53 protein-coding genes and 1 pseudogene (1 of these 54 only partly in view) are annotated in these 56,181 nt (G+C 70.8%); 30 read left to right on the plus strand and 24 right to left on the minus strand.

The features are described 5' to 3' along the window. Positions 1-249, minus strand: a 249-nt coding sequence (locus tag ACIRD7_RS34410) for a biotin carboxylase N-terminal domain-containing protein (RefSeq protein ID WP_403459722.1), incomplete at its 3' end; no start/stop codon positions are given. 348 nt (positions 250-597) lie between these two features. On the opposite strand from ACIRD7_RS34410, the gene ACIRD7_RS34415 reads away from it, so the two are divergent. Continuing rightward, the gene (locus ACIRD7_RS34415; RefSeq protein ID WP_403459723.1) at positions 598-1,128 is read left to right on the plus strand and encodes a hypothetical protein; all 531 of its coding nucleotides are present in this window, start codon (positions 598-600) and stop codon (positions 1,126-1,128) included. Here ACIRD7_RS34415 and ACIRD7_RS34420 read toward each other — a convergent pair. Both ACIRD7_RS34420 and mmpB read right to left on the minus strand, forming a co-directional pair. Continuing rightward, a complete protein-coding gene (locus tag ACIRD7_RS34420) occupies positions 1,097-1,717 on the minus strand; it encodes a Maf family protein (RefSeq protein WP_403459724.1) in 621 nt (206 codons plus the stop codon). The two genes, ACIRD7_RS34415 and ACIRD7_RS34420, sit on opposite strands and share 32 nt — an antisense overlap. Before the next feature lie 31 nt (positions 1,718-1,748). Then, complete coding sequence (gene mmpB, locus ACIRD7_RS34425; RefSeq protein WP_403459726.1) at positions 1,749-1,877, minus strand: morphogenic membrane protein MmpB; 129 nt, start codon at positions 1,875-1,877, stop codon at positions 1,749-1,751. Positions 1,878-1,997: 120 nt separating this feature from the next. On the opposite strand from mmpB, the gene ACIRD7_RS34430 reads away from it, so the two are divergent. After that, entirely contained in the window at positions 1,998-3,128 is a 1,131-nt protein-coding gene (locus ACIRD7_RS34430) for an SGNH/GDSL hydrolase family protein (RefSeq protein ID WP_403459727.1), read from the plus strand. Here ACIRD7_RS34430 and ACIRD7_RS34435 read toward each other — a convergent pair. Then, positions 3,125-3,334 (minus strand): acyl-CoA carboxylase epsilon subunit, encoded by a 210-nt coding sequence (locus tag ACIRD7_RS34435; protein WP_403459728.1) that lies wholly within the window; start codon positions 3,332-3,334, stop codon positions 3,125-3,127. The genes ACIRD7_RS34430 and ACIRD7_RS34435 overlap by 4 nt on opposite strands. Before the next feature lie 17 nt (positions 3,335-3,351). Continuing rightward, positions 3,352-4,947 (minus strand): acyl-CoA carboxylase subunit beta, encoded by a 1,596-nt coding sequence (locus tag ACIRD7_RS34440; protein ID WP_403459729.1) that lies wholly within the window; start codon positions 4,945-4,947, stop codon positions 3,352-3,354. Positions 4,948-5,058: 111 nt separating this feature from the next. On the opposite strand from ACIRD7_RS34440, the gene ACIRD7_RS34445 reads away from it, so the two are divergent. Together ACIRD7_RS34445 and ACIRD7_RS34450 are read left to right on the plus strand one after the other, a co-directional pair. After that, complete coding sequence (locus tag ACIRD7_RS34445) at positions 5,059-5,919, plus strand: biotin--[acetyl-CoA-carboxylase] ligase (RefSeq protein WP_403459731.1); 861 nt, start codon at positions 5,059-5,061, stop codon at positions 5,917-5,919. A 142-nt stretch (positions 5,920-6,061) separates the two neighbouring features. Beyond that, positions 6,062-7,192, plus strand: coding sequence for an adenylate/guanylate cyclase domain-containing protein (locus tag ACIRD7_RS34450; RefSeq protein ID WP_403459732.1), 1,131 nt, complete (start codon positions 6,062-6,064; stop codon positions 7,190-7,192). A gap of 64 nt (positions 7,193-7,256) precedes the next feature. On the opposite strand, the gene ACIRD7_RS34455 is transcribed toward ACIRD7_RS34450, so the two are convergent. Beyond that, positions 7,257-7,895 carry a hypothetical protein gene (locus ACIRD7_RS34455; protein ID WP_403459733.1) on the minus strand — a complete coding sequence of 213 codons (639 nt, stop codon included), beginning with the start codon at positions 7,893-7,895 and terminating at the stop codon, positions 7,257-7,259. Positions 7,896-8,110: 215 nt separating this feature from the next. On the opposite strand from ACIRD7_RS34455, the gene ACIRD7_RS34460 reads away from it, so the two are divergent. The 3 genes from ACIRD7_RS34460 (at position 8,111) to hutH (ending at position 11,786) form a co-directional block, all read left to right on the plus strand. Further along, on the plus strand, positions 8,111-8,929 hold the full coding sequence (locus ACIRD7_RS34460; RefSeq protein ID WP_403459734.1) for an enoyl-CoA hydratase/isomerase family protein: 819 nt from the start codon (positions 8,111-8,113) through the stop codon (positions 8,927-8,929). Between the two features lie 87 nt (positions 8,930-9,016). Then, on the plus strand, positions 9,017-10,162 hold the full coding sequence (locus tag ACIRD7_RS34465) for a diguanylate cyclase domain-containing protein (protein WP_403459735.1): 1,146 nt from the start codon (positions 9,017-9,019) through the stop codon (positions 10,160-10,162). A gap of 85 nt (positions 10,163-10,247) precedes the next feature. Beyond that, positions 10,248-11,786, plus strand: a complete 1,539-nt coding sequence (hutH, locus tag ACIRD7_RS34470) for a histidine ammonia-lyase (RefSeq protein ID WP_403459935.1) — start codon at positions 10,248-10,250, stop codon at positions 11,784-11,786. A gap of 55 nt (positions 11,787-11,841) precedes the next feature. Here hutH and ACIRD7_RS34475 read toward each other — a convergent pair whose 3' ends face one another. Beyond that, positions 11,842-12,603 carry a hypothetical protein gene (locus ACIRD7_RS34475; protein WP_403459736.1) on the minus strand — a complete coding sequence of 254 codons (762 nt, stop codon included), beginning with the start codon at positions 12,601-12,603 and terminating at the stop codon, positions 11,842-11,844. Between the two features lie 42 nt (positions 12,604-12,645). Further along, positions 12,646-12,984: a hypothetical protein gene (locus tag ACIRD7_RS34480; protein ID WP_403459737.1), complete on the minus strand. Its 339-nt coding sequence runs from the start codon at positions 12,982-12,984 to the stop codon at positions 12,646-12,648. 109 nt (positions 12,985-13,093) lie between these two features. Between ACIRD7_RS34480 and ACIRD7_RS34485 the strand changes: the two genes are divergently transcribed. From ACIRD7_RS34485 to ACIRD7_RS34510, 6 genes are all read left to right on the plus strand, one after another. Next, entirely contained in the window at positions 13,094-13,447 is a 354-nt protein-coding gene (locus ACIRD7_RS34485) for a hypothetical protein (protein WP_403459738.1), read from the plus strand. 219 nt (positions 13,448-13,666) lie between these two features. Next, complete coding sequence (locus tag ACIRD7_RS34490; protein WP_403459739.1) at positions 13,667-14,908, plus strand: Ig-like domain-containing protein; 1,242 nt, start codon at positions 13,667-13,669, stop codon at positions 14,906-14,908. 134 nt (positions 14,909-15,042) lie between these two features. Further along, positions 15,043-16,500 carry an ABC transporter permease gene (locus ACIRD7_RS34495; RefSeq protein WP_403459740.1) on the plus strand — a complete coding sequence of 486 codons (1,458 nt, stop codon included), beginning with the start codon at positions 15,043-15,045 and terminating at the stop codon, positions 16,498-16,500. Positions 16,501-16,642: 142 nt separating this feature from the next. Next, positions 16,643-17,326, plus strand: a complete 684-nt coding sequence (locus tag ACIRD7_RS34500) for an ABC transporter ATP-binding protein (protein ID WP_403459741.1) — start codon at positions 16,643-16,645, stop codon at positions 17,324-17,326. A 270-nt stretch (positions 17,327-17,596) separates the two neighbouring features. After that, complete coding sequence (locus ACIRD7_RS34505; RefSeq protein ID WP_403459936.1) at positions 17,597-20,836, plus strand: S8 family peptidase; 3,240 nt, start codon at positions 17,597-17,599, stop codon at positions 20,834-20,836. Between the two features lie 104 nt (positions 20,837-20,940). After that, entirely contained in the window at positions 20,941-21,711 is a 771-nt protein-coding gene (locus tag ACIRD7_RS34510) for a group II truncated hemoglobin (RefSeq protein ID WP_403459742.1), read from the plus strand. A gap of 277 nt (positions 21,712-21,988) precedes the next feature. Here ACIRD7_RS34510 and ACIRD7_RS34515 read toward each other — a convergent pair whose 3' ends face one another. Both ACIRD7_RS34515 and ACIRD7_RS34520 read right to left on the minus strand, forming a co-directional pair. Continuing rightward, entirely contained in the window at positions 21,989-22,372 is a 384-nt protein-coding gene (locus ACIRD7_RS34515) for a VOC family protein (protein WP_403459743.1), read from the minus strand. 228 nt (positions 22,373-22,600) lie between these two features. Beyond that, positions 22,601-23,644 carry an NAD(P)-dependent alcohol dehydrogenase gene (locus ACIRD7_RS34520; protein ID WP_403459744.1) on the minus strand — a complete coding sequence of 348 codons (1,044 nt, stop codon included), beginning with the start codon at positions 23,642-23,644 and terminating at the stop codon, positions 22,601-22,603. 181 nt (positions 23,645-23,825) lie between these two features. Here ACIRD7_RS34520 and ACIRD7_RS34525 point away from each other — a divergent pair, with 181 nt between their 5' ends. Next, positions 23,826-24,767 (plus strand): helix-turn-helix domain-containing protein, encoded by a 942-nt coding sequence (locus ACIRD7_RS34525; protein WP_403459745.1) that lies wholly within the window; start codon positions 23,826-23,828, stop codon positions 24,765-24,767. 76 nt (positions 24,768-24,843) lie between these two features. Here the strand turns inward: ACIRD7_RS34525 and ACIRD7_RS34530 are convergent, their stop codons facing one another. Next, complete coding sequence (locus ACIRD7_RS34530) at positions 24,844-25,314, minus strand: SRPBCC family protein (protein ID WP_403459747.1); 471 nt, start codon at positions 25,312-25,314, stop codon at positions 24,844-24,846. Between the two features lie 22 nt (positions 25,315-25,336). Between ACIRD7_RS34530 and ACIRD7_RS34535 the strand changes: the two are divergent. After that, positions 25,337-25,654, plus strand: a pseudogene (locus ACIRD7_RS34535) (nitrilase-related carbon-nitrogen hydrolase); the annotation flags it as partial. A gap of 294 nt (positions 25,655-25,948) precedes the next feature. Continuing rightward, positions 25,949-26,461 (plus strand): peptide-methionine (S)-S-oxide reductase MsrA, encoded by a 513-nt coding sequence (gene msrA / locus ACIRD7_RS34540; RefSeq protein WP_403459748.1) that lies wholly within the window; start codon positions 25,949-25,951, stop codon positions 26,459-26,461. Positions 26,462-26,536: 75 nt separating this feature from the next. Here msrA and ACIRD7_RS34545 read toward each other — a convergent pair whose 3' ends face one another. The 3 genes from ACIRD7_RS34545 to ACIRD7_RS34555 form a co-directional block, all read right to left on the minus strand. After that, a complete protein-coding gene (locus ACIRD7_RS34545; protein ID WP_403459750.1) occupies positions 26,537-27,535 on the minus strand; it encodes a MerR family transcriptional regulator in 999 nt (332 codons plus the stop codon). Between the two features lie 3 nt (positions 27,536-27,538). Beyond that, complete coding sequence (locus ACIRD7_RS34550) at positions 27,539-28,210, minus strand: HEAT repeat domain-containing protein (RefSeq protein ID WP_403459752.1); 672 nt, start codon at positions 28,208-28,210, stop codon at positions 27,539-27,541. Between the two features lie 86 nt (positions 28,211-28,296). After that, positions 28,297-29,415, minus strand: a complete 1,119-nt coding sequence (locus ACIRD7_RS34555; RefSeq protein ID WP_403459753.1) for a hypothetical protein — start codon at positions 29,413-29,415, stop codon at positions 28,297-28,299. A 141-nt stretch (positions 29,416-29,556) separates the two neighbouring features. Here ACIRD7_RS34555 and ACIRD7_RS34560 point away from each other — a divergent pair, with 141 nt between their 5' ends. Then, entirely contained in the window at positions 29,557-30,711 is a 1,155-nt protein-coding gene (locus ACIRD7_RS34560; RefSeq protein WP_403459754.1) for a cystathionine gamma-synthase, read from the plus strand. A gap of 22 nt (positions 30,712-30,733) precedes the next feature. Here ACIRD7_RS34560 and ACIRD7_RS34565 read toward each other — a convergent pair whose 3' ends face one another. From ACIRD7_RS34565 to ACIRD7_RS34575, 3 genes are all read right to left on the minus strand, one after another. Continuing rightward, positions 30,734-30,982: a hypothetical protein gene (locus ACIRD7_RS34565; protein WP_403459756.1), complete on the minus strand. Its 249-nt coding sequence runs from the start codon at positions 30,980-30,982 to the stop codon at positions 30,734-30,736. Continuing rightward, positions 30,979-31,491 (minus strand): sigma factor-like helix-turn-helix DNA-binding protein, encoded by a 513-nt coding sequence (locus tag ACIRD7_RS34570; RefSeq protein ID WP_403459757.1) that lies wholly within the window; start codon positions 31,489-31,491, stop codon positions 30,979-30,981. The genes ACIRD7_RS34565 and ACIRD7_RS34570 overlap by 4 nt, the downstream gene beginning before the upstream one ends. Before the next feature lie 167 nt (positions 31,492-31,658). Beyond that, positions 31,659-32,165 carry a MarR family winged helix-turn-helix transcriptional regulator gene (locus ACIRD7_RS34575; protein WP_403459937.1) on the minus strand — a complete coding sequence of 169 codons (507 nt, stop codon included), beginning with the start codon at positions 32,163-32,165 and terminating at the stop codon, positions 31,659-31,661. A 163-nt stretch (positions 32,166-32,328) separates the two neighbouring features. Here ACIRD7_RS34575 and ilvA point away from each other — a divergent pair, with 163 nt between their 5' ends. The 5 genes from ilvA (at position 32,329) to ACIRD7_RS34600 (ending at position 36,970) form a co-directional block, all read left to right on the plus strand. Beyond that, a complete protein-coding gene (gene ilvA / locus ACIRD7_RS34580; RefSeq protein ID WP_403459758.1) occupies positions 32,329-33,558 on the plus strand; it encodes a threonine ammonia-lyase in 1,230 nt (409 codons plus the stop codon). A gap of 216 nt (positions 33,559-33,774) precedes the next feature. Further along, positions 33,775-34,755, plus strand: coding sequence for an ATP-binding cassette domain-containing protein (locus ACIRD7_RS34585; protein WP_403459759.1), 981 nt, complete (start codon positions 33,775-33,777; stop codon positions 34,753-34,755). Then, positions 34,752-35,552 (plus strand): ABC transporter permease, encoded by an 801-nt coding sequence (locus tag ACIRD7_RS34590; RefSeq protein WP_403459760.1) that lies wholly within the window; start codon positions 34,752-34,754, stop codon positions 35,550-35,552. Before ACIRD7_RS34585 ends, ACIRD7_RS34590 begins: the two co-directional genes overlap by 4 nt. 159 nt (positions 35,553-35,711) lie before the next feature. Continuing rightward, positions 35,712-36,710 carry an RNA polymerase subunit sigma-70 gene (locus tag ACIRD7_RS34595; RefSeq protein WP_403459761.1) on the plus strand — a complete coding sequence of 333 codons (999 nt, stop codon included), beginning with the start codon at positions 35,712-35,714 and terminating at the stop codon, positions 36,708-36,710. Positions 36,711-36,715: 5 nt separating this feature from the next. Beyond that, entirely contained in the window at positions 36,716-36,970 is a 255-nt protein-coding gene (locus tag ACIRD7_RS34600; RefSeq protein ID WP_403459763.1) for a hypothetical protein, read from the plus strand. An 81-nt stretch (positions 36,971-37,051) separates the two neighbouring features. On the opposite strand, the gene greA is transcribed toward ACIRD7_RS34600, so the two are convergent. Together greA and ACIRD7_RS34610 are read right to left on the minus strand one after the other, a co-directional pair. Continuing rightward, a complete protein-coding gene (gene greA / locus ACIRD7_RS34605) occupies positions 37,052-37,552 on the minus strand; it encodes a transcription elongation factor GreA (protein ID WP_403459764.1) in 501 nt (166 codons plus the stop codon). Between the two features lie 211 nt (positions 37,553-37,763). Beyond that, positions 37,764-38,162: a DUF4307 domain-containing protein gene (locus ACIRD7_RS34610; RefSeq protein ID WP_403459766.1), complete on the minus strand. Its 399-nt coding sequence runs from the start codon at positions 38,160-38,162 to the stop codon at positions 37,764-37,766. 168 nt (positions 38,163-38,330) lie between these two features. Between ACIRD7_RS34610 and mca the strand changes: the two genes are divergently transcribed. Together mca and ACIRD7_RS34620 are read left to right on the plus strand one after the other, a co-directional pair. Next, a complete protein-coding gene (gene mca / locus ACIRD7_RS34615; RefSeq protein ID WP_403459938.1) occupies positions 38,331-39,191 on the plus strand; it encodes a mycothiol conjugate amidase Mca in 861 nt (286 codons plus the stop codon). After that, positions 39,184-39,438: a hypothetical protein gene (locus ACIRD7_RS34620; protein ID WP_403459767.1), complete on the plus strand. Its 255-nt coding sequence runs from the start codon at positions 39,184-39,186 to the stop codon at positions 39,436-39,438. The genes mca and ACIRD7_RS34620 overlap by 8 nt, the downstream gene beginning before the upstream one ends. A gap of 27 nt (positions 39,439-39,465) precedes the next feature. On the opposite strand, the gene ACIRD7_RS34625 is transcribed toward ACIRD7_RS34620, so the two are convergent. Continuing rightward, positions 39,466-42,666, minus strand: coding sequence for a tetratricopeptide repeat protein (locus tag ACIRD7_RS34625; RefSeq protein ID WP_403459769.1), 3,201 nt, complete (start codon positions 42,664-42,666; stop codon positions 39,466-39,468). A 336-nt stretch (positions 42,667-43,002) separates the two neighbouring features. Between ACIRD7_RS34625 and ACIRD7_RS34630 the strand changes: the two genes are divergently transcribed. The 5 genes from ACIRD7_RS34630 (at position 43,003) to ACIRD7_RS34650 (ending at position 51,784) form a co-directional block, all read left to right on the plus strand. Beyond that, the gene (locus ACIRD7_RS34630) at positions 43,003-45,036 is read left to right on the plus strand and encodes a thioredoxin domain-containing protein (protein WP_403459771.1); all 2,034 of its coding nucleotides are present in this window, start codon (positions 43,003-43,005) and stop codon (positions 45,034-45,036) included. Positions 45,037-45,246: 210 nt separating this feature from the next. Further along, on the plus strand, positions 45,247-46,524 hold the full coding sequence (locus ACIRD7_RS34635) for a glycosyltransferase (RefSeq protein ID WP_403459772.1): 1,278 nt from the start codon (positions 45,247-45,249) through the stop codon (positions 46,522-46,524). Then, positions 46,521-48,170 (plus strand): ArnT family glycosyltransferase, encoded by a 1,650-nt coding sequence (locus ACIRD7_RS34640; protein WP_403459774.1) that lies wholly within the window; start codon positions 46,521-46,523, stop codon positions 48,168-48,170. The genes ACIRD7_RS34635 and ACIRD7_RS34640 overlap by 4 nt, the downstream gene beginning before the upstream one ends. Next, complete coding sequence (locus ACIRD7_RS34645) at positions 48,167-49,357, plus strand: glycosyltransferase (protein WP_403459775.1); 1,191 nt, start codon at positions 48,167-48,169, stop codon at positions 49,355-49,357. The genes ACIRD7_RS34640 and ACIRD7_RS34645 overlap by 4 nt, the downstream gene beginning before the upstream one ends. A gap of 9 nt (positions 49,358-49,366) precedes the next feature. Beyond that, entirely contained in the window at positions 49,367-51,784 is a 2,418-nt protein-coding gene (locus ACIRD7_RS34650) for a galactose oxidase-like domain-containing protein (RefSeq protein WP_403459776.1), read from the plus strand. Between the two features lie 2 nt (positions 51,785-51,786). Here the strand turns inward: ACIRD7_RS34650 and ACIRD7_RS34655 are convergent, their stop codons facing one another. The 4 genes from ACIRD7_RS34655 to ACIRD7_RS34670 all read right to left on the minus strand — a co-directional run bounded on the left by ACIRD7_RS34655 (position 51,787) and on the right by ACIRD7_RS34670 (position 55,602). Then, positions 51,787-52,515, minus strand: a complete 729-nt coding sequence (locus ACIRD7_RS34655) for a Mut7-C RNAse domain-containing protein (protein WP_403459777.1) — start codon at positions 52,513-52,515, stop codon at positions 51,787-51,789. A 33-nt stretch (positions 52,516-52,548) separates the two neighbouring features. Further along, positions 52,549-53,187: a TetR/AcrR family transcriptional regulator gene (locus tag ACIRD7_RS34660; RefSeq protein WP_403459778.1), complete on the minus strand. Its 639-nt coding sequence runs from the start codon at positions 53,185-53,187 to the stop codon at positions 52,549-52,551. Further along, positions 53,184-54,728, minus strand: coding sequence for a DHA2 family efflux MFS transporter permease subunit (locus tag ACIRD7_RS34665; RefSeq protein WP_403459780.1), 1,545 nt, complete (start codon positions 54,726-54,728; stop codon positions 53,184-53,186). Before ACIRD7_RS34665 ends, ACIRD7_RS34660 begins: the two co-directional genes overlap by 4 nt. A gap of 127 nt (positions 54,729-54,855) precedes the next feature. Continuing rightward, positions 54,856-55,602, minus strand: a complete 747-nt coding sequence (locus ACIRD7_RS34670; RefSeq protein WP_403459781.1) for a hemolysin III family protein — start codon at positions 55,600-55,602, stop codon at positions 54,856-54,858. 342 nt (positions 55,603-55,944) lie between these two features. Here ACIRD7_RS34670 and ACIRD7_RS34675 point away from each other — a divergent pair, with 342 nt between their 5' ends. Then, positions 55,945-56,181 carry the start of a phosphoenolpyruvate carboxykinase (GTP) gene (locus ACIRD7_RS34675; protein ID WP_403459782.1) on the plus strand. The gene runs 1,587 nt beyond the window's last position, so the window shows 237 of its 1,824 coding nt (coding positions 1-237); the start codon lies at positions 55,945-55,947; the stop codon falls past the right edge of the window.

The following is a 56,181-nucleotide window of genomic DNA, read 5'->3' on the forward strand; positions in this document are numbered from 1 at the left end:
AAAGCCGTAGCCGGGGTGGATCGCGTCCGCGCCGGACTCGCGGGCCGCCTTCAGTACCTTGTCGATGTCCAGGTAGCTGGTGGCCGGGGTGTCACCGCCCAGGGCGAACGCCTCATCCGCGGCGCGGACATGCAATGCGTCCCGGTCCGGGTCCGCGTAGACGGCCACGCTCGCGATCCCGGCGTCCCGGCAGGCCCGGGCCACGCGGACAGCGATTTCGCCACGGTTGGCGATGAGCACCTTGCGCACGATTGAGGCTCCCTCCTTGAAACAAGCCGAGTTTAGGGACTGCCGACACGACACTTCGACCCGTCCCCAGTGGTGAGCTTGCCCACACGGAGCGTGATTCCAGGCTCGCCCAACCTGCGAAATCCCTTGTCGCGCCACGGTACGCAGGTCTCTCCCGGAAAACCCTAGCTCTCCCCTGTGGTCAAGGTCTCTGTCATCACGTGCTGCGGGCCACTCGGTTTCTTTGTGGAATCCCTACGAATGGCCCAATGCATCTTTGCCCTCTCCCGAACCCTTGTCCCGGGGTTTACCCGTTAGTAGCGTTCGCGATGTCTCGAACGTACTTGGGGTAACGCCTGTTGTGCTCGCATGGAGTGCGACGGCGCTCGAAGGCTCGGAAGTGGGTGGGGACCGGTGGTGCGCAGGCCGGTGGCGTGGATCGTTGCGGTCGTGCTCTTCGTCGAGGCGGTCGGCATAGCCGGGCTGAACTGGCTCCTGGGGAACGTCGTCGACAGCCAGGACATGTCCCTTGCGGGGCTGGACCCTGACGTGATGTCGATGTCCTCGAAGATCGGCGGACTGGTCTTCGGCGCCTACTTCGCGCTGTGCGGCCTGGTCGCCCTGCTCGTCGGCGTGCGCGACCGCGCCCCGGCCGGCCTCGGCCGCGTCCTGCTGATCAGCGCGGCCGTGGTGCACGGGCTGCTGGGCGCGTTCACCTGGGGGCTGGTGGGCTGGACGGCGTTCGTGTTCATGATGGTCGTCCTCGCCCTGATCGTGCTGCTGCTCATGACCTACGACGGTCAGGCCGCGCCCGAGGAGCCCGCCGACGCCGCTCCCGACGGGGGCAAGGACGACGGCGGCGCCCCGCTCACGCCTCCGCCGGCGCCCACAACTCCGTGATCCCGATGCCCAGTTGCCCCAGCAGCCGCCGCACCAGCGGCAGGCTGATGCCGATCACGTTGCCGTGGTCGCCGTCGATGCCGTCGATGAACGGGGCCGAGCGGCCGTCGAGGGTGAACGCCCCGGCGACGTAGAGGGGTTCGCCGGAGGCGACGTACGCGGCGATCTCCTCGTCGGTCGGCTCGCCGAAGCGGACGACCGTGGAGGCGGTGGCCGACGTGTACCGGCCGGTGACCGTGTCGTAGACGCAGTGGCCGGTCTGCAGGGTGCCGGCCCGGCCGCGCATCGACTTCCAGCGGGCCGTGGCCTCCTCGGCGTCGGCCGGCTTGCCCAGTGCCTGGCCGTCCAGGTCGAGCACCGAGTCGCAGCCGATTACGATCGCGCCCTTGACCTCGGGCCGCGCCGCCACGACGGAGGCCTTCGCCTCCGCGAGGGCCAGCGCCAGCTCGGCGGGGGTGGGCGCGCTGACGGCGTCCTCGTCGACGCCGCTCACGATGACCTCGGGGGCCAGCCCCGCCTGGCGGAGCAGATTGAGGCGGGCGGGGGACTGGGAGGCGAGGACGAGCCGGCGGCGGGGCTGATCAGTCATGCCGTCAGCGTATCGGCGCTCCCGGCCGGACTCACCTCAGTCCGAGCACGATCATCGTCAGCACCATGGCCATCGCCATGAGAACGCCCAGCCGCCGCAACATCTCCTGCATGTCACGCAGTTCCTTGGGCGGCTCGTTCTCGGGGTCGGACCACAGCATGCCTTCCATCGTCGGTCGGGGATCCGGTGCGGCGCCTGAGTACGCGTACTCAACTTCTCTGCAAATGGTGCTACGGTTCCATTAGCTAATGGGATTCTGGTTCTGTTTGGGGGATGTCCGATGTTCACCACTTCCTGGACCGCGTCACCTCAGTCGCCGAGTGAGGGGTTCACGCCCAACTGGTCCCGGGCGGGCTTCTGGCGCCAGTCACTGCGGCAGGTCGTACGGCTGTCGGCGGGGGGTGGCCGGGTGCGGGTGCGGCTCTCCCACGCGTACGGCACCTCACCGGTGCGTGTCGCGGGCGCGAGCATGGGGCTGTCGGCCGGCGGGGCCGGGGTGCGGCCGGGCTCGCTCGTCCGGCTCACCTTCGCGGGTGCCGGCGAGGCCGCGATACCCGCGCGCGGGGAGATCGTCAGCGATGACGTCCCGCTCGCCGTCGCCGCCGGGGACTCGGTGACCGTCACCCTGTACTTCGAGGCCGCCACCGGCCCCGCGACCTTCCACGCCCAGGCCTTCGCGCCCGGCTACCGGGGCGCTGGCGACCTGACGGAGGACGCCGGCGGCGCGGGCTTCGACGCCGTGAGCGAGTCCTGGTACTTCCTGTCGGCGGTGGAGACCGACGCCGGCCGCGCGGACGCCGTCGCGCTCTTCGGCGACTCGATCACGGACGGGTTCGGCTCGACGACGGGCGCGGACCGGCGCTGGTCGGACGCGCTCGCCGGGCGCACCGGGCGGCCCGTGCTCAACGCGGGGATCGGCGGGAACCTGCTGCTCAACGACTCCGCGTGGTACGGCGAGAAGGGCGTCCACCGCCTGCGCCGGGATGTCCTCGACCACCCTGGCGTGGACACCCTCGTCGTACTGCTCGGCCTCAACGACATCGGCTTCAGCGAGACGGACGAGCAGCCGACCTACCACCCGGCACCGGTGGTGGAGGCGGCGGAACTCATCGCCGGGCACCGGGAGTTGCTACGGCAGGCCCGGGCGGCCGGGGTGCGGGTGATCGGCGCGACCCTGCTGCCGTTCGCAGGCTCGGACCACTGGGGTGAGCACGCGGCCAAGGTCGGTCACGAGCTGAACGAGTGGATCCGCTGCTCGGGGGAGTACGACGCGGTGGCGGACCTGAACCGGGCGCTGGCCGATCCGGCGGATCCGGACCGGCTGCGGCCGGCGTACGACTTCGGCGACCACCTGCACCCCAATGACACGGGGTACGAGGTGATGGCCGAAGTCGTGGCGGCGACGCTCTAACCGGGCCAGTAGGTACGCGCCCACGTCGTCGGACCGGGCTGCGGCACCCGCTGGGCGGCGATGCGGGCCGGGTCGGACCAGGAGTCGCGGGGGGCCGGTGCGCCGGGCGGCAGGGCTGCCTCCGCCGCGGCGCGGGCACGGACCACCGCCAGTGCGGCGGCCAGTTCCTCCGGCGTCGGGTTGCCCCGTAGGACCTTGATGTTCATGACGGCTCCCAGCGGGCCTAGAGGGGGATGTTGCCGTGCTTCTTCGGAGGCAGGGATTCCCGCTTCGTGCTCAGCTGACGCAGGCCGCGCACGATGTGGCGGCGGGTCTCGGACGGCATGATCACCGCGTCGATGTACCCGCGCTCGGCCGCGACGTAGGGGTTGAGCAGGGCGTCCTCGTACTCCTGGATCAGCCGCGCGCGCACCGCCTCCAGGTCCTCACCGCTCGCCTCGGCCTCGGCGAGGGTGCGCCGGTGCAGGATGTTGACCGCGCCCTGGGCGCCCATGACGGCGATCTGGGCGGTCGGCCAGGCGAGATTGAGGTCGGCGCCGAGGTGCTTGGAGCCCATGACGTCGTAGGCACCGCCGAAGGCCTTGCGGGTGATGACCGTGATCAGCGGCACCGTCGCCTCGGCGTAGGCGTAGATCAGCTTGGCGCCGCGGCGGATGATGCCGGTGTGCTCCTGGTCGACGCCCGGCAGGAAGCCGGGGACGTCCACGAAGGTGATCACCGGGACGTTGAAGGCGTCGCAGGTGCGCACGAAGCGCGCGGCCTTCTCGCTCGCGTCGATGTCGAGGCAGCCGGCGAACTGCATCGGCTGGTTGGCGACGATCCCGACCGGGCGGCCCTCGACCCGGCCGAAGCCGGTGATGATGTTCGGCGCGAACAGCGGCTGCGTCTCGAAGAACTCGGCGTCGTCCAGCACGTGCTCGATCACACCGTGCATGTCGTACGGCTGGTTCGCGCTGTCCGGCACGATCGTGTCCAGCTCGCGGTCCTCGTCGGTCAGGTCGAGGTCCGCCTCCTCCGGGAACACCGGGGGCTCGGAGAGGTTGTTGGACGGCAGGTACGACAGCAGCTGCTTGACGTACTCGATGGCGTCCTTCTCGTCGCCGGCCATGTGGTGCGCCACGCCGGAGGTGGAGTTGTGGGTGCGGGCGCCGCCGAGCTCCTCGAAGCCGACGTCCTCGCCGGTGACCGTCTTGATGACGTCCGGGCCGGTGATGAACATGTGCGAGGTCTGGTCGACCATGACCGTGAAGTCGGTGATCGCCGGGGAGTAGACCGCGCCGCCCGCGCATGGGCCGACGACCAGGCTGATCTGCGGGATGACCCCGGAGGCATGGGTGTTGCGGCGGAAGATCTCGCCGTACGCGCCCAGCGAGGCCACGCCCTCCTGGATCCGGGCGCCGCCGGAGTCGTTGATGCCGATGACCGGGCAGCCGGTCTTCAGCGCGAAGTCCATCACCTTGACGATCTTCTGGCCGTAGACCTCGCCGAGGGCTCCGCCGAAGACCGTGAAGTCCTGGGAGAAGACGGCGACGGGCCGGCCGTCGACGGTGCCGTAACCGGTCACCACTCCATCGCCGTACGGGCGGTTCTTCTCGAGGCCGAAGTTCGTCGACCGGTGCCGGGCGAACTCGTCCAACTCGACGAAGGAGCCCTCGTCCAGGAGGAGCTCGATGCGCTCACGGGCCGTCAACTTGCCCTTGGCGTGCTGTTTTTCGACGGCGCGTGCGGAGCCGGCGTGCGTCGCTTCCTCGATTCGACGCTGGAGATCCGCGAGCTTGCCCGCGGTGGTGTGAATGTCGATCGCTTCCGGCTCGGACATCGGGATCGCGGCTCCCTGCCTGCTCAAAAGGGGGGACGGTTACTCATCCGTAGAGTAGTGGGGGCCCTGCGAATCAGCAGTGCGGCGTTTGCCACACCTAGGGTGGCTTGCATGACGCCGCGAGATGCATCAGACGACAGCCGCTGGTCCGACCTGGACCGTCCGCCGCTCAACGCCGCCGCGCTGCGGCGCGGGCTGCTGCGGGAGGGCGGGCTGTGGCGCGCCGTGGAGGTGGTGGCGCGCACCGGCTCCACCAACACCGACCTCGTGGACCTCGCCACCGCGGGCAAGGCCGGCGAGGGCACGGTCCTGGTCGCCGAGGAGCAGACGGCCGGCCGCGGACGGCTGGACCGGAACTGGACGGCACCGCCCCGCTCGGGGCTGTTCTTCTCCGTGCTGCTGAACCCGGCCGAGGTGCCGGCGGCCCGGTGGGGATGGCTGCCGCTGCTCACCGGGGTCGCCGTGGCGACGGGACTGTCCCGGGCCGCGGGCGTCGACACGGCACTCAAGTGGCCGAACGACCTGCTGGTCACCGTCGGCGGCGAGGAACGCAAGACCGGCGGCATCCTCGCCGAGCGCGCCGGGGACGCCGGGGTGGTCGTCGGTGTCGGCATCAACGTCAGCCTGCGGACGGAGGAGCTGCCCGTGCCCCAGGCCGGCTCGCTGGCGCTCGCCGGGGCGGTCAGCACGGACCGCGATCCGCTGCTGCGCGGGATGCTGCGATCCCTTGAGGACTGGTACGGGCGTTGGCGGGCCGCCGCGGGGGACCCGTTGGTCAGCGGGCTCCAGGAGACGTACGCGGCCGGGTGCGCGACGCTGGGCAGGAGAGTGCGGGCCGAGCTGCCGGGCGACCGGTCGATCACCGGCGAGGCGGTCGCGATCGACGGCGACGGGCGGCTGGTGCTGGCGACGGCCGACGGGGTGCAGGAGCCCGTGGGCGCGGGCGACATCGTGCACCTGCGGCCGGCGTGAAGCACCGCCCGGCCGGCGAGGAGTGTCCCCGGTGCGGGGCAGGGTGGCATCGGCTTTCTCTTACGGAGTGAGCTGGCGCACACCTGCCGTAAAGTGAAGGCCGGTCGATGACTGACCGTGGCAGATCGGAAGGGCAGCAGGCGTGACCGTCGACGATTCGGGCTCCGGCACGGGCGCGGACGGCCGGGTGGACCCCCACGCCGCCGACCCCGGCGAGGATCCGCTCGCCCTGCGCCTGGAACAGCTCATCCTCGGCGCCGAGCGGCGCTACACCCCGTTTCAGGCGGCCCGCAGCGCAGGCGTCTCCATGGAGCTGGCGTCCCGGTTCTGGCGGGCCATGGGCTTCGCCGACATCGGGCAGGCCAAGGCGCTGACCGAGGCGGACGTACTGGCACTGCGGCGTCTCGCCGGTCTCGTCGAGGCGGGGCTGCTCAGCGAGGCCATGGCCGTGCAGGTGGCCCGGTCCACCGGGCAGACCACCGCCCGGCTCGCCGAGTGGCAGATCGACTCCTTCCTGGAGGGCCTGACCGAGCCCCCGGAACCCGGCATGACGCGCACCGAGGTGACGTACCCGATCATCGAGCTGCTCCTGCCCGAGCTGGAGGAGTTCCTCGTCTACGTCTGGCGCCGGCAGCTCGCCGCCTCGGCCGGCCGGGTCATCCAGGCCGCCGACGACGAGGAGATGGTCGACCGGCGGCTCGCGGTGGGCTTCGCCGACCTGGTCGGCTTCACCCGGCTGACCCGCCGCATGGAGGAGGAGGAACTCGGCGAACTCGTCGAGGCCTTCGAGACCACGGCGGCCGACCTGGTGGCCGCGCGCGGCGGACGGCTGATCAAGACGCTCGGTGACGAGGTGCTGTACGCGGCCGACGACGCGGGCGTGGCCGCCGAGATCGCCCTGCGGCTCATCGAGACGATGGCGGGCGACGAGACGATGCCCGAGCTGCGCGTCGGCATCGCGTTCGGCACGGTGACCACCCGGATGGGCGATGTGTTCGGCACGACCGTGAACCTCGCCTCCAGGCTGACGTCCATAGCGCCGCGCGACGCCGTCCTCGTGGACAGCGCGTTCGCGGAGGAACTGATCCGAACGGGTGAAGCGCCGGCGTCCGAGGCCGAGGCGGCGGAGGCCGCGGCCGCGGCCGAGAAGGAGGGCGAGGAGCCGCCGGAGTACCGGTTCGCGCTGCAGCCGATGTGGCAGCGGCCGGTGCGAGGGCTGGGCGTCGTCGAGCCGTGGCTGTTGACGCGGAGGGCGGCCGCCGGGGGCGAGTGAGCGCCATGGGGGGCGGCGGTGGTACTTCGGCTGCCGGGCCGTTGTGGCTGGTCGCGGGCGTTTGTCAGTCTCCGTCGGTCAGGTGGTCCACACACAGGCCGATGACCGGGACGCAGACCGCATTCTCGTCGGGCTGATCCGGCTCGGGGACCGGAGGACTGGTCGTCTCGGTCTCGCCGGGCGTCGGTGCGGGGCGGGGTGGCCGTGAGGTTTCGGCCGGCGGGGTGGGGCTGGGGCTCGCGGGGAGTGACGGGGCGTCGGGCGTCGTGGGGCCGTGGGCGGGCGGCGGCGCGGTGGACGCCTTCGGTGTCGGTACGACGATCGTGCGCGTGGTCGGGGTCGCCCCCAGGCCGCCCATGGCGGAGGTCGCCGACGGATTCGGCTTCGAGGTGGTCGCGGCGACCGTGGCGGCTGCGTTGGTCGCGCTGTCCGTGCCCGTGTCCGTGCCCGGCGCCGGTGCGGGGTCGGCGTCCGGATTGCCGAGGCCGGTGACGTGGGAGTCGGGTGTCAGGCGTACGAGGCTCAGGGCGCCGGCGGCCAGGGCGAGGCCGCCGGCCGCCAGCAGGACCTTGCGGGGGCGGCGGCGCCGATGACGGCCGCGGGGGCTGAAGAAAGGGGTGGCGGGGGCGTACGCCGACTCGTCCGCCGCTTCCTCGTCCGTGACCGTCTCGCGTGCCGCGGCCCTGTCCGCCGTCACTCCCATCACGACCCCTCCCAACCGCTCGCGCCCCCGATGCGCCGTGGTGTCGCGCACGTTATGCGCTGTCGTGGGCGGTCGGTCGGGGGTTGCGCGGGATGTCACTCGAACGGGGTGTCGGGCCCGGACTCGGGAACCGGCCGTGGTGGGCCTTTTCCCGGCGGGGTCCGGCTGCGATGATCGGGGCGAGTGTTGTTAACCCGCGTTAACCGGAGGGTGTCATGAGCGAGGAGCGGTACGGGGAGTTCGTGCTGGTACGGCGGCACGGCGACGGGGGTGCCGCAGGTGCCGGGCATGTCGCCGAGCTGGTCCTCGACCGGCCCAAGGCCATGAACGCCGTCTCGAGCGAGATGGCCCGCTCGATCGCGGCGGCCTGTGCGGCGCTGGGTGCCGACAACGGCGTACGGGTGGTGGTGGTGACCTCGACGCATGAGCGGGCCTTCTGCGTCGGCGCGGATCTCAAGGAGCGCAACTCCTTCAGCGACGCGGAGCTGGTGCGGCAGCGGCCGGTGGCGCGCGGGGCCTACACCGGGGTGCTGGAGCTGCCGGTGCCGACGATCGCGGCCGTGCACGGCTTCGCGCTCGGCGGCGGCTTCGAGCTGGCGCTGGCGTGCGATGTGATCGTGGCCGACCGTACGGCCGTGGTGGGGCTGCCCGAGGTGTCCGTCGGGGTGATTCCGGGCGGTGGCGGTACGCAGTTGCTGCCCCGTCGGGTCGGGGCGGCCCGAGCGGCGGAACTGATCTTCACGGCCCGGCGGGTCGAGGCCGCGGAGGCCCGTGAGCTGGGGCTGGTGGACATGCTCGTGGAGGACGGGCGCGACCGGGAGGAGGCCCTGGCCCTGGGCGCGCGCATGGCGGCGAACTCGCCGGTGGGCCTGCGGGCCGCCAAGCGGGCGCTGCGCCTCGGGCACGGGCTGGATCTGCGGGCCGGCCTGGAGGTCGAGGACGCGGCGTGGCGGGCGGTGGCGTTCTCGGGGGACCGGGCGGAAGGGGTCGCGGCCTTCAACGAGAAGCGGCGGCCCGAGTGGCCGGGGGAGTGAGGGGACGCACGCGTCCGATGTCCCGGTGACCTCCCCGTTCGCCACGCCAACGTCCCAAAACGGCGCAAACCTCCCTAGCCTGGGGTAATGGGTGAGGACGGACGGCTCGCGGCCGTGGTGGGGCTGGCGCAGGGGATGGCGGCGGCGCACTCCCCGCGCGAGTCCTGGCGGGCGGCTGCGCTCGGGGCGTGCCGGGCGCTCGCCGGGAACTTCGCCGCGCTGTCGGTGTGGGAGCGGGAGCTCGGGCGGCTGCGGGTGCTCGTGAACGTGGGGGACCGCACCCAGGGGGAGGAGGAGTTCCCCGGTGACGAGGCGTATCCCGTGCACCAGTTCCCGGAGATCACCGAGTTCCTGCACGAGCGGTGGGTCGCCGGGGGTGAGCCCAACGCGTGGGTGGAGACCGCCGAGGGGCCGGCCGCCGGGCAGCCCGGGTACATCCATCAGCGGGTCGCCGCGCTGCGGCGCCGCGGGCGGGGGTGCTGTGTCGTCGCGCCGATCGTGCTGAACGGGCGGGCCTGGGGCGAGTTGTACGTCGCCCGGTCCGCCGGGGCGCCGGTCTTCGACCGGGGGGACGCCGACTTCGCCACCGTGCTGGCCTCCGTCGTGGCCGCCGGGCTCGCGCAGAGCGAGCGGCTGGAGGAGGCGCGGCGGCTGGCGTTCACGGACGCGCTGACCGGGCTCGCGAACCGGCGGGCCGTGGATGTGCGGCTGGAGGAGGCGATCGAGCGGCATCGGCGCGACGGTGTCGTGGTCAGCCTCGTCGTGTGCGACCTCAACGGGCTCAAGCGGGTCAACGACACACGGGGGCATGCCGTGGGGGACCAGTTGCTGGAGCGGTTCGGGTCGGTGCTTTCGCTGTGCGGGGCGGTGCTGCCGGGGGCGCTGTCGGCTCGGCTGGGCGGGGACGAGTTCTGTCTGCTGGCGGTGGGGTCGGCGGCGGACGACGTGGTGAAGGCGGCGGACGAACTGTGCCGTCGGGCCGGTGAGTTGGAGTTGGGGGAGGGGGTCGCCTGCGGGGTGGCGTCGACGGGGGACGAGATCGGGGAGGTGCGGTCGGCGCGTCGGCTGTTCCGGCTCGCCGACGCGGCGCAGTACCAGGCGAAGGCGTCGCGGGCCGATCGCCCCGTGGTGGCGGGGCGTGAGGGGCCGGACGATCCGGTGGTACGGCTCGCGGACGAGCCGTTCGGGGAGGGGGCGGGGGAGAGGCGCCGTTTCCGCGGGCGCCCGACGTGACCGCGGCCACGCGCGTGGTAAGGGGTGTACCCCTCACCCACTAGTGACATCTCCGTCTTCACTGCGTACGCTCCTGAATATGGATATGCACACTGTGGTGGTGGGGACGTCCGGGGTCACCGCGTCCGACGTCCTTGCCGTGGCGCGGGGCGGGGCCCGTGTCGAGTTGTCCGGTGCGGCGGTCACGGCGCTCGCCGCGGCCCGGGGGATCGTGGACGCGCTGGCCGCCAAGCCCGACCCCGTCTACGGCGTCTCCACGGGGTTCGGCGCCCTGGCGACCCGGCACATCAGCCAGGAGCTGCGGGCGCAGCTGCAGCGCAACATCGTCCGGTCGCACGCCGCCGGCATGGGGCCGCGGGTGGAGCGGGAGGTCGTACGGGCCCTTATGTTCCTGCGGCTGAAGACCGTCTGCTCGGGGCACACGGGCGTGCGGCCCGAGGTCGCGCAGACCATGGCCGACGTGCTCAACGCCGGTATTACGCCCGTCGTCCACGAGTACGGCTCCCTCGGCTGCTCCGGAGACCTCGCACCTCTCTCGCACTGCGCGCTGACGCTGATGGGAGAAGGGGACGCCGAGGGTCCGGACGGGGTCGTGCGGCCCGCCGGTGAGCTGCTCGCCGCGCACGGCATCGCGCCCGTCGAGCTGCGCGAGAAGGAGGGGCTCGCCCTCCTCAACGGCACCGACGGCATGCTCGGCATGCTCGTCATGGCCCTCGCCGACCTCGACACCCTCTACAAGTCCGCCGACGTCACGGCCGCCCTGAGCCTCGAAGCGCTCCTAGGGACCGACAAGGTCCTCGCCCCCGAGCTGCACGCCATCCGGCCGCACCCGGGACAGGGCGCCTCCGCCGCCAACATGCTGGCCGTGCTGCGGGGTTCGGGGCTGACCGGGCACCACCAGGACGACGCGCCCCGGGTGCAGGACGCGTACTCGGTGCGGTGTGCGCCGCAGGTCGCCGGCGCCGGGCGGGACACCATGGCGCACGCGCGGCTCGTCGCCGAGCGCGAACTGGCGTCCGCGGTCGACAATCCCGTCGTACTGCCCGACGGGCGCGTTGAGTCCAACGGCAACTTCCACGGGGCGCCCGTCGCCTACGTCCTCGACTTCCTCGCCATCGCCGTCGCGGACCTGGCGTCCATCGCCGAGCGGCGTACCGACCGGCTGCTCGACAAGAACCGCAGCCACGGGCTGCCGCCCTTCCTCGCCGACGACGCGGGTGTCGACTCGGGCCTGATGATCGCCCAGTACACGCAGGCCGCGCTGGTCAGCGAGCTGAAGCGGCTGGCCGTGCCCGCCTCCGCGGACTCGATCCCGTCGTCCGCCATGCAGGAGGACCACGTCTCCATGGGCTGGTCCGCCGCCCGCAAGCTGCGCACGGCCGTGGACAACCTCACGCGCGTCCTCGCGGTCGAGCTGTACGCCGCCACCCGCGCCATTGAGCTGCGCGAGGGGCTCGCCCCGGCCCCGGCCTCGCAGGCGGTCATCGACGCCGCGCGGGCCGCCGGCGTGCGCGGCGCGGGACCGGACCGGTTCCTGGCGCCCGACCTCGCCGCCGCCGACGCGTTCGTGCGCGGTGGGGAACTGGTCACGGCGGCCGAGAAGGTCACCGGCCCGCTGCGGTGACACGGCACGGGGCCCTGCCGTGACGGCAGGGCCCCGGTGCGCGGGCGAGGGCGGGCTACTTGAGCTTCGCCGCCTGCGCGTCGATCACGGCGGCCGGGACGGAGTACGCCTTGTCCGTCATCATCAGGCCGAGGTTCATCGTGTAGTACGTGGCGATGGTGCTGCCGTGCCGCACCACCTCGACGTGCGTCGTGCCGACGTCGCCGTCCTCCAGGTCGCTCTTCACGGTGAACGCCACCGACTCGTCACCGGTCCCGGACGCCTTCTCCGGCTTCACCTCGGTGGGCTTCTGGTCCTCGCCCTGCATGACGAAGGGGAAGCCCCCGGAGCAGTTCTTCACCGCGTCCGACACGGACTTGAAGGTCTCCTCGGCGCCCTCGCCGTCGTAGGAGGAGAGACCCACGACGGTCATGTCGAGGCTCATCGCACCGCTGAGCGAGTCCTGGATCTCCTCCGGGCTCATGTCCGCGAGCGACTTGGAGGGCTTGTCGGTGGGCTTCTTCTCCTGCTTGGCCATCACGGCGGTGCTCGAGACGGCCGAGTCGCCCGGCGGCAGGCCGCCCATTGCGTTGGCGAGCGGCCGGCACTTGTCGTCCGTGCTCTTGACCTGGTCCTTGGACGGCAGCTGCTTGCCGGACGCGTCCACCTCGTACCCGTCGACATCGCCCTGCGCGATGATCGCCTTCTTCAACTCCGCGGCGCTGAGCGCCTTCGCGTCCGAACCGCCGGAGTCCCCGCCGCAAGCCGTGACAAGGGCGAGCGTCAGCGCGCTCACAACAACCGTGGCGGCTGCACGCACGCCCGATGATCTCTTCATGGGCGGACTATGAAGCCGAGGTCAAAGGGGCGTCAAACGAATTTAAAATCCGAGGCGTTCGCGCCGGACCGAGTAGGCGATGAAGCCCGCGCCCAGAGTGAGGAACAGCGTCCCGCCGACGACGTACGGCGTGGTGTCGAAGCTTCCCGTGTCGGCGAGCCGGGTGTCCTGCGCGGTGGTGCCGTCCGTACTCTCGGAGGCGGCTCGTGCCTGCTGGGTGACCTGCGCCGACGGCGTCGCCGTGGGCCCGGTTCTCGCCGGCTCGTCGCCCGTCGCGTTCGCGGAGGGCACGAACCACAGGGCGCCCAGCAGGGCCCCCGCGGCGGTGGCGGTCAGCAGCGATCGGCGTGCGGTGGACGACGATCGGTGAGCGGCGGACACGGAATATCGATCCCCTTGTGGCGCTGGCGAATTGGCCGTGTGGGGCGATGTTAGTGAAAGTCGCGGGTCACGGGAAAGTCACGGGGGAAATGGGCCGTACGCTCCGGGCATGAGTACACCAGAAACCTCACGTTTTGTACGGCTTCGCGTGGAACTCGTCCTCGAAGTGGACGACGCGGACGCCGTGACCCGGGCCGCGCTGCGGCGCATCGCCGACGACACCACGGTGCCGGTCGACGAACGGGCTCATGCCGAGAGCGCTGTGACGGAAGACACTGCGGAAGCCCTCGCCTATCTCGTCGATCCGTTCGACCTGGTCAGCGAGGTACCGGGGGTCGAGCTCGCCCAGGCCTCCTGGTCCAGCGAGCGCGTCGAGTACGACCCGGATTCGCCGGACTGGGACCTCGACGAGGATGATGGCGACGAGGACTTCGACGGCGAAGGGGTCGCGAGGGTCGGCTGAGGCGCCTTGGGGAAATCGTGACCCCGGGCGGCAACCGCCGCCCGGGGTTTCGTCGTCTCATGGGGAGCACTGACCGACATCCGCACCACCCGCCACGGCGAACGTGGTGTGCCCCACATGAGCAGGGGATGGGGAACGGGACGAACCGGTCGTAGCGTTGAAGATTCTTACGGGGACTCTCGGGCGTTTTGGGATTCGGGAAGTATGGAGAAGCGTGTGATGACGAACAGTAGGCGGCGCAAGGGCCTGACGGTCGCGTCCGCACTGCTCGGCGGTGTCCTGGTGCTCTCGGCCTGCTCCAGCGGCGGTGACGCCTCCGCGAGCGACGACGGCACCTCGCAGTCCAAGGTCGACGAGGCGGCAGCCAAGAAGACCTCCGAGGCGCAGATCAAGATCACGCCGGAGGACGGCACCGACAACGCCTCCATCAACAGCTCCGCCGTCACCGTGAGCAAGGGTTCGCTCACCGAGGTGACGATGACGACCGCCGACGGCGCGGCCGTCGAGGGCGAGATATCCGCCGACAAGACCAGCTGGAAGCCCAGCGCCCAGCTGGAGCGCTCCACGACCTACAAGGTCGCGGTCACGGCGAAGGACTCCAAGGGCCTGGAGGCCCACGAGAACGCCTCCTTCACCACCGTCTCCCCGAGCAACAGCTTCCTCGGCTACTTCACGCCGGAGGACGGCTCCACGGTCGGCGTGGGCATGCCGGTCTCGATCAACTTCGACAAGTCGATCAGCAACAAGGCGGACGTCCAGAAGGGCGTCACCGTCACCTCGACCAGCGGCCAGGAAGTCGCCTGCCACTGGTTCAACGACACCCGCATGGACTGCCGGCCCGACGAGTACTGGCAGGAGGGCTCGACCGTCACCCTGAAGCTGGCCCTGGACGGCGTCGAGGGCGCCAAGGGCGTCTACGGCGTCCAGGAGAAGACGGTCACCTTCAAGATCGGCCGCAACCAGGTCTCCTACGTCGACGCGAAGACCAAGCAGATGAAGGTCACGCAGGACGGCAAGACCATCAAGACCATCCCGATCTCGGCCGGGTCCCCGGAGAACAAGACCTACCAGGGCGTCATGGTGATGTCGGAGAAGTTCAAGGAGACGCGCATGAACGGCGCGACCGTGGGCTTCACCGACGACGACGGCAAGGGCGAGTACGACATCAAGGACGTGCCGCACGCCATCCGCCTGTCCAGCTCCGGCACCTTCATCCACGGCAACTACTGGGGTGCCAAGTCCATCTTCGGCAGCGTGAACACCAGCCACGGCTGCGTGGGCCTGTCCGACACCAAGGGTGCCAACGACAAGGGCACCGCGGGCTACTGGTTCTTCAACAACTCCATCGTCGGTGACGTGGTGGTCGTCGAGAACACCGGCGACAAGACGATCGCGCCGGACAACGGCCTCAACGGCTGGAACATGGACTGGGCGCAGTGGAAGGCCGGTTCGGCCGTCTGACAGCTCCAGCACAGCCAAGCCGATGCCGCCCCCAGGGGCGGCATCGGTGTTTTCCGGGTTCCCTGCCCGCCTTCTCATCCTCCTCTTATTGCGGCCTTATCCCTTCATCACGCGCCCTCCCTAGCTTGCGGCGCATGTTCTTCACCTACCTGAGGCGCGAGCTGCGCCGCCGCAGAAAGGCGGCCCTCGTCGTCGCCTCCGGACTCGCGCTGGGCATCGCGCTGGTCATCGTGGTCAACTCCGTGTCCTCCGGCATGAGCCAGGCCCAGGACAAGGTCCTGCAGTCCCTCTACGGCCTGGGCACGGACATGACCGTCACCAAGGCCGCCGAGCCGGCGGCGAGCTCCTCGGAGCGCCCGCGCTTCCAGTTCGACGCGCGCGAGGACGGCTCCGACGAGGAGCAGTCCACCGACCGCGTCATGGTCCAGGGCTTCCAGACGCTGTCGGCCTCGACCGTCACCAAGGTCGGCTCGCAGAGCGGCGTCTCCGACGCCGTCGGCGGACTGAGCCTGCAGGTCATCAAGGTCAGCGGGCAGTTCACGCGCGGCCAGTTCCAGCAGGACCCGAGCGGCGGCGGTCAGCAGGGCGGCCCCGGGGGCGGCGGCACCGGTCAGCCGCAGGGCGAAGTGCGCGGCGGCGGTGCCGACTTCGACGTCAACAACTACTCCGTCTACGGTACCGACGTCACCAAGCCGGCCCTCGGCCCGCTGACGTCGTCGAAGATCACCAGCGGCCGTACGTTCAAGACGACGGAGACGAACGCCAAGGTCGTCGTCGCCGACACCTCCTACGCCAAGGAGAAGAAGCTCAAGACCGGCTCGACGGTCACCGTCAAGGGCACCAAGTTCAAGGTGATCGGCATCGCCACGCCCGACAGCGGGGACGCTGCGGCCAACCTCTACATCCCGCTGAAGCGGGCGCAGACCCTCGCCGACGCGAAGGACAAGGTCACCACGATCTACGTCAAGGCGACCGACTCCCAACGGATCGACTCCGTCAAGTCGACCATCCAGAAGAACATCTCGGGTACGACGGTGACGACCTCGGCGGACCTCGCGGACACGGTGTCCGGTTCCCTGTCGACGGCGTCGTCCCTCGCCACCAGTGTCGGCAAGTGGCTGTCGATCGCCGTGCTCGTGGCGGCGTTCCTGGTCGCCGGCCTGCTCACCTCCTCGGCCGTCTCCCGCCGGGTGCGGGAGTTCGGCACGCTCAAGGCGCTGGGCTGGAAGTCGGGGCGGGTGACCCGGCAGGTGGTCGGCGAGGCGGTCGTCAACGGGCTGCTCGGCGGGGCGCTGGGCATCGCGCTCGGTCTCGCGGGCGCGTACGTCGTGACCGCGATCAGCCCGACGCTGGAGGCGCAGTTGGGCGGCGGCACCGGTGGCGGCCCGGGTGGCGGTGGCCTCGGGGGCGGCGGGCCCATGCGGCAGACGGCGAGCTCGACGCTGGACGTCGCGCTGACGGCGCCGGTGAGCCTGACGACCGTCGCGCTCGCGGTGGGCCTGGCGATCGCCGGCGGCCTGATCGCCGGGGCGTTCGGCGGCTGGCGGGCGTCGAGGCTGCGGCCGGCGGACGCGCTCAGGCGCGTCGAGTAGCTGGGCGAGCGCACGCACCCAGCGGCGTGTCAGCTGGGCGAGCCGCAACGCCCTCAGGGGCGCGGGGAACTGCGCGACCAGCCCCCACCCGCCCGCAGCCGGAGAACAACCTGCACCACCCCGAACCCAGGAGCCACCCACCATGTACGAACTCAGAAACGTCACCAAGCGCTACACCCGGGGCAAGGACACCGTCCACGCCCTCGACGGCGTCGACCTCACCATCGCCGACGGCGACCGTCTCGTCATCCAGGGCCCCACCGGCGGCGGCAAGTCCACCCTCCTGCAGATGCTCGGCGGTCTGGACCGGCCGACCGACGGTGAAGTCGTCCTGGACGGCACCGACTTGGCCAAGCTCTCCGAGACCCGGCTCACCAAGGTCCGCAGCGAGAACATCGGCTTCGTCTTCCAGGCCTTCAACCTCATCCCCACCCTCACCGCCCAGGAGAACGTCGAGACCGCGCTCGTACCCCTCGGCGTGAAGGCGAACGCGCGGCGCGAGCGGGCCGCCGAGGCGCTGAACTCCGTGGGACTGGGGGAGCGGCTCGGGCACCTGCCCTCCGAGATGTCCGGAGGACAGCAGCAGCGTGTCGCCATCGCCCGAGCCCTCGTCAAGGAACCGAAGGTGCTGCTCGCCGACGAACCCACGGGCAACCTCGACGAGTCGATGCGCGACGAGATCATGGACGTACTCGAACGCATGTGGAAGGAACTCGGGTTGACCTTCATCATGGTCACCCACGATTCGGCGATCGCGAAGAAGGCTCCGAGACTGGCGACCATTCGCAAGGGCCGCATCACTGTCAAGGAGAACACCGGGGCGTAACCCGGCGACTGCGTAACAGAGTTCGCGCCGTCGCGTAACACTCGGCGGACGCGCTTCTCATCTCCCTCTCATCTATTGAGGCGTCTGATCGTCCCTCGGCATACTTCGTTGTCCGGGGGGCGAATGACGCGCATGCGTACGGGACTTCCCCCGGCCGGGTGAACTGGAAATCACCCGGAACTTCAGCAAGGGGGAAACTTGCGCAGACAAGTCAACAGAGTAGGCGCGGCCTCTGTCGCCACGGCGGCCGCCGTCGCCCTCGCCGCGGGCATGACCAGCCCGGCGTCGGCAGAACCGGAGCAGCGCCCGGCCGGCGCCGCTCCATCGTTCACGTCCCCCCACCGCATCACCCTGATCACGGGTGACCGGGTCTCCGTCGACTCCAAGGGCCGCGTGGTCGGCCTGGAGCGGGCGAAGGGGCGCGAGCACATACCCGTACAGATACGCAAGGCCCGCGGCCACACCCTCGTGATCCCGGCCGACGCGGCCCGGCTGGTCGCCGGCGGCAAGCTCGACCAGCGGCTCTTCGACGTCACCGAGCTGAACAAGTCCGCGACCCGCACCTCCCAGGCCAAGGGCCCGAAGGTCATCGTCGGCTACCAGGGCGCCGCCGCCGGCGCCAAGGCGGACGTCCGGGACGCGGGCAAGCTGCGCCGCACCCTGAAGTCCCTGAACGCGGACGCGGTGCAGATCTCGCACCAGGACACACCCGACCTGTGGGCCGCCCTCACCAACGGGGACCGGGCGGCCTCCGGCATCGCGCACGTCTGGCTCGACGGCGTCCGCAAGGCCAGCCTCGACAAGTCCGTGGCCCAGATCGGCGCCCCCAAGGCGTGGTCGGCCGGCTACGACGGCAAGGGCGTCAAGATCGCCGTCCTGGACACCGGCGTCGACGCCACCCACCCGGACCTCAAGGACCAGGTGGTCGCGGCGAAGAACTTCAGCCCGGCCGCCGACGCCACCGACAAGGTCGGCCACGGCACGCACGTCGCGTCCATCGCGGCGGGCACCGGAGCCAAGTCCGGCGGCAAGTACAAGGGAGTCGCGCCCGGCGCCGACATCCTCAACGGCAAGGTCCTCGACGACCAGGGCTTCGGCGACGACTCCAGCATCGTGGCCGGCATGGAGTGGGCGGCCGAGCAGGGTGCCGAGGTCGTCAACCTCAGCCTCGGCGGCCCGGACACGCCCGAGATCGACCCGATGGAGGCGGCGGTCAACAAGCTGTCCGCCGAGAAGGGCGTTCTCTTCGCGATCGCGGCGGGCAACTCCGGCCCGGAGTCGGTCGGTTCGCCGGGCAGCGCGGAGGCCGCGCTCACCGTCGGCGCCGTCGACGACAGGGACGCGCTCGCGTCCTGGTCCAGCACCGGACCGCGGGTCGGCGACGGCGGCATCAAGCCGGACGTGACCGCGCCGGGCGTGGCCATCACGGCCGCCTCCGCCAAGGGCAGCCTCATCGAGCAGGAGGTCGGCGAGAACCCGGCCGGCTACCTGACCATCGAGGGCACCTCCATGGCGACCCCGCATGTCGCGGGCGCCGCGGCGATCCTCAAGCAGCAGCACCCGGACTGGAAGTACACCGAGCTCAAGGGCGCCCTGACCGGGTCCACGAAGGGCGGCAAGTACACGCCGTTCCAGCAGGGTTCGGGCCGGATCCAGGTCGACAAGGCCATCAAGCAGACCGTGATCGCCGACCCGGTGTCGGTGAGCTTCGGCACCCAGCAGTGGCCGCACACCGACGACAAGCCGGTCACCAAGGAGCTGACGTACCGCAACCTCGGTACCAAGGACGTCGAGCTCACGCTCTCCGCGACGGCCACCGACCCCAAGGGCCGGCCGGCGCCCGCGGGCTTCTTCAAGCTCGGCGCGACGAAGGTGACGGTCCCGGCGGGCGGCAAGGCCTCCGTGGCCTTCACCGTCAACACCAAGCTGGGCGGCACCCTCGACGGCGCCTACTCCGCGTACGTCACGGCGACGGGCGGCGGGCAGACCGTGCGCACCGGCGCCGCCGTGCAGCGCGAGGTGGAGTCCTACGAGGTCACCGTCAAGCACATCGGCCGGGACGGCCAGCCGGCCCCCGAGTACAACACCGCCTTCTTCGGCTACTCGGGTCTGGCGACGGACCGGGGCTTCCAGGTACCGGTCGTGGAGTCCGGCACCACCAAGATGCGGCTGCCCAAGGGCTCGTATCTGATGGACGCCTGGGTCGCCAAGGACTGGGTGAACCTGGAGGGCGGCCTGGACTGGGTGGTCCAGCCCAAGCTGAGCCTCACCAAGAACACCACCGTGACGGTCGACGCGCGGACGGCCAAGTCGGCCGACATCACCGTGCCGGACGCTCAGGCCAAGCCGGTCGCCGCCGCCAGCAACTACTTCTACGACGCGGCGGGCATCGGCCTCGGTGTCGGCCTGGACACCTTCGCCAACCTGCGCATGGCGCACGTCGGCCCGGAGGTCCCGAACGGTCTGAGCCAGACCTGGAACGGCCAGTGGACCAAGGGCGCGGGCGCCGAGTACGACGTGGCCACCACTGCCAAGGTCAAGAAGATCCAGGGCAACAAGGTCCGTCACTTCAAGGCGTCCGAGCTCGCCAAGGTGACCAACCACCTCGGTGCCTCGTCCGCCGACAAGACCGGCGGGCTGCTGCCCCTGGGCCTCTTCCCCGAGGACGTCGTGATCGGCATGCCGGTCGAGCAGAAGCTGCCGGGCTCGCGGACGCTGTACCTGTCGACGTCCGACAAGATCCAGTGGACGTTCGACTTCGAGCAGTACGGCGGCAAGGACGCGGACGGCTTCCCGATCCCGGACGCGTACTACACGCTGGGTGCGCCGCAGACCTTCAAGGCGGGACAGAGCTACTCGAAGACCTACAACACCGCGGTCTTCGGCCCGCACATCAACAAGGACTTCGGCCTGTTCCGTTCCGGCAATGACATCTACGGTCTGCTGCCGCTGTTCGCCGACGGCAGCAAGCACGCCGGCTCGTCCGACTTCACGGCGGTGACCACGAGCCTCTACCGCAACGGCACCAAGATCGCCACGAACGACGACCCGCTGTTCGGCGACAAGATGTTCCGGGTGCCGGCCGCGGACGCCGAGTACAAGCTGACGACCTCGGTCAAGCGCAGCGTCAAGGTCGCGGCCGCCTCCACGCGGATCGACGCGAGCTGGACGTTCCGCTCCAAGAAGTCCACCGCCGAGGAGGTCACGCTGCCGGCCTCCACGGTCCGCTTCAACGCGAAGACGGGCCTGGACAGCAGGGTCGAGGCCGACAAGAAGGTGACGTTCCCGGTCAGCGTCGTGGGCGCGGCCGCGGGCGCCAACCTCAGGTCGCTGCACGTGTACGCGTCCTACGACTACGGTCAGACCTGGACGAAGCTCGAGGTCAAGGACGGAAAGATCACCGTGAAGAACCCGGCGAAGGGCAAGGGCATCTCCTTCCACGCCAAGGTCGCCGACAAGAAGGGCAACAAGTCGACGATCTCGATCTACAACGCGTACTACGGCAAGTAGCAGGAGTTGAGCGAAGCCCCGCCGGAGGTCTCCTCCGGCGGGGCTTTCCGCTGCGAGTCCCCGGAAGACGAGCGTCCGGTCGGATTTCGTGTTTCCGTGAGCCCATGACGGCTCACACGGTCGAATACATCCGGTACCGCATCCCCGAGCAGAAGTCGGCGGAGTTCCTGGCCGCCTACACCCGCGCCGCGACCCAGCTCGCCGCGTCGCCCCACTGTGTCGACTACGAACTCGCCCGCTGCGAGGAGGACTTCGAGCATTTCGTCCTGCGCATCACCTGGACGTCCACGGAGGACCACCTCGAGGGTTTCCGCAAGTCGGAGCTGTTCGCCGACTTCCTCGCCGAGATCCGCCCGTACATCTCGCACATAGAGGAGATGCGCCACTACAAGCCGACGACCGTCCGCGGCGCGGGCGCGTCGGTGCCGACGCTGTACGCCTGGGCGGGCGGGGCGGAGGCGTTCGCCCGCCTGACCTCGGTCTTCTACGACAAGGTGCTCAAGGACGACCTCCTGTCCCCGCTCTTCGCGGGCCTCGACCCGCACCACGCCGAACACGTGGCGCTCTGGCTCGGCGAGGTCTTCGGCGGCCCGCCCGCCTACTCCGAGACCCAGGGCGGCCACGGCCACATGGTCGCCAAGCACATGGGCCGCGGCATCACCGAGACCCAGCGCCGCCGCTGGGTCAACCTCATCCAGGACGCGGCCGACGAGGCGGGCCTGCCGACGGACGCGGAGTTCCGCTCGGCGTTCCTGGCCTATGTGGAGTGGGGGACGCGGCTGGCGGTGTACTTCTCCGGCCCGGACGCGGTGCCGCCCGCGGAGCAGCCGGTGCCGAAGTGGACCTGGGGGGCCGCGCCGCCGTATCAGGGGTGACGGCGTTCGGCGGTCCTGTGTCGCGCCGCCGTATCAGGGGGTGACGGCGTTCGGCGGTCCTGTGCCGCCCCGCCGTATCAGGGGTGACGACGCTCGGCGGTCCGGGGCCGCACCGTCTCCGCCAGGAACTGCTCCCACGTCCGCTTCCCCACCTCGGCCCCCTCCACATGACCGTTGCGCTCCCATCGTGCTCAGGTGTGCCTGCGCCGGTATGACGCCGGGGGGAGCGCGGATGTGACGGGCGGGCGGAGAAGATCCGCCCAGGGCGCCGGATCCCTCAGCCGCCGCTGCCGTACGGCCTCGTCAGGATCTCCAGGTTGTGGCCGTTGGGATCGTCGAAGTAGGCGCCGCGGCCGCCGTCGTTGTGGTTGATCTCGCCGGGCCTGCGGTGGTACGGGTCGGCCCAGTACGTCAGGCCGGCCTGACGTATCCGGCCGAAGATGGTGTCGAAGTCGTCCTCCGACACCAGGAACGCGTAGTGCTGCGGGGTGATCGCGCTGGGCGAGTCCAGGTAGTCCAGGGTCACGCCGTTGGGGATCTCGACCGGGATGAAGGGACCGTACTGCGGGCTCACCTCCAGACCCAGGATGTCGGCGAGGAACCGGGCCGACTCCTTCTTGTCGCGCGCGGCCACGATGGTGTGGTTGAGCTGGACGGTCATCGGGGCTGCCTCCTCGTGTGCACGATCCGGACGGGCTCCTTCACCCCTCACGCTAGGCAGCCCCGCCCGTCGCCACATCGGTCGGAGGGAGGGGGCGGGGGTACTTCTTCGGTACTCCGGCTTCGGTCCGACGCGCGCCCCGCCGAAGCGTGCCGGGGGCCCCGGAGCGGGGGTGGCTCCGGGGCCCTCGGCGGTCCGCGACGAGAGTTTCGCCGGGGAATCGGTGGTTCAGATCGTCGAGGTGTCGATCACGAAGCGGTACCGCACATCGCTGCTGAGCACCCGCTCGTACGCCTCGTTGATCCGGTCGGCGCCGATCAGCTCGATCTCGGCGCCGATGCCGTGCTCCGCGCAGAAGTCCAGCATCTCCTGGGTCTCGCGGATGCCGCCGATGCCCGAACCGGCGAGCGTCTTGCGGCCGCCGATCACCGAGAAGAGGTTGAGGGAGACCGGCTCCTCGGGGGCGCCGACGTTCACGAAGGCGCCGTCCGTCCTGAGCAGGGACAGGAACCGGTCCAGGTTCAGCGGCGCCGACACCGTGGACAGGATCAGGTCGAAGCTGCCGCGCAGCGTCTCGAAGGTCTCGGGGTCGCTGGTGGCGTAGTAGTGGTCGGCGCCCAGCTTCAGGCCGTCGTCCTTCTTGCGCAGGGACTGCGACAGCACGGTCACCTCGGCGCCGAGCGCGTGCGCGATCTTCACGCCCATGTGGCCGAGGCCGCCCATGCCGAGGATCGCGACCTTCTTGCCGGGGCCGGCGTTCCAGTGCCTGAGCGGGGAGTACGTGGTGATGCCGGCGCACAGCAGGGGCGCGGCGACATCCAGGGACAGGCCGTCGGGGATGCGCAGGACGTACTGCTCGTCGACGACGATCTTCTGCGAGTAGCCGCCGTAGGTGGGCTCGCCGTTCTTGTCGACGGCGTTGTACGTGCCGATCATGCCGCCGCCGGTGCAGTACTGCTCCAGACCGGCCTTGCAGTTCTCGCACTCTCGGCAGGAGTCGACCATGCAGCCGACGCCCACGCGGTCTCCGACCTGGTACTTCGTCACACCGGGGCCGACCTGGGAGACGACGCCCGCGATCTCGTGGCCGGGGACCATCGGGAAGATCGCCTCGCCCCAGCCCTCACGGGCCTGGTGGATGTCGGAGTGGCAGATTCCGGCGAACTCGATGTCGATCAGGACGTCGAACTCGCCGACCTCGCGTCGCTCGATGGTCGTGCGCTCCAGCGGAGCCTTGGCGGCAGGTGCTGCGTATGCGGCAACGGTGGTCATGCCGGGGTTCTCCTAGCGTGGGTGTCGCGCCCGGCTGCCTTCTCGTCCAGCTTCCGTCCGGGCACGATGTCAGCCTGCCGATTCGGCCGGAGCTCACCCAGACCTCAGTTGTTCGTACGTCCGTCGTGCCTACCACTGACGGGGACAGGCTCGTGGGCGTACGACAGGGAATACTCGAGGCATGGATGAACAGCCCCGATCCATGGCAGGACCCTCCGCCGACCCGGCCGCGGGGCCCGGCGCCGGCCTGGACCGGCGCGCCGAGCTCAGCGAGTTCCTGCGCACCCGGCGGGCCCGGCTGAAGCCGGAGGACGTGGGGCTGCCCGACTTCGGACGGCACCGCAGGGTGCCGGGACTGCGGCGCGAGGAGCTCGCGCAGCTCGCCGGGGTCTCCGTGGCGTACTACACACGCCTTGAGCAGGGCAACGGGCGCAACGTCTCGGCGGAGGTCCTCGACGCCATCGCGCGGGCGCTGCGCCTGAGCGACGCCGAGCACGCCCACCTCACGCACCTGGCCAAGCCGAAGCAGCACAAGAAGAAGCAGGCCGCCCGCACGGAGCAGGTGCGTCCGGCGCTACGGCAGCTGCTGGACTCGATGGACGGCGTCCCGGCGTACGTCTCGGGCCGGCGCTCGGACATCCTCGCCTGGAACCGGATGGCGGCGGCGGTCTTCGGCGACTGGGCCGAGCTGCCGGCGCCGGAGCGGAACTGGGCGCGGCTGGTGTTCCTGCGGCCCGCATACCGCGAGCTGTTCGTGGAGTGGGAGCAGAAGGCGTCCGACATGGTCGCCTTCCTGCGCATGGACGCGGGCTGCCACCCGGACGACCCGCGGCTGTCCGCCCTCGTCGGCGAACTCTCCGTCAAGAGCGAGGAGTTCCGGCAGCTGTGGGCCACCCATGACGTCAAGGAGAAGGGCTACGGCGTCAAGCGGCTGAGGCATCCGCTGGTGGGCGAGCTGACGCTGAACTTCGAGTCGTTCCGCCTGACGGACGGCACGGAGCAGACCCTGATCACCTACCACCCGGAGCCGGGCTCGCCGTCGGCGGAAGCGCTGCGGCTGCTGGCGAGCTGGGGTACGGATGCGACGAAGGCGGGCACGGGGGCGTCGGCGCCTTCGGCGTGATCTGCCTCCGCTGCCCTGGCTCCGGCCCCTCGACTGCCTCGGCGTGGCCTGCCTCAGCGCCCTCGGGTGATCTGCTTCAGCTGCCCTGGCCCCGGCCCTCGACCGCCGCGGCGATGTCGTCCAGGTCCTTCGCGATGGCCCTGGTCACCGCCCGTGTGCCCAGGCCGCCGAGGATCTTCGCGAGTAGGCCCGCGACGCCGCCGGAGGTCACGGCGGTGAAGGTCATCCGCACGGTCGACGCCGACGGCCCGTCGGCCCGCACCTGCCACTCCGAGATGTAGTGCGTGCCGTGCGACTCCGCCTCCACGACATAGCGCTCGGGCGGCTCGCAGGCCGTCACCCACATCTCCTCGGTGGCCTCCTTGCCGAACATGCGCCGCGTCTCCCGCCACCGCGTGCCCACGCCGAAGGCCCCGCTCGTCAGCACCTCGACGCGTGACACCCCACTGAGCACGCGCTCCATCCCGGCGAGGTCGGTCAGGGCCTCCCACAGCGGCCCCTGTCCCGCCGCGACTCTTCGCTCCACGACGACGCTCTTGCTGGTCATGCCCCCATGAAACCAGCCACCACTGACAACCGCCGCAGATGACTGTGACTGGTGTGACTCCTTACGCTCGAAGGAGCAGGGACGGATTCGGGCGGCTTCCCTGGTCCGTGCCCGTGAGGGCGACGACCTGGTGGTGCTGCCGGAGCTGTGGAGGGCCGGCGCCTGGGCGTACGACCGCCGGGGGAGCGATGCCGAGGGGCTCGACGGCCCCACCGCCGAGGTCATGTCCGCCGCCGCCCGCAAGGCCGGGACCTGGCTCCACGCCGGCTCGATAGTCGAACGCGACGCGGACGGGACGCTCTACAACACCGTTCTCCTTTTCGACCGCACTGGCGGCCTGCGCGGTCACGCCCGACTTGTCGGTGAGGTGCAGCTGATGGTGCGGGGTATCGTCGGGCGCCCTTTTGGTCCGAGGACGATGGTGTCCACCTGGTGGGTACCGTTCTGTCCAAACTCGTAGATCCATCAGGGCGGGAGCGCGCAGTCAGCCCAGGGCCGATCCGTGGCTCTGCCGTCCCGGAACCCGGGGCGGGAGCGGCCGCAGGGCCGACCCCGCGGGGCATGGAATGGCCAGGAACCCTCGCACGTTAGGACAGGTGGGCACCGGATACGGACAAGTGATGGAGGGACCGCGATGGCTGCGCAGACGCAGAGGGCCGTGCTGGCGGGCGGATGTTTCTGGGGGATGGAGGAGCTGATCCGCCGGCTTCCGGGCGTGACGGCTACGCGGGTGGGATACACCGGGGGTGACGTGCCGAACGCCACGTACCGCAACCACGGCACGCACGCGGAGGCCATTGAGATCCTCTTCGACCCCGAGAAGACCGACTTCCGCGCGGTCCTGGAGTTCTTCTTCCAGATCCACGACCCGAGCACCAAGAACCGCCAGGGCAACGACATCGGCCTCAGCTACCGCTCGGCGATCTACTACGTGGACGACGAGCAGAAGCGGATCGCCGAGGACACGATCGCGGATGTGGACGCCTCCGGCCTGTGGCCGGGCAAGGTCGTCACCGAGGTGGAGCCGGTGGGCCCGTTCTGGGAGGCCGAGCCCGAGCACCAGGACTACCTGCAGCGTTACCCGAACGGCTACACCTGCCACTTCCCGCGCCCGGGATGGAAGCTGCCCGCCCGCTCCGAGGGCTGAGCACGCGGCGGCCCGGCGGACGGCGGAGACCGGCCGGCTCAGGCTCCTCAGCCTGACCGGACCGTGCCTCCGCCGTCACCGTGCGTCGCGCAGTCGCAGGAGGTACATCGCCGTCACCGCGACGGCACGGTCCTCGTCCTGCGACAGCTCCGTGAGGGCACGGGAAGCCGTGCTGCCCGTAAGGTCCGCCAGGGCCTGGGTCAGCCGTACGCGCGCCGGCGCCGTGGTGGTGTCGTGGGCCAGGCGGTCGACGAGCCTCGTGGCGACGTCGTCCGCCGTCCCGGCGTCGCTCGCCAGCGTGCTCAACGCGTCCGCCGCGTCGGTGTCGTTCCGTCCGGCCACGATCATGTCGATGAGCGCGGGGACGGCCTCGGCCACGCCACGCGTCCCGAGCGCCAGCGCCGCGTGGCCGCGGACCACGACATCGGGGTGGGCGAGGGCGTCCCGCAGCGGGGCGGTGGCCGCATCACCGGGCATCTCGGCGAGGGACTGGACGGCACGCTCCCGCACCGCGGCCACCGGTGAGCCGAGGCCCTCCGCCAGCAGCGCCGTGCCGCCCTCGCCCGAGCGCGCCAGCGCCCATCGAAGGGCTCCGGCGACAATCGGATCCGTCTCCCTGAGCACCGCCTCGACCAGGACCTCCGCCAGCACCTCGTCGGACGAGGAAAGGACCGCGCGCTGACGCGCGGCAGCGCTCTTCGACGCCAGTGCCTGAAGGAACGCCACGACCTGGAGGACGTCCTCCCACCCGGCGGGTTCCGCCGCATCGATCCGGCTCAGCCGCGTGAGCAGCTCGGTCTCGGCCGCGATGCGTTCGCGCGTCTGACGGATGAGGTCCTCGACGAGCTCCGACGGCGTGAAGCCGGGATCGTCGAGCGCGCGCCCGACCTCCCGCAGCGACAGCCCCAGCGACCTCAGGCTCTCGATGTGGAAGATCCGCCGGATGTCCTCGCCGGAGTACTCCCGATAGCCCGAGCCGCTGCGCCCCGAGGGCCGCAGCAGGCCGAGCGACTCGTAGTGCCGGAGCATGCGGGCACTGACCCCGGAGCGTCGCGCCACCTCACCGATCAACAACTCCTACCGTCCCTCCCGGTCGGCCCCGCCGAGTGCCACGACGCGCTTCGCCTCCTCGACCGCGAACTCGAATCCGGCGTCCGGGTCGCGCAGCAGCCCCTCCGTGGCGAGGGCGTGCGTGCGCACACGCCGGTCAGGGGCGGCCGCGGCCGTCCGCAGAATCGGCACCACGACCTCGCCGAGGGCGACCAGCGCCCGGCTGAGGCTCAGCTGCGTCTCATGCTCACCGCGCCCGAGCTGCGTCGCCAGCACCGCGGCCAGTCCGCTCTCCTCGCCCTCCGGCACGAGGACGACGGCGGCCCGCCAGGCCGTGCGCGCCACCTCGTCGTCGGCGTCGGTCAGCAGCGCCCGGGTGATCGCCGGCCACGCCTGCCGGTCCCCGATCTTGGACAGCGTGTGCAGCGCCTGGCTCCGTGCCTGCGGATGCTCCGAGCGGACCTCGCGCAGCAGCTCCGGGAGCGTCATGGACACCGGATGCCGGGTGAGCGCCCAGGTCAGCATGTCGCGGACGAAGAACTCGGGCTCGATCCCGCATCGCTCGACGAGCTTGTCGACGAAACGCGGATCAGGATGTGAGCCGACCGCCAGAGCCGCCCGCAGCCGTACGGACGAACGGCCGTCCTCCAAGCCCCGAAGCGCTCGTATCGTCTCCGAGTCCTGCCTCGGCATGGTCATCCGGACCACCTCCTCGGCAAGCAGTGAAGACCTTGTCACCGTGTCAAGGTCAAAGGCTCACCGGGTCGGCGGTCCTTCCATGCCGGTCAGTGCGGCAGCGTCGCCGGGCTGCCGCCGTTCGCCTCGTAGCCCGCCACCGCGAGCGCCCGGTAGACCGCGAACTCCGCCGCCGGGTCCGGCGACAGCGTCCAGGGCAGGGCGCCGACGTGGCCGTCGACGTGTATCAGCTGGTCCATGGCCTCCGCCCAGCGCTCGCCCCTGACCAGGAAGAAGACCAGCAGGTGGCGTACGTGCGCCAGCATCGGGTCGTCCGGGCGGGCCGCGTGCACCGTGTACAGGGCGCCGTGGATCGCCTTCGTCACGACCTCGCTCTGGTAGAAGCCGCTGACCAGGTTCACCTCGGGCAGGTGCTCGAACACCGCGAAGAGCGGCATCGCGGCCAGGAGGGAGCCCTGAGGGGCACGGGCCGCCGCGGCTTCCGCGAAGTCGTACGCCAGCTTGCGCGAGCCGTGCCACTTCTCGCACCAGTAGTGCAGGGCCGCCAGGTGCGCGCCCATGTGGGCCGGGGCGCGGTCCAGGATCTTCAGCCAGAGCTGCTCGAACTCCGGGCGGGAATAGGCGAGCCCACGCGCCACCGACAGCTCGACGATGTACGGGATCGGGTCACCGGGGGCCAGCAGCGCCGCCTCGCCGCACGCCGACTTCGCCTCCTCCATGATGATCCGGAACTCGTCCGTGCCGGGCGTCGCCGTGCGCCACGCCTGCTGCACCAGGAACTCCGCGTGCACGGCCGCCCCGCCCGCGTCCTTGGGCTGCTCGGTCCGCCACACCCGCAGCCACTGGCCGCCCGGCGTCTCGCTCACTCCGCCCGGGCGCTGCTGAAGCTCCAGAGCCGCGGCGCCGGCGAAGGCCTGCACGCGCTGCCAGCGCAGCTCGCCCTCCGCCTCCGTGCCGGCCAGCAGCTGGGAGGCCGCGCGGTAGTCCTGGGTGCGCTGCACCAGGTCCAGGACGTCCAGCAGGTCCTGGTCGGGGCCGGGCATGCGGATGTCCAGCTCCTCCTGGCGTACGAAGCCGTAGTTCGCCGGGTCCGCGGCGTCCGGGTGGCCCGCCGGGACCTGCTCGATCATGCCCCGCCTGCGCCGCATGAACGGCACCAGCACGAAGCCGATCATGAGCAGCGCGATCAGGACCCAGAGAATTTCCATGCCTCCAGCGTTCCAGACGCCACCGACAAATGGCCAACGAGGTCGGGGGCTGTGGAAAAACGGTTCCTTGCCCGCTTCGGACCGCGTTCGGAAACCCCGTCGTCCGGCATCCGCCCCGTTCGCGCACTACGCTCGGTGCCCATGAGCGACAGGCACATCAGTCAGCACTTCGAGACCCTCGCGATCCACGCGGGCAACACCGCCGATCCCCTCACCGGCGCGGTCGTCCCGCCGATCTACCAGGTCTCGACCTACAAGCAGGACGGCGTCGGCGGTCTGCGCGGGGGCTACGAGTACAGCCGTAGCGCCAACCCGACCAGGACCGCCCTGGAGGAGAACCTCGCAGCCCTCGAGGGCGGCCGTCGCGGGCTCGCGTTCGCGTCCGGACTGGCGGCCGAGGACTGCCTGTTGCGTACGCTGCTCAGCCCCGGTGACCACGTGGTCATCCCCAACGACGCGTACGGCGGCACCTTCCGGCTGTTCGCGAAGGTCGTCGCGCGGTGGGGGGTGGAGTGGTCGGTCGCCGACACCAGCGACGCCTCCGCGGTGCGGGCCGCCATCACGCCGAAGACCAAGGTGGTCTGGGTGGAGACCCCCTCCAACCCGCTGCTCGGCATCACCGACATCGCCTCCGTCGCGCAGATCGCGCGGGACGCGGGCGCCAAGCTCGTCGTCGACAACACCTTCGCCACGCCCTACCTTCAGCAGCCGCTGTCGCTGGGCGCGGACGTCGTCGTGCACTCGCTGACCAAGTACATGGGCGGGCACTCGGACGTCGTCGGCGGTGCGCTGATCGTCAGCGACCCGGACCTCGGTGACGAACTGGCCTTCCACCAGAACGCCATGGGCGCCGTCGCCGGGCCCTTCGACTCCTGGCTGGTGCTGCGCGGCACGAAGACCCTGTCGGTGCGCATGGACCGGCACAGCGAGAACGCGACGAGGATCGCCGACATGCTGACCCGGCACCCGCGCGTGACGCGCGTTCTGTACCCGGGGCTGCCCGAGCACCCCGGGCACGAGGTCGCCGCCAAGCAGATGAAGACGTTCGGCGGCATGGTCTCCTTCCGGGTCACCGGTGGTGAGGAGGCGGCCGTCGAGGTCTGCAACCGGGCCAAGGTGTTCACGCTCGGCGAGTCCCTGGGTGGCGTCGAGTCCCTCATCGAGCACCCGGGACGGATGACCCACGCCTCGGTCACCGGCTCGGCTCTGGAGGTGCCCGCCGACCTCGTCCGGCTCTCCGTCGGCATCGAGAACGTCGACGACCTTCTCGAGGACCTCCAGCAGGCGCTCGGCTAGAGCGGCGCCCTGCCGGAAGGATTCACCAGCCGGTCAGGGGTGGAGTCGTCTCCGACGGCGGCTCCACCCACGGGCGGGCCGTCAGCGCCCAGACCACGAACGCCACCGTCACCGCGAAGAGCAGCAGCCAGGCCAGTCCCGCGGCGATCTTCCTGCGGCGCCGCACGCGGCCGCCGCGCCGCACGGCCTCCGCGTACAGCTCCGGCGGCACAGAGGGTGGGGTGTGCTCCATGATCCGGCGTGCGGCGGCCTCCCGTTGGGCGCGGTTCACGGTGACACCGCCTTCGCTCCCAGCACGCTCGGCGCGGGATCCCGGGGCGGGTGCAGCAGGGTCGCGGTCGCCCGGTCGCAGATCGCGTGGACGCGCTCCCTCGGCAGGCCGAGCAGGGCCGCCGTCTGTTCCTCGGCGACGCCCTCGTACAGCCGCAGGACCAGGATCAGGCGTTCCTGCGGGGAGAGCCGCGCGAGTGGGCCCTCGGCGCGCCCCCGGGCCCGGCCGAGGGCGGCCGGGCCGCCGTACTGGTGCCAGGCGGCCCGGGAGAAGCGGGTGGCCAGGTACTGGCGGGCGCGGTCGTAGGGGTCCTCGCCGCGCAGCCGGTCCCAGCATGCGTACGTGTGCGCGAGGGACAGCGTCAGCAGGCGCCTCGCGCGCGGGTTGCCGCTCGGCGGCTCGGCGGTGAGCAAGGTGGCGGCATGCAGGAGCCGCCCGGCCGCACCGGCGACGAACGCCTCGAACTCCCGGTCCCGGCGGGCGTCCTGGACCGCTCTTCGTCGTCCCACCGCCCCTCCCGCCTGGCCGCGTCCTGAGGAACCGGTCCGTCCCCGCACCTGACGTGCCGGTCGCGTACGAGGAGGGCCCGGTTTCATATGAGGCCAGCGACGGCCCGGGGTCAAGAGCCGGGAGCGGATCACGCGCACACGTGCGTGCCGGGGCGCCTACGAGAAGCTCAGGTCGCCGCGTTCGGCTCCGCGCCGGAGATGCCCTGCGCCGCCATCCGGGTGGACAGGGCCGTGTTGAAGCGGGTGAGCAGCGCGCAGAACGACTCGCGCTCCTCGGGCGCCCAGTCGTGTGTCAGCTCGGCCATCAACTGTCGCCGGGACGAGCGCACTTCCTCCAGCCGCGACTGCCCGCGCGGCGACAGCTGCAGCACCACCGCGCGGCCGTCCTCGGGGTGCGAGGTCCGCTTGACGAGCCCCGTGTCGACCAGCGGTGCCACCTGCCGGGTGACCGTCGAGGAGTCGATCCCCATGCTCGCCGCGAGCGCCTTGACCCCCATGGGGCCTTCCTTGTCGAGGCGGTTGAGCAGCAGGTATGCGGCGCGGTCCATGGAGTTGCGCACCTGCCCGACCCCACCGAGCCGGGTCTGTTCGGCACGGCGGGCGAACACCGCCACCTCGTGCTGAAGCGTGTCGAGAAGACCGCTGTCAGCGACGGTCGTCATGTCCATCGACATGTCAGGTGTTGTGGGCATGGCCGGAGGCTCACTTCATGAAGGGGGTGCTGGGTTGGGGGACAGGGTACGCGGCCCGGACCCGGGGTGTACCGGGGCTGCGGAAACCCATCTCGGTGCTTGGTCACACCAGGGCCTCGCGCCTGTGAACTGCGAGACTTGTGTCATGAGCTACAGCAAGGCTGACTCCTTGCCGCCCGTCACGCTCGACGACGTACGCGGCGCCCAGAAGATGCTCACGGGCGTGGCGCGGGTGACGGCGATGGAGGGCAGCAGGCACCTGTCCCAGCTGGTCGGCGCGCCCGTGCACTTCAAGTGCGAGAACCTCCAGCGGACGGGCTCGTTCAAGCTGCGCGGCGCCTACGTCCGTATCGCCGGACTGCTTCCGGAGGAGCGCGCGGCGGGGGTCGTGGCGGCCAGCGCCGGCAACCACGCGCAGGGAGTCGCGCTCGCGTCGTCGCTGCTCGGCGTGCACTCGACGGTCTTCATGCCGAAGGGCGCCCCGCTGCCGAAGATCAGCGCGACCCAGGACTACGGCGCCGAGGTGCGCCTGCACGGGCAGGTGGTCGACGAGACGCTGGCCGCGGCGCAGGAGTACGCGCACGAGACGGGCGCGGTCTTCATCCACCCCTTCGACCACCCCGACGTCATCGCGGGCCAGGGCACGGTCGGACTGGAGATCCTGGAGCAGTGCCCGGAGGTGCGCACGATCGTCGTCGGCATCGGCGGCGGAGGGCTCGCGGCCGGCATCGCGATGGCGGTGAAGTCGCTGCGGCCCGATGTGCGGATCGTCGGCGTGCAGGCGGAGGGTGCCGCGGCCTACCCGCCCTCCCTCGCGGCCGGGCGTCCGGTGGCGCTGGAGAACCCGGCGACGATGGCCGACGGCATCAAGGTCGGCCGGCCCGGTGACGTGCCGTTCGGGATCGTCGGCGAACTGGTGGACGAGGTCCGCACGGTCACCGAGGACGAGCTGGCCACGGCCCTGCTGCTCTGCCTGGAGCGGGCCAAGCTGGTCGTCGAACCGGCCGGGGCCAGCCCGGTCGCGGCGCTGCTGAGCGACCCCGGCGCTTTCGAGGGACCGGTCGTCGCGGTGCTGTCCGGCGGGAACGTCGACCCGGTGCTGCTGGAGCGTGTGCTGCGGCACGGCATGGCCGCGCAGGGCCGCTACCTGGCCGTACGGCTGCGGCTGACGGACCGGCCGGGCGCGCTCGCGACGCTTCTCGGGGTGTTGTCAGTGGTGGACGCTAACGTCCTCGACGTGAGCCACGTACGGACCGACCCACGGCTCGGGCTCACGGAGGCGGAGGTCGAGCTGCACTTGGAGACGAAGGGCCGCAGGCACTGCGTCGAGGTCGGCCAGGCCCTGCGCGAGGCGGGCTACACGGTCATCGACTGAGCGGCGCGAGCCCGCCCGGCGTCCGCGCCGCGGACGAAAAGACCATGGCTGCGGACGAGAAGGCCAGGTCAGAGGCTCTTTGTCACTCATTCGAGCAAGTCTGTTGAGAGACGCGATACATCGCGTTATGGTGTGTCTCGTAAATCCGCAGCCGAGCGCAACGAAAAGTGCAAACCTAGGGCTTCCCGAAGCTTCCCCCATGACGTGGAGACTCATATGCCAGGCGCCATCTATGCCGAAGGCCTGGTGAAGACCTTCGGCGACGTAAAGGCCTTGGACGGTGTCGACCTCGATGTCCCGGAGGGCACCGTCCTCGGTCTCCTCGGGCCGAATGGCGCGGGCAAGACGACCACCGTCCGCTGTCTGACCACCCTGCTGCGGCCGGACAGCGGCTCGGCCGTCGTCGCGGGCATCGACGTACTCAAGCAACCCGACGCCGTGCGGCGCTCGATCGGCCTGTCCGGCCAGTTCGCCGCGGTCGACGAGTATCTGACCGGCCGGGAGAACCTCCAGATGGTCGGCCAGCTCTACCAGATGAAGGCGAAGGCGGCGAAGGCCCGCGCGGTCGAGCTGCTGGAGCAGTTCGACCTGGCCGACGCCGCCGACCGGCCCACGAAGACCTACTCCGGAGGCATGCGCCGCCGGCTCGACCTCGCGGCGGCCCTCGTTGTCTCGCCGCCCGTGATGTTCATGGACGAGCCGACCACCGGCCTCGACCCGCGCAACCGCCAGCTCCTGTGGGAGGTCATCAAGCGGCTGGTCTCCGGCGGCACGACGCTGCTGCTGACCACCCAGTACCTGGAGGAGGCCGACCACCTCGCCCATGACATCGCTGTCGTCGACCACGGCCGCGTCATCGCCACGGGCACCTCCGACCAGCTCAAGGCCCGCACCGGTGGCGAGCGCGTCGAGGTCGTGGTGCACGAGCGCGAGGACATACAGGGCGCGTCCGAGGTCCTGAGCGGCTTCGGCAAGGGCGAGACCACGGTCGAGGAGCACATGCGCAAGCTCACCGTGCCGGTGACCGGTGGCGCGAAGCTCCTGGCCGAGGTCATCCGCGAGCTCGACACCCGGGGCATCGAGATCGACGACATCGGTCTGCGCCGTCCCACCCTCGACGATGTGTTCCTGTCCCTGACGGGCCATACGGCCGAGGTCAAGGACGAGGCGACCGACGACAAGGAGCCCGCGAAGTGAGCGCCCTCAATGATTCCGCGGTCATCGCCCGCAGGAACCTGATCCGCATGGGCCGGATTCCCGAGATGCTCATCTTCGGGCTCATCCAGCCGATCATGTTCGTGGTGCTGTTCACCTACGTCTTCGGCGGCTCGATCCAGGTGGGCTCGTCCAGCTCCACCCAGGCCTACCGCGAGTTCCTGATGGCCGGCATCTTCGCCCAGACCGTCACGTTCGCCACGGCGGGTGCGGGTGCGGGCATCGCCGACGACATGCACAAGGGCCTCATCGACCGCTTCCGCTCCCTGCCGATGGCTCGGGGTGCGGTGCTGACCGGGCGGACCTTCGCCGACCTGGTGCAGACGGCGCTCACCCTGGTCGTCCTCGCGGTCGTCGCCCTGATCGTCGGCTGGCGCACGCACGAGAACCTCGGCAAGGTGCTCGCCGGCTTCGGGCTGCTCCTGCTGCTCGGTTACGCGTTCTCCTGGATCGGCGCCCTCATCGGCCTGTCCGTCCGCACCCCGGAAGCGGCGACCTCGGGCGGCCTGATCTGGCTGTTTCCGCTGACGTTCATCTCGAACGCCTTCGTGGACGCCAACCAGATGCCCACCTTCCTGCGGCACATCGCGGAGTGGAACCCGTTCAGCGCCACGGTGCAGGCGTGCCGCGAGCTGTTCGGCAACCTTCCGCCGGGCTTCAAGACGCCCGAGGCCTGGCCCATGCAGCACCCCGTGTGGGCCTCGCTGATCTGGTCGGTCGTGATCATCCTGGTCTTCCGCACCCTCGCGGTCCGCAAGTACCGCCGGGCGACGGGCTGACGGTCATCCGGATGCGCACGTCAAGGCCCCTCCACCACGGAGGGGCCTTCTTGCTGTGCGGGCATGAGGCCTCGGGACCCGACGGACGCGAGTGATGAGATTCCGCGCCCGCACCCGTCACACCTACGACGGGACAGGACGAGGCGGAAGGATGACGTGATGAGTGCGGACACGCGGCTGGAGGAGCTGGGCGTGAGCGATCTGAGCGAGGTCGACGAGTCGGCGTTCGAGGGGCTGACGGAGCGGCACCGTCGGGAGCTGCACGTGCACTGCTACCGGATGCTCGGGTCGTTCGAGGACGCCGAGGACACCGTGCAGGAGACGTTCCTGCGTGCCTGGCGGCGACGGGAGACCTTCGAGGGGCGCTCGACCTTCCGGGCCTGGCTGTACCGGATCGCCACCAACGCCTGCCTGGACCTGCTCGCCAAACGCCGCCCGGAGCCGGCGACCGGCGGCGAGGTGCCGTGGCTGCAGCCCTACCCGGACCGGCTGCTCGACGAGCTGCCCGCGGGCGACGCGGACGAGCCGGAGAGCCTCGCCGTCGCGCGCGAGACGATCGAGCTGGCGTACCTGGTCGCGGTCCAGCACCTCGCGCCGCGCCCACGGGCCGTACTGATCCTGCGGGACGTGCTCGGCTGGCCGGCCAAGGAGGTCGCGCAGCTCCTCGGGGACTCCGTCAACTCCGTGAACAGCGCGCTGCAACGGGCCCGCGCCGGCCTGCGGGAGCACCTGCCCGCCGAGCGGCAGGACTGGACCGGCGGCGAACAGGACGCCGGGACGCGTGAACTGGTGCGCCGCTACACCGACGCCAGCGTGGCCACGGACATCCCGGCGCTCGCCTCGATGCTGCGGGACGACGTCCGCTGCTCGATGCCGCCCACGCCGGGCCTGTACGTCGGCCGCGACACGGTGGTGAAGTACTGGGTCGAGAGCGGCTTCGAGGGCATGAAGGGCCTGCGCGCCATCCCGACCTCCGTGAACCGGCAGCCCGCCCTCGCCTTCTACCACTGGCGGCAGCGGGAGGGCGCGTACCTGCCGCTGACCATCGACGTCCTGCGCGTCACCGGCGGGGCGATCGCCGAGATCATCACGTTCCACGACGACCGGTTCCCGCGCCTGGAGCTGCCGGAGCGCCTGCCGGCGGACGGCACGGAGTAACCCCGGTGCGTACCCTCGCGCTGCGCGGCGGAGCGCGTGTCGCGGTGATCGAGGCGGAGTGGTACGACGCGTTCGGCGTCGTCACCCGCGGCCGGGTGCAGCTGGAGCTGCGCGACGGCGAACCCGGGCCGGTCCTCGGGCGCGGGGCCGGGTTCTGGCTGCGCGGCACCGGCGTCCGCGCCCTGCGGAACCCCGGCCGTCGCACGGCGAGGGTGCGCGTCGTCAGCCCCGGGGCCTGGGACCGCTCCGCGACGGCATGACGAAGCCCCCGGCGCCGTGCGGCTGCCGGGGGCTCGCGGGAAAAAGCCGGTTCCGCCGGTCCTGGCGGTCCTGGGGCCGGGTCAGCCGTTGTAGGGCTCGGCCTTGAGGATCTTCACCGAGGCCGTCTTGCCGTTGGGCAGCTCGTACTCGGCGTCCTCGCCGACCTTGTGGCCGATCACGCCGGAGCCCAGCGGGGACTGCGGCGAGTAGGTCTCGATGTCGGCGCTCGCGTACTCGCGGGAGGCGAGCAGGAAGGACAGGGTGTCGTCCTCGTCACCGTCGAAGGCGATCGTCACGACCATGCCGGGGGCCACCGCACCGTCCGCCGACGCCGGCGCCTCGCCGACCTTGGCGTTCTCCAGGAGCTGGGTCAGCTGGCGCACACGGAGCTCCTGCTTGCCCTGCTCCTCCTTGGCCGCGTGGTACCCGCCGTTCTCGCGCAGGTCGCCCTCCTCGCGCGCGGCCGCGATCTTGGCGGCGATCTCCGTGCGCGCAGGACCAGACAGGTACTCCAGCTCGGCCTTGAGCTGGTTGTACGCCTCCTGGGTCAGCCAGGTGACGTTCTCGCTGGTCTGGGTCACAGGTGCTCCTCGTAGGTACTGGGAATACAAAGCATCGCCCTACCCAGAAGGATGTTCCTTCATGGATGGGCGAAACCACGAGCCTAACAATTCAATGGCCGAAGGGGGAGGACATAAGCCATCAGAATCACATCAACGCAGGTCAGCGCTTACGTATTCAGGACGAATCCGGTCGGTGTCGACCAAGTACGGTCGGATCCGGGCGACTGGATCAGTTGGGGTGGCAGCCGAGCAGCTCGGCGGTGGTGCCCTGGGACGTCGTACGGAGCGTGACGACCTTGTCGATGCGGGTGGCGTCGCCGTCGAAGCGGAAGTCCGCCCGGCCCACCTCGGCGCCGCTCTCCGCCTGGGAGCGCAGCGTGCAGTAGCCGGAGGCGCCGGCGTCCTTGCGGACCTCCAGATGCACCTTCACCGCGTCCTTGCCCGCGTCGAACTCGATCACCTCGGCGCTGATCTCGTTCTGGCCGACGTAGTGGTAGCCGAAGTAGCCGATCACCGCCAGCAGCAGCGCCCCGAGGACGGCGCCGACGACCTTGAGCGTGCGGTCGGCGCGTGCGTCCGAGGAGCGGCCGTAGCGGCCCTCGGGCAGCCGCGTGCTCGCGGTACTCATGATCGTCCTCTCGGTCGGGGCGGGACGGAAGTCCCGAAACGGGGCCCGCGGCCCGTACCGCGGAATTATCCGCCCCCCGATTCGGTCACTATAGAAGCCGCCGATCGCGCCGGTTCACACCGGGCGCCGACACACGAGGATTGAGTCTTGACTGACCAGCTGCGACTGATGGCAGTGCACGCCCACCCCGACGACGAGTCGAGCAAGGGCGCCGCGACCATGGCGAAGTACGTGTCCGAGGGGGTGGACGTGCTGGTCGTGACCTGCACGGGCGGGGAGCGCGGCTCCATCCTCAATCCGAAGCTTCAGGGCGACAAGTACATCGAGGAGCACATCCACGAGGTACGCAAGAAGGAGATGGACGAGGCCCGCGAGATCCTCGGCATCAAGCAGGAGTGGCTCGGCTTCGTCGACTCCGGCCTGCCCGAGGGCGACCCGCTGCCGCCGCTGCCCGAGGGCTGCTTCGCCCTGGAGGACGTCGACAAGGCGGCCGGCGAGCTGGTGAAGCAGATCCGTTCGTTCCGTCCGCAGGTGATCACCACCTACGACGAGAACGGCGGCTACCCGCACCCCGACCACATCATGACCCACAAGATCTCGATGGTGGCCTTCGAGGGCGCGGCCGACGCCGAGAAGTACCCGGAGGCCGAGTTCGGCCCGGTGTACCAGCCGCAGAAGCTCTACTACAACCAGGGCTTCAACCGCCCCCGCACCGAGGCGCTGCACCAGGCGATGCTGGACCGGGGCCTGGAGTCGCCGTATGCCGACTGGCTCAAGCGCTGGGACGAGTTCGGCATGAAGCAGCGCACGCTCACCACCCATGTCCCGTGCGGTGACTTCTACGAGATCCGCGACAAGGCCCTGATCGCGCACGCCACGCAGATCGACCCCGACGGCGGCTGGTTCCGCGTCCCGCTGGACCTTCAGAAGGAGGTCTGGCCGACCGAGGAGTACGAGCTCGCGAAGTCCCTCGTCGATACCTCCCTCCCCGAGGACGACCTCTTTGCGGGCATCCGCGACAATGCCTGACATGAGCGCAAGCGCAAGCCTGGCAATGACACAGCTCGCCACCCTCGCCAAGGAGGTGGACGAGGACAAGGTCACCCCCGGCGTCCTCGGCTTCATCGTCTTCGCGGTGATGGCCCTGGCGGTGTGGGCCCTGATGAAGTCCATGAACCGCCACATGAGCAGGGTCGACTTCACCGAGTCCCCGGACCCGAAGGCGGAGTCCGCGACGAGCGCGGACGCGAGCGGCGCGGCGAAGCCGCAGGGCTGAGCGCGCGGGCGCGGGGTCCGGCACCCGTCAGTGCCGGGCCGCTGCCGCCACCCCCATCACCTCCCGGGCGTGGCGGTTCGGCACCATGCCGAGCCGCCAGGCCTGCCATCCCGCCTCCAGGTTCACGCCGCGTTCGAGCAGCAGCTGGTACGCCTCCACGTAGTCGTCCAGCTTCGTGTCCCGCAGCGGATGACCGGTGCGGGACAGCTGGGCCAGTTCCTCCTGGGCCACCGCCGTGCCCACCTCGACACCGCCGGGCGCGGCGTACGGCAGCAGCGTGCAGCGCAGGAAGCGGGCCCAGTCCTCGCCGCGCCGGTCACCGTAGGACGCGAACAGCCCGATCGCGTCGTCGCACAGCGTCAGCGCCTGCTGCGTACGGGTGTTCCCGGCGTCCACCACCGCCAGCTCCAGGCACGTCCACGCCTCGCCGTGCGCGACGCCGATGCGCTGGAAGTCGGCGCGGGCGTCCACCAGGAGCTGGCGGGCGAAACCGGAGTTGCGCAGGGAGCCCGTCTGCGCGGCCCGCTGGTCGCGGGTGACCCGCGCCGAGTGGTGCCGGGCGCAGGCGAGGCCGTAGACGTCCCGCATCCGGGAGAACATCGTGCGTGAGCGCTCCAGCTCCCGGACCGCGATATCCAGGTTGCCGGTCTCCTCCAGGGCCTGGCCCAGGTAGTAGAGCGACCAGGCCTCGCCGCGCGCGTCCTCGTTGTCGCGGTGGCGGGCGGCCGCCTGGCGCAGGCCGTCCACCGCCGGGGACGGATCGCCGGCGACCAGCCGGGCCCGGGACAGCTGGGTCATGGCCCACGCCTCGCCGCGGGCGTCACGGGTGCGGCCGTACAGCTCGAGAGCCGTCCGCAGGTCCTCCTCGGCCCGCGCGACGTCACCCATCCGCAGGCCCAGCTGGCCCAGCTGGAAGTGGGCCCACGCCTCGCCGTGCAGTGACTCGCCGGACCGGTGCAGGGACAGGGACTCGGTCAGCAGGCCCAGGGACTCCGCGACCCGGCCCCGGTCCCGCTCCACCGCCGCCAGCGCGTGCATGGTCCAGGCGCGGTCCGTCGCCAGTTCGGGCGCCGACTGCAGGTCCAGGGCCTCGCGGAGCTTCGTCGCCGCCTCGGTGAGGTTGCCCTGGTGGTGCAGGGTGATGCCGAGGGAGCACAGCGCGCGGGCCGCGCCCGCGTCGTGCTGGGCCTCCATGTAGAGCTCGACCACCGAGGTCAGGGTGGTGCGGGCCTTGTCCAGTTCGCCGAGCTGGCGGGCCGCGATGCCGGTGCGCCACTGCACCGAGCGGACTAGCAGGCCCTTGTCCACGGCCTGCGCCAGTTCGCTGATCTCGCCGAGCCGGTAGAGGTCGCCGCGCAGCAGGCAGTAGTCGCACAGCGCGCCCAGCAGGTTCAGCACCGCCGCCTGGTTGGCGTCCTCGGCGTGCCGGAGCGCCGCCGTGATGAAGCTCGACTCGTCGTCCAGCCAGCGCAGCGCGTCGTCCAGCGAGGTGAAGCCGTGCGGGCTGAAGCGGTCCGAGCGGGTCGACATGTTGCCGTCGACCAGCCGCAGGACCGATTCGGCGAGATCGGCGTAGTTCACGATCAGCCGCTCCTGCGCCGCCGTGCGCTCGGCGGGGTCCTCCTCGTCGAGGAGGCGGGCCTGGGCGAAGGCGCGGACCAGGTCGTGCAGGCGGTAGCGGTTGCCGCGCACATGGTCGACCAGGCCCGACCGGGCCAGCTCCACCAGATGGCGGGTCGCCTCCGCCTCGTCGGTGGCCAGCAGCGCCGCCGCGGCTGCCGCGCCCAGCGAGGCCCGGCCCGCGAGCGCCAGCCTGCGCAGCAGCCGCCGGGCCGCCTCCGACTGGTCGGTGTAGCGAAGCCACAGCACCCGCTCGATCGGCTCCACCGGGCCGTACGCGCCCAGGTCGGTGGCCAGCGTGCGCGGTGAGCGCGGGCCCAGCGCCGAGCCCGCGATGCGCAGCGCCAGCGGCAGCCCGCCGCACAACGTGCGGATCTCGTCGGCGGATTCGGCGTCGTAGGGGCCCGAGGAGTCCTGCGCCGCCGCCGACAGCAGTTCCTCCGCGCCCGGCGCGTCCAGCGTCCGCACCGGCAGTTGGTGCACCCAGGCGGCGAGGTCCTCGGGCAGGTCGAGCGGCTCGCGCGCGGTGACCAGGACCAGGCTGTCGGAGCGCTCGGGGACGAGGGTGCGGACCTGCTGCGCGTCCGAGGCGTCGTCCAGTACGACGGTGACCGGGAGCCCGGTGAGGTGCTGGTGGTAGAGCTCGCTCAGCCGCTTGACCTGCTGGTCCGCCGACGAGCGCTCGCGGAAGAGCAGTTGCTCGCGCGGGGCGCCCAGCCGGTTCAGCAGATGCAGCAGCGCGTCGCGCGTCGACAGCGGCGGCTCCTCGGTGGTGTCGCCGCGCAGGTCCACCACGCACGCGCCGCGGAACTGGTCCTTCAGGTCGTGCGCCGCGCGGACCGCCAGGGCGGTACGGCCGCTGCCGGGCGCGCCGTGCAGGACGACGACCGTCGGCCTGGTCTCCGTACTCGCGCGGGCCGCGTGCACCCACTGCCGGATGCGAGCCATCTCCTGCCGGCGCCCCGCGAACGGGCCCATCGGCTCCGGGAGTTGCCCGAACGACTGCTCCAGCACGCTGCGGCCGCGCGCCGCGGCGCTCTTGTCGGCGCCCCGCAGCCGCGGGGACGTCTTCTTCGGGCCGGTGGACGCGCTGAGCACCCGCTGCTGGTCGAGGAAGGGTCGGATACCGCGTACCTCCAGCGCCGTCAGCCACTGCAGGCGCAGCTGTTCCGGGCCGCCGGGCTGGCCGGCCGCGCCCGCGCGGTGATGCGCGGCGGGCAGATGCGTGCCGGCCACCTTCGCGACGGTCGCGGCCGCGCCGACGACGCCCACGGTGACGCCCGCGCCCACCGCGGTGGTCGCCCCGGTGCCGAGCGCCAGGTCGGACACGACGGCGGCGAGCGCGGCGACGCCCGCCACCATCAGCGGGGTGGCGCCGCCCTCACGGGCGAAGCGCTGCCCGAACGTCAGCCGGCCGGCCTCCGCCTCCTCCAGCGCCCGCGTATACGCCTCGTACTCCTCGGCCGACGCCTGCGCCATCTCGTCCAGCGCGCCGCGCGCCCGCGACAGCAGCACCTGCCCGTCGATGCGGCCACCCGAGCGCCGCACCTCCTCCTCAACGGCCCGAGCCAACAGCCGCTCGGCCTCAGTCCGATGGCTGTCCCGCATGTGACGTCCCCCTCCGGCGGCAATGGCGTTCTTGGTCAAGTGTGCTGCGGACGGGGCGTTGTGGGGAGAGGGCCGGGTGGTCGTGGGGAGGACGAGTGGGGTTCGGCAGCCCTTCGACGTCGGTCAATTGGCGCGGAGGGAGGCTGTGGCCATGGTGATCGCGCACACGACAGGGAAAGGCCGGGGGAGAATGGATTCTGCCCGCGGACGGGCGACAGCCGCATCGCCTACCTCGATGTGATCAGCGCACCGGACAGGGGCACGGGAAAACTCAAGGTCACCGTGTGGGAGACGCCTGACGTCCGACCGGCGGGGTACTGCGGCAGGATGGACTCCATGCCGAACCGACTGGCTCACGAGACGTCCCCCTACCTGCTCCAGCACGCGGACAACCCGGTCGACTGGTGGCCGTGGTCGGCCGAGGCCTTCGAGGAGGCCCGCAAGAGCGGCAAACCGGTCCTGCTCAGCGTCGGCTACAGCAGCTGTCACTGGTGTCACGTCATGGCACACGAGTCCTTCGAGGACCAGGAGACCGCCGACTACCTCAACGCCCACTTCGTCAGCGTCAAGGTCGACCGCGAGGAACGCCCCGACGTGGACGCCGTCTACATGGAGGCCGTGCAGGCCGCCACGGGCCAGGGCGGCTGGCCGATGACCGTGTTCCTCACGGCGGACGCCGAGCCCTTCTACTTCGGCACCTACTTCCCGCCCGCGCCCCGGCAGGGCATGCCGTCCTTCCGGCAGGTCCTGGAGGGCGTGCGCAGCGCGTGGACCGACCGGCGGGACGAGGTCGCCGACGTCGCGGGGAAGATCGTGCGGGACCTCGCCGGGCGGGAGATCTCCTACGGCGGGCCCGAGGCGCCCGGTGAGCAGGAGCTGTCGGCGGCGCTGCTCGGGCTCACCCGGGAGTACGACCCGCAGCGGGGCGGATTCGGCGGGGCACCGAAGTTCCCGCCGTCCATGGTGATCGAGTTCCTGCTGCGGCATCACGCGCGGACCGGCGCCGAGGGCGCGCTGGAGATGGCTCGGGACACCAGCGAGCGGATGGCCCGCGGCGGCATCTACGACCAGCTCGGCGGTGGCTTCGCCCGGTACTCCGTCGACCGCGACTGGGTCGTGCCGCACTTCGAGAAGATGCTGTACGACAACGCCCTGCTCTGTCGCGTGTACGCGCACCTGTGGCGCTCCACCGGCTCCGGGCTGGCCCGGCGCGTCGCGCTGGAGACGGCCGACTTCATGGTGCGCGAACTGCGCACCGCCGAGGGCGGGTTCGCCTCCGCGCTCGACGCCGACAGCGACGACGGCACCGGCAGGCACGTCGAGGGCGCGTACTACGTGTGGACGCCGGAGCAGTTGCGCGAGACCCTCGGCGACGACGACGCCGAACTCGCCGCACGGTACTTCGGGGTGACCGAGGAGGGCACGTTCGAACACGGCGCCTCCGTCCTCCAGCTCCCCTTGCAGGACGGCCTGTTCGACGCCGAGAAGATCGCCTCCGTACGGCGGCGGCTGCTCGACCGGCGTGCCGAGCGCCCCGCCCCCGGCCGTGACGACAAGATCGTCGCCGCCTGGAACGGCCTCGCGATCGCCGCCCTCGCGGAGACCGGCGCCTACTTCGACCGCCCGGACCTCGTGGACGCCGCGCTCGGCGCCGCCGACCTCCTGGTCCGGCTGCACCTCGACGACCACGCCCGCCTCGCCCGCACCAGCAAGGACGGCCAGGTCGGCGCCAACTCGGGGGTGCTGGAGGACTACGCCGACGTCGCCGAGGGCTTCCTCGCGCTCGCGTCCGTCACCGGCGAGGGCGTGTGGCTGGACTTCGCCGGGTTCCTGCTCGACCACGTCCTCGCCCGCTTCGTCGACGAGGAGTCCGGCGCCCTGTACGACACGGCGGCCGACGCCGAGCGGCTGATCCGGCGCCCGCAGGACCCCACCGACAACGCCGCCCCCTCCGGCTGGACCGCGGCGGCCGGCGCCCTGCTGAGCTACGCCGCCCAGACCGGCGCCGAGCCCCACCGCACGGCCGCCGTGCGGGCGCTCGGCGTCGTCAAGGCCCTCGGCCCGCGCGTCCCGCGCTTCATCGGCTGGGGGCTGGCGGTCGCCGAGGCCAACCTCGACGGCCCGCGCGAGGTGGCGATCGTAGGCCCGAGCCTGGATGACAAGGCGACAAAGGTCCTGCACCGTACGGCACTTCTGGGCACCGCGCCCGGAGCGGTGGTGGCCGTGGGGACTGCGGACAGTGACGAACTGCCGCTCCTCGCCGACCGTCCGCTCGTCGGCGGTGAACCGGCCGCGTACGTCTGCCGTAACTTCACATGTGACGCGCCGACGACCGATCCGGAGCGGCTGAGCGCGGCTCTGCGGAGCTGACGCGGCGAAACGGCGGCGGAGGGCGTCGTTCCGTGCGCCCAAATTGGGTGTGTGTTCGGATAGATCGCGCTTTCCGACGCACCGTTCCGAAACAAGCTATTTATCGGAAGAGCCCTCGCGCTTCACAGTTCCCCCCTAATCTCTCCACAGTGACGCGACGGGTGTGACTCACCGTCGCGACAGGGGGCATTGGGGATCTGGGGGGATCTGTTGCTGACGTCTGTCTTCATAGCCGTCGTCTCGCTGGCCTTGTTCTGGATGGCGGCTTTCACCCTGTGGTGGCAGATGCACGCGTGGCGTACGCCCGAAGTGCTCGCCTCCACCCGGTTCAGCAGACCGGACGGCGGCGAGCACGTGTCGTTCTCGCTGCTGCTTCCGGCACGGCACGAACAGGCCGTGCTGGACCACACCATCCAGCGGCTGCTGGAGTCCACACACGCCGACTTCGAGATCATCGTCATCGTCGGACACGACGACCCGGAGACCACGGAGGTGGCCGAGAAGGCCGCGGCACGTGACCCGCGCGTCCGCGTCGTCGTCGACACCCACGAGAAGAAGAACAAGCCGAAGGCCATGAACACGGCGCTGCCGCACTGCCGCGGCGACGTCGTCGGGGTCTTCGACGCCGAGGACCAGGTCCACCCGGAGCTGCTCGCCCACGTGGACCACGCCTTCCGCACCACCGGAGCGGACGTCGTCCAGGGCGGCGTCCAGCTGATCAACTTCCACTCCAGCTGGTACAGCCTGCGTAACTGCCTGGAGTACTTCTTCTGGTTCCGGTCGCGACTGCACCTGCACGCGCAGAAGGGGTTCATCCCGCTCGGCGGCAACACCGTCTTCGTCCGCACGGACGTGCTCAGGGAAGCTGACGGCTGGGACCCCAACTGCCTTGCCGAGGACTGCGATCTGGGCGTGCGGCTGTCCAGCGTCGGCAAGAAGGTCGTCGTCGCCTACGACTCCGACATGGTGACCAAGGAGGAGACCCCGGGCAGCCTGATGTCGCTGCTGAAGCAGCGCACCCGCTGGAACCAGGGCTTCCTCCAGGTCTACCGGAAGAAGGACTGGAAGCAACTGCCCACCTTCGGGCAGCGGTTGCTGGCCAGGTACACCCTGACCACGCCGTTCCTGCAGGCCTTCACCGGCCTGATCATCCCGCTCAACGTGGCCATCGCGCTCTTCCTCGACGTCCCGGTGAGCGTCGCCTTCGTCACCTTCCTGCCGGCCGTCACCGCGCTCGTCACCTTCGTCTTCGAGGTCGTCGGACTGCACGACTTCGGCAAGCAGTACGGGCTTCGCGTGCGCTTCGTCCACTACGTGAAGCTGATCGTGGGCGGTCCCTTCTACCAGGTGCTCCTCGCCGGAGCCGCCCTGCGCGCCGTATGGCGTGAGCAGCGCGGCCAGAACGACTGGGAGCTGACCACCCACGTCGGCGCGCATCTCACCGACGCCGAAGCCACCCGAGACCTCCGAGAGGACGTCCCTGCGTGACCTCCACACTTCCCGCGGTGACCACTCCGAAGGTCCCCGCGCAGAGGCAACCTGTCCCCATCGAGCGTTCGGCCGGTCGAACGAAGCCGCCGCGCCGGCTCCGCTCCTCCCGGCCCGACCTGATCCTGTGCGGCGTACTCCTCCTCGCGATCCTGCTCGTGCAGGGCTGGAACATCGCCGACTACCCCACCCTCAGCGACGACGAGGGCACCTACCTCGCCCAGGCCTGGGCCGTCCAGGAGGGCCGGGGCCTGGCCCACTACACGTACTGGTACGACCACCCGCCGCTCGGCTGGATCCAGCTCGCCCTGCTCACCTGGATACCGGCCGCGCTCAGCCCCGAGTCGATGACCGTCGGCAGCATGCGCGCCGCGATGCTCGTCATCAGCGCCGTCAGCGCGGTCCTCGTCTACGTGATCGGACGGCGGCTGTCCCTGCCGCGCTGGGCGGCCGGGCTCGGCATGGTGCTCTTCGGGCTCTCCCCGCTGTCGGTCGTGCTCCAGCGCGAGATCTTCCTCGACAACCTCGCGGTGATGTGGACGCTGCTCGCGTTCGCCCTCGCCGCCTCGCCGAGCCGTCACCTCTGGCACCACTTCGGCGCCGGGATGGCGGCCGCGACGGCCGTGCTGACCAAGGAGACGATGCTCTTCGTCCTCCCCGCGGTCCTGATCACCATGTGGCGGCACAGCCACCGCGACACCCGCAAGTTCGCCCTGACCGGCGCCGTCACCGCGTGCGCGCTGATCGGGCTGTCGTACCCCCTGTTCGCCCTGCTGAAGGGCGAGCTGATGCCGGGCAGCGGGCATGTCTCGCTGTGGGACGGCATCAAGTACCAGATGACCAGGCCCGGTTCGGGCTTCATCCTCGACCGGGGCTCCGGCTCCTGGGGCGTGCTGCAGTCGTGGCTCTACTACGACCGCGTCCTCATCGTCGGCGGTCTCGCGGGCGCTCTGCTGCTCCTGGTCACCTGGCGCTGGTCGGTCACCGCCCGCGCGCTGGCCGGACCGTCGTTCGCGGTGGTCATCCTCGCCCTGGTCGCCATGCGCCCCAGCGGCTACCTGCCCGCGATGTACGTCATCCAGGCGCTGCCGTTCCTCGCTCTCGTCCTCGCCGGAGGCACGGCCTCCGTCGCCCACGCCGTACTGCGGCGGTGGCTGTCCGAGACCGAGCACCGTTATCTGACCGGCGGCCGGTACGCCCTCGCGGCCGTGCTCGCGATCGCGGCCGGCGCCTATGTCGTGCCGCGCTGGTACGACGGCGACCGCACGGCCGTCACCGCCGACGCCAACGCGCCCTACCAGGCCGCCTCGAAGTGGCTGGCCGACGAGGTGGAGGACCCGGAGGACACCCGCGTCCTCGTCGACGACGCGCTGTGGCTGGACCTGGTGCACGCCGGGTACAAGCCGGGGCTCGGCGTCATCTGGTTCTACAAGGCCGACCTCGACCCGGCCGTCACCAAGACCATGCCGCGCGGCTGGAAGGACCTCGACTACGTCGTCGCCTCCCCGACGGTCCGGCGTGACGCGGTCGACCTGCCCAACGTCAAGGCGGCCATCGAGCACTCGAAGCCGGTCGCCGTCTTCGGCACCGGCGAGGACCGCATCGAGATCCGCCAGATCCAGACCGCCTCCGGAGGCGTCCGATGACCCACGAGTACACCGCCCCCGAGGAGCTCGGCGATCCGGCGGTCGAGGCCGCCGAGGTGGCCGAGCCGGGCGCCGTCACCATCGTCGTACCGACCTACAACGAGTCCGCGAACGTACGGCAGTTGCTGCACCAGATCACCGAGTCGGTGCCCTCCCGGCTGCCCTGCGAGGTCGTCTTCGTGGACGACTCCACCGACGACACCCCGCAGGTCATCAAGGAGGCGGCCCAGGACTGCCCCTTCCCCGTCACCGTCATCCACCGGGACCGGCCGGTCGGCGGGCTCGGCGGAGCGGTCGTGGAGGGGATGAAGGCGGCCGGGTCGGACTGGATCGTCGTCATGGACGGCGACTGCCAGCATCCGCCGTCCCTGGTCCCGGAGCTGGTGGCCACCGGCGAGCGGGCGAACGCCGGTCTCGTGGTCGCCTCCCGGTACATCAAGGGCGGCAGCCGGGCCGGGCTCGCCGGCAGCTATCGCGTGGCCGTGTCGCGGGTGGCGACCTGGCTGACCAAGTCCCTCTTCCCGCGCCGGCTGCACGGCATCAGCGACCCGATGAGCGGCTTCTTCGCCATCCGGCGCAGCGACATCGCAGCGGAGGCGCTCAAGCCGCTCGGCTACAAGATCCTGCTGGAGCTGGCCGTGCGCAGCCGCCCGCGCGCGGTCACCGAGGTGCCGTTCGTCTTCCAGGAGCGTTTCGCGGGGGAGTCCAAGTCCACGGCGGCGGAGGGCCGGCGCTTCCTGCGGCACCTCGCCGGGCTGCGTACGGCCGACCCGCTGTCCCGGATGGTGGTGTTCGGGCTGATCGGGCTCACCGGGTTCGTGCCGAACCTGGCCGCGCTGTGGGTGATGACCGAGGCGGGGCTGCACTATCTGCCCGCGGAGATCGTCGCCAACCAGTTCGGCGTGGCCTGGAACTTCCTGCTCATCGAGAAGCTGCTGTTCCGCGACCGCCGGCAGCACCGCCACTGGGCCGACCGCACCGTCCGCTTCGCTCTGCTCGCCAACGCCGACCTGGTGCTGCGCATACCGCTGATCGCGCTGCTCGTCGGCCAGTTCGGGCTGGCCGTGCTGCCCGCCACCGCGCTGGCCCTGGTCATCACCTTCGTCCTGCGCTTCGTCGGTACCGAAGCGCTGGTCTATCTGCCGCGCCGCAGTTCAGGTCTGCGCCGCGGGAGCCGCACCGCATAGGAGAGCCGCATGAACAAGCGCCTCGTCACAAAGCACCGAAGAAGGACCGCACTGGTCGGGGTGGGCGCCCTGACCGCCGGCCTGCTCCTCACCTCACCCCAGTCCGCCTCCGCCGCCAACCTCGTCAAGAACCCCGGCTTCGAGACCGCCGGCAGCGACGACATGCCCTACTGCTGGAAGAAGTCCGGCTGGGGCGACAACGACTTCACCTTCCAGACCGTGGCCGACGCCCACTCGGGCTCCAAGGCCATGAAGGTCACGCTCACCCGCCGGGTCGAGGGCGACCGCAAGGCGCTCATCACCGAGTCCGCCGAGTGCGCGCCGGTCGTCACGCCGGGCAAGCAGTACGACCTGGGGCTCTGGTACAAGTCGACCACCCCCGACACGTCGGTCACCCTCTTCCGGCACGACCCCACAGCGGGCTGGCAGTACTGGACCGACCTCAAGACGCTCGAGATGGCGGCCGGCTGGACCGAGGCGACGGTCCGCACCCCCGAGGTGCCCGCCGGCACCGACCGGATCGCCTGGGGCGTCTCCGTCTACGGCACCGGCTCGGTCACCACCGACGACTACACGATGGACCAGGTCGCCGACCCCGTCCCGGACCCGGTGTGCACGGGCACGGCCGAGGAGTGCGCGAACGGCCGCTGGGACGTGCTGCCCACCCAGAACCCGGTCCGCTCCATGCACTCCGTCGTCCTCAACAACGGCAAGGTGCTGCTGATCGCCGGCTCCGGCAACAGCGAGCAGATGTTCCAGGCGGGCACGTTCACCAGCGCGGTCTACGACCCGCAGAACGGCACGTACAAGCAGATCCCCACGCCCAAGGACATGTTCTGCGCCGGACACGTCCAGCTCGACGACGGGCGGGTGCTCGTGATGAGCGGCAACAAGGCGTATCCGGTGCCCGGAGGCCACGGCTACGAGGGCTACAAGGACTCGTACGTCTTCGACCCGGTCACCGAGACGTACAGCAAGACCAACAACATGAACGACGGCCACTGGTACCCGTCGGCCACCGTGCTCGGCAACGGTGACGTGATCTCCTTCGGCGGCCTGCGCGAGGACTCCACGGGATCGGTGACCGCCGAGCTGTGGTCGGACGCCGAGCAGAAGTGGCTGGAGCTCTGGAAGGTCAACCAGACCTGGTCGTACTGGGGCCTGTACCCGTCGATGATCCTCATGCAGGACGGCCGCCTCTTCTACTCCGGCAGCCATGTCTTCGGCAACAACATCCCCGGCACCGGTTCGGCGATCTACGACTACGGCGCCAACACCGTCACCCAGATCCCCGGCCTGCAGAAGAAGGACGAGCGCGACCAGTCCGCGAGCGTGCTGCTGCCCCCGGCCCAGGACCAGAAGGTCCTCACCATCGGCGGCGGCAACATCGACTCCAACCCGGACGCCAACCGCCTCACCGACGTCATCGACCTCAAGCAGCCCAACCCGTCCTACGTCGCCGGCCCGCCGCTCCCGCAGGGCACCGTCGACCTCGGCGGCGGCAAGGTCCCGCAGACCGGCAACCAGGGCAAGATGTACGTCTCCGCCGTGCTGCTGCCCGACGGCAAGGTCCTGGAGACCGGCGGCGCGCTGCACAACCGGGCCGACCCGGTGTACGAGTCGTCGATCTACGACCCGGCCACCAACACCTTCGACCCGGTGGCGGCCGACCCGGAGGAGCGCGGCTACCACTCCTCGGCGTTCCTGCTCCCCGACGGCCGGGTGATGGCGACGGGCGACAACCCGGGCAACGGCAGCTGGAACCACGACGTGTCGATCTACACCCCGCCCTATCTCCTCAAGGGCGCGCGCCCGAAGATCACTTCGGTGATCGACACGGAGTGGACGTACGGCGACACGCAGCGGATCACCGTCGACCGGCCCATCGCCAAGGCCGAGCTGATCCGCCCGGCGGCGGTGACCCACTCCTCCGACCCCAACCAGCGGTTCGTGGACCTGCCGCTGTCGGTGGACGGCAACAACGTCGACCTGAACGTGACGAGCAACCCCAACCTGGCCCCGCCCGGCTGGTACATGCTCTTCGCGGTCGACGCCAACGGGGTGCCGTCGGTGGCCAGGTGGGTGCACCTCCAGGGCCCGCAGGCCCTGAGCGCCACGGACGCCTCGGCGCACGTCCACGACTTCGCCGACGACCTCAAGGGCAAGGTCACGGGCCCGGGAAAGAAGCGCACCTCGCAGAAGGTCAGCCCGACCGTCTCCGGCTGCGACCGGCACTACGGCTCCGTCAACGTCTGCGTCCCGACGGACTTCCCGCCGACCGTGAAGGCGACGACGAAGGCCCGCTGCGACTGGCTGAAGAAGAACGACTACGGCCGTCTGAAGGTCAACGGCAAGGACGACCCGCTGCGGCTGGACCCGAACCGCGACGGAATCGCCTGCGGGAAGGGTGATGTGAGCAGGCGTTAGTCTCAGCCCGCGTAGTCGGCGAGGGCGCGCTCCACGATGGCCACCAGCTGCTCGTGGTGCGCGCCCTTCCAGTACGCCCGCTTGCACCGGGTGCACTGCGCGAACACGTCGTACGACCGCTGCGTCCCGCCCTCCAGCTGGTCCGCGACCTCCTCCTTGTCGGCCTCCTTGAGCAGGCCGTTGCAGGCGGTGCAGCGGGTCCAGGGGTGCAGCTCGGGGCGGAACCGGTCGAGGATGTCTCTGAGTTGCTCCTCGGGGCGGGTGCTGTAGACGTAGGCGCCGGCCCACAGCTCGCGCCGGCGCAGCAGCCCCCGGTCCCGGCTCAGCATGACCCGCCGCTCGGCGGCCGAGCGGGCGGCGAGCGCCGGGTCGCCGATGTCCGTCGACTCGTAGTCCGTGTCCACGCCGAGCAGCCGCATCCGCCGGGCCAGGGTGCCGAGGTGGACGTCGAGCAGAAAGCGCAGGGGAGCGCCGGGCACCCGCTGGGGGCGCTCGACGGGCCGAACGGCCACGGACTCGCCCGCGGCCGGGACGTACGACACCGGCCTCTCCCGGCCGTCCACGAGCAGGGGGCCGACCTCGGTGAGCGGGGTGCCGAGGGACTCGACGACATGGCCGAGGGTCGAGACACCGTCGGTGGTGACCTGGGCGGCACCGTCCTGGCGCCGGCCGTTGGGCAGGAACACCCTCAGTTCGGGGGCGAACTCGACATGGATCACGGGACCGTTCACCCCGTCAGGATGTCACGGCCCGGCGCTCGTGCCTCAGGTGTTTTTCGGGGGGAGGCCGTGCTCGATGACGTCCAGGGCGCGGTCGAGGAGGTCGCCCAGGTCGTCCTTGAAGTCCTTCTCCGCCCAGTACAGGGATACCTCCGCGAGGCCGCCGATGAGGGACATCGTGTAGACCCGCACCTCGAAGCTGTCCCGGTCCCTGCCGGTGCGCTCGGCGATGGCCTCGCCGAGCATCCGGCCGGTCACCGACATGCTCTCCAGCATCCGGGAACGCACCGCCGGAACCTGGACCATCAGGTGCGAGCGCAGCCGGACGACCTCGGGATCGTTCTCCGTCGCCGCACGGATGGCCAGCCGCATGACGTACCGCAGGGACTCCATCCACGGCTCGTCCGCCGGCCGCTTGCGCAGCTCGGCCAGCAGGATCGGGTCGTACTCGTCCGTGAGGACGATGTCCTCCTTGGTCGGGAAGTAGCGGAAGACCGTGGACGGCGACACCTCGGCGCGCTCCGCGATCTGCTCGACCGTGGTGGCGTCGTAGCCCTGCTCGTTGATCAGGGCGTACGTCGCCTCACGGATCGCCATCCGGGTCTTGATCTTCTTCCGTTCACGAAGTCCCAGCTGGGGGCCGTCGGAGAGGGGGACGGGGCGTGCGGGTGTCATGGGGGTCATTGTCGGGCATCGGCCTCCTCGGCAGCCATGTCCGGGGCCGGGGAGGTCTTGGCCGGACGGGCCGCGGCCGGCAGGAACGCCGCCGCCAGCAGGGCGGAGACCAGGGCCGCGAGAGCGCAGACCACCAGGACGACGCCCATGCCGTGGACGTACGCGCTGTTCGCGGAGGCCGCGAGCTGCGCCGAGCCCGCCCGCTCGGCGACGAGGTGCGCCGCGACCACGGACTCCCCGGCGGTGTCGGCGGCGCCCGCGGGCAGCCCGGTGACATCGAGCCGGTCCCGGAAGGCGCCGGCCAGCAGGCTGCCGAGCAGGGCGATACCGATCGCACCGCCGACCTGACGCAGGGTCATCAGCAGCCCGGAGCCGCTGCCCGCGCGGTCGCGGGGCAGGCTGCCCAGGGCGTTGCTCATCGCCGGCATCAGCGAGAAGCCGAAGCCGAGTCCGGTGAGGGAGAGCCACAGCGCGGTGAAGCCGTAGCCCGAGTCGACCGTCGTACGGCTGCCGAGGAACGCGGCGAAGGACAGCACCACCAGGCCCGCGCTCACCGTGGCCCGCGCACCGAACCGGACGACGACCGGCGGGGCCGCCCGCGAGGCGACCAGGATCCCGCCCATCATCGGCAGCAGCCGGATGCCGGTGCCGAGCGCGTCGTGGCCGAGGACCGCCTGGAGGTAGGGCGGCAGCACGAAGAGCAGGCCGGACAGGACGAACATGACCAGGGTCGCGGCGACGGTGTTGAAGAGGAAGCCGCGGTCGGCGAGCAGGGTCATGTCCAGCATGGGGCGCTCGACCCGGCGTTCGCGCAGCACCAGCGCGGCGATCAGGACGACGGACGCTCCGAGCACGGTGAGCACCAGCGCGTCGCCCCAGCCGCGCGTGGGCGCCTCGATGATCGCGTAGATCAGCGCGCCGAGGCCGGTCGCGGTGAGCGCGGTGGAGACGGTGTCGACCTTGGGGGAGGCGGGGTCCTTCGTCTCCGGGAGCAGGAGGACGCAGGCGGCGATGCCGATCGCGGCCATCGGGACGTTGACCAGGAAGACCGAGCCCCACCAGAAGTGGTTCAGCAGCCAGCCGCCGATGATCGGGCCGAGCGGCAGACCGAGCGCCGAGGCGGCGGAGACGATGCCGACGGCCTTGGTGCGCTCCTCGGGGCCGAAGAGCGAGGGCAGCACGGCGAGCGCGAGCGGGGTGACCAGCGCCGCTCCGACGCCCATCACCGCACGCGCCGCGATCACCGTGTTCACGTCGCCGGCCAGCGCGCCGGCCAGCGATCCGGCGAGGAAGACGCCGAGCCCCGCGATCAGCATCCGGCGGCGCCCGAAGCGGTCGCCGAGCAGGCCCGCGGGCAGCATCAGCGCGGCGAAGACGACCACGTAGGCGTCCGCCATCCACTGCTGCTGGCCCGTGCCGGCGCCCAGGTCGGCGGCCAGCGTCGGCAGCGCCACGTTGAGGATCGTCAGGTCGAAGCCGAGCGTGAGCATGCTCGCGACCAGCGCGGCGAGCGCCCACCAACGGCGAGGGTCTGGGGTAACAGTTTCCATGAAGTGAGAGTAGCTCTCAAAATCGAGTGACTGTCAATAAATATTCGCTGTCGGTAGGCTGGACCTGCCCTCGGCGCACGAAAAAGGGCCACGGCTCGCAAGCCGTGGCCCTGAAGGAAGGCGGGTGTTACGCGTGCTGGTACGCCACCAGCGAGATCCCGACGTAGTGCGTGATGAAGGCCGCCAGCGTGAAGGAGTGGAACACCTCGTGGAAGCCGAACCAACGCGGTGACGGGTTCGGGCGCTTGATGCCGTAGATCACGCCGCCCGCGCTGTAGAGGACGCCGCCGACGATCACCAGGACCAGCACCGCGATGCCGCCGGAGCGCATGAAGTCGGGCAGGAAGAAGACCGCCGCCCAGCCCATCGCGATGTAGCAGGGGGTGTACAGCCAGCGGGGGGCGCCCACCCAGAAGACCCGGAAGACGATGCCGGCCAGCGCCGCCGCCCAGATGCCCCACAGCAGCCACTGGCCCTTGGCGCCCGGCAGGAGCAGCATCGTCAGCGGCGTGTAGGTGCCCGCGATGATCAGGAAGATGTTGGCGTGATCCAGCCGGCGCAGGATGCCGTCCATGCGCGGACTCCAGTTGCCCCGGTGGTACAGCGCGCTCACGCCGAACAGCAGGCAGGCCGTGAGGGCGAAGATCCCGCAGGCGATACGGCCGCGCGCCGAGTCCGCGAGGGCGGTGAGCACCAGGCCCGAGACGAGCGCCGCCGGGAACATGCCCAGGTGCAGCCAGCCCCGGAGTCTGGGCTTGATCTCGTCCGTGAGCTGCTGGGCGTGGTGCGCGATCTGGTGCGGCAGTGAGGGCACGGCGGAACCGCGGCCGGCGGCCGGCTTGTCCGTTGGAGCGTCGGGGACGGGCGCAGTCATGCCCGGCATGGTACCTACGGAACCGTAAGTTACGCGTCAGAGCGGCCAGATGGGCGCCATTAAGTGGCCATCCTCTCATGGGGTACCCGCCGCGGGCGCACCCGGGGTGAAGCCGTGGTGACGCATCGAAAACATCTCGATGAGTGGCGATGCTCACGCCGCTCACCTGTGACGCCCTCTGGACATATGGGCAGACCCGTCGGATGATCAAATGAGTGCGGTCGACACCGGATGAGCGCGGAAGATCGAAAAAGCGGATCGGTCCGCGAAGCATCCGGGTCGCGGCCCCCACGGGGCATACAAGGGCATATTCAGGACAAAATCCCTCACTTAGGAGCAACCGTGGCGCGCGACATCGCGGCTCCCCCCGTCGTCCCCACCCATCACCAGGGGCTGATCTCGTGGGTGAACGAGATCGCTGAACTGACCCAGCCGGACAACGTGGTCTGGTGTGACGGATCCGAGGCCGAGTACGACCGTCTGAGCGAGGAGCTCGTCGCGAAGGGCACCTTCAAGAAGCTCGACCCGATCAAGCGCCCCAACTCCTACTACGCCACCTCCGACCCCACCGACGTCGCC

It is taken from the genome of Streptomyces sp. NPDC093568 (assembly GCF_044764945.1).
Classification (GTDB): domain Bacteria; phylum Actinomycetota; class Actinomycetes; order Streptomycetales; family Streptomycetaceae; genus Streptomyces.

Coding starts and splice junctions, on each gene's coding strand:
- ACIRD7_RS34415 (WP_403459723.1), top strand. CDS start 598: ATGGAGTGCGACGGCGCTCGAAGGCTCGGAAGTGGGTGGGGACCGGTG.
- ACIRD7_RS34420 (WP_403459724.1), bottom strand. CDS start 1,717: ATGACTGATCAGCCCCGCCGCCGGCTCGTCCTCGCCTCCCAGTCCCCC.
- mmpB (WP_403459726.1), bottom strand. CDS start 1,877: ATGCTGTGGTCCGACCCCGAGAACGAGCCGCCCAAGGAACTGCGTGAC.
- ACIRD7_RS34430 (WP_403459727.1), top strand. CDS start 1,998: ATGTTCACCACTTCCTGGACCGCGTCACCTCAGTCGCCGAGTGAGGGG.
- ACIRD7_RS34435 (WP_403459728.1), bottom strand. CDS start 3,334: ATGAACATCAAGGTCCTACGGGGCAACCCGACGCCGGAGGAACTGGCC.
- ACIRD7_RS34440 (WP_403459729.1), bottom strand. CDS start 4,947: ATGTCCGAGCCGGAAGCGATCGACATTCACACCACCGCGGGCAAGCTC.
- ACIRD7_RS34445 (WP_403459731.1), top strand. CDS start 5,059: ATGACGCCGCGAGATGCATCAGACGACAGCCGCTGGTCCGACCTGGAC.
- ACIRD7_RS34455 (WP_403459733.1), bottom strand. CDS start 7,895: ATGGGAGTGACGGCGGACAGGGCCGCGGCACGCGAGACGGTCACGGAC.
- ACIRD7_RS34460 (WP_403459734.1), top strand. CDS start 8,111: ATGAGCGAGGAGCGGTACGGGGAGTTCGTGCTGGTACGGCGGCACGGC.
- ACIRD7_RS34465 (WP_403459735.1), top strand. CDS start 9,017: ATGGGTGAGGACGGACGGCTCGCGGCCGTGGTGGGGCTGGCGCAGGGG.
- hutH (WP_403459935.1), top strand. CDS start 10,248: ATGCACACTGTGGTGGTGGGGACGTCCGGGGTCACCGCGTCCGACGTC.
- ACIRD7_RS34475 (WP_403459736.1), bottom strand. CDS start 12,603: ATGAAGAGATCATCGGGCGTGCGTGCAGCCGCCACGGTTGTTGTGAGC.
- ACIRD7_RS34485 (WP_403459738.1), top strand. CDS start 13,094: ATGAGTACACCAGAAACCTCACGTTTTGTACGGCTTCGCGTGGAACTC.
- ACIRD7_RS34490 (WP_403459739.1), top strand. CDS start 13,667: ATGACGAACAGTAGGCGGCGCAAGGGCCTGACGGTCGCGTCCGCACTG.
- ACIRD7_RS34495 (WP_403459740.1), top strand. CDS start 15,043: ATGTTCTTCACCTACCTGAGGCGCGAGCTGCGCCGCCGCAGAAAGGCG.
- ACIRD7_RS34500 (WP_403459741.1), top strand. CDS start 16,643: ATGTACGAACTCAGAAACGTCACCAAGCGCTACACCCGGGGCAAGGAC.
- ACIRD7_RS34505 (WP_403459936.1), top strand. CDS start 17,597: ATGACCAGCCCGGCGTCGGCAGAACCGGAGCAGCGCCCGGCCGGCGCC.
- ACIRD7_RS34510 (WP_403459742.1), top strand. CDS start 20,941: ATGACGGCTCACACGGTCGAATACATCCGGTACCGCATCCCCGAGCAG.
- ACIRD7_RS34515 (WP_403459743.1), bottom strand. CDS start 22,372: ATGACCGTCCAGCTCAACCACACCATCGTGGCCGCGCGCGACAAGAAG.
- ACIRD7_RS34520 (WP_403459744.1), bottom strand. CDS start 23,644: ATGACCACCGTTGCCGCATACGCAGCACCTGCCGCCAAGGCTCCGCTG.
- ACIRD7_RS34525 (WP_403459745.1), top strand. CDS start 23,826: ATGGATGAACAGCCCCGATCCATGGCAGGACCCTCCGCCGACCCGGCC.
- ACIRD7_RS34530 (WP_403459747.1), bottom strand. CDS start 25,314: ATGACCAGCAAGAGCGTCGTCGTGGAGCGAAGAGTCGCGGCGGGACAG.
- msrA (WP_403459748.1), top strand. CDS start 25,949: ATGGCTGCGCAGACGCAGAGGGCCGTGCTGGCGGGCGGATGTTTCTGG.
- ACIRD7_RS34550 (WP_403459752.1), bottom strand. CDS start 28,210: ATGACCATGCCGAGGCAGGACTCGGAGACGATACGAGCGCTTCGGGGC.
- ACIRD7_RS34555 (WP_403459753.1), bottom strand. CDS start 29,415: ATGGAAATTCTCTGGGTCCTGATCGCGCTGCTCATGATCGGCTTCGTG.
- ACIRD7_RS34560 (WP_403459754.1), top strand. CDS start 29,557: ATGAGCGACAGGCACATCAGTCAGCACTTCGAGACCCTCGCGATCCAC.
- ACIRD7_RS34575 (WP_403459937.1), bottom strand. CDS start 32,165: ATGTCGATGGACATGACGACCGTCGCTGACAGCGGTCTTCTCGACACG.
- ilvA (WP_403459758.1), top strand. CDS start 32,329: ATGAGCTACAGCAAGGCTGACTCCTTGCCGCCCGTCACGCTCGACGAC.
- ACIRD7_RS34585 (WP_403459759.1), top strand. CDS start 33,775: ATGCCAGGCGCCATCTATGCCGAAGGCCTGGTGAAGACCTTCGGCGAC.
- ACIRD7_RS34595 (WP_403459761.1), top strand. CDS start 35,712: ATGAGTGCGGACACGCGGCTGGAGGAGCTGGGCGTGAGCGATCTGAGC.
- ACIRD7_RS34610 (WP_403459766.1), bottom strand. CDS start 38,162: ATGAGTACCGCGAGCACGCGGCTGCCCGAGGGCCGCTACGGCCGCTCC.
- mca (WP_403459938.1), top strand. CDS start 38,331: ATGGCAGTGCACGCCCACCCCGACGACGAGTCGAGCAAGGGCGCCGCG.
- ACIRD7_RS34620 (WP_403459767.1), top strand. CDS start 39,184: ATGCCTGACATGAGCGCAAGCGCAAGCCTGGCAATGACACAGCTCGCC.
- ACIRD7_RS34625 (WP_403459769.1), bottom strand. CDS start 42,666: ATGCGGGACAGCCATCGGACTGAGGCCGAGCGGCTGTTGGCTCGGGCC.
- ACIRD7_RS34630 (WP_403459771.1), top strand. CDS start 43,003: ATGCCGAACCGACTGGCTCACGAGACGTCCCCCTACCTGCTCCAGCAC.
- ACIRD7_RS34645 (WP_403459775.1), top strand. CDS start 48,167: ATGACCCACGAGTACACCGCCCCCGAGGAGCTCGGCGATCCGGCGGTC.
- ACIRD7_RS34650 (WP_403459776.1), top strand. CDS start 49,367: ATGAACAAGCGCCTCGTCACAAAGCACCGAAGAAGGACCGCACTGGTC.
- ACIRD7_RS34660 (WP_403459778.1), bottom strand. CDS start 53,187: ATGACCCCCATGACACCCGCACGCCCCGTCCCCCTCTCCGACGGCCCC.
- ACIRD7_RS34665 (WP_403459780.1), bottom strand. CDS start 54,728: ATGGAAACTGTTACCCCAGACCCTCGCCGTTGGTGGGCGCTCGCCGCG.
- ACIRD7_RS34670 (WP_403459781.1), bottom strand. CDS start 55,602: ATGACTGCGCCCGTCCCCGACGCTCCAACGGACAAGCCGGCCGCCGGC.